Genomic DNA, 57147 nt, shown 5'->3' on the forward strand with positions numbered 1-57147 from the left:
CGCGCCGATCGCCATGGAAGAGAAGCTGCGCTTCGCCATCCGCGAAGGCGGCCGCACCGTCGGCGCAGGCGTCGTGTCCAAGATCATCAAGTGATCTGACCCAAAGACAGACGGAAAGGGCCGCCCCCAAGGGGCGGCCCTTTTTCATAGGCGGGAGGGATCGCGATGGGGCGCCTGATACGCATCTGGTGGGATAGCGAGCGCTGGCCGAAATGGCCGCGATGGTTGGGTTATCTATGGCTGCTTGTCTCCATGGGGCCACTGTTCGCTCTTTCCTTGGGCTGGGGACCGCTGGTGCTGACCAGGCCGACCGGGCCTGTCGTCGTCTCAAGCGTTGCCTATTGCCTGATCGGAGCAGTTCTGCTGATCCCCCTGAAGCGGGCACCGGCTGCCAGAACATCAAGCCAGCGCTTGCTCGACTGGATAGGCCGTTGCATCGTCATGCCGATCATGCTGATGGTCGGTGGTTACTCGGCCGCCATTGCCGGATTGCCACTGGCCGCAGCCGTCCTGACCGGCGGCCCAACCGAAGTTGTCCTGAAAACCGATGCTGCTGCTGGTGGGGGCGGGCGCTACTGTGTCCGGAGTGTTGCATTCATGGATCTGGTGCCACCGTTCCATCGGATCTGCCGGGCACGAATTGAGGTCTTCATACAGCTGAGATCCGGCAGGACTGTCGTTGTCACCGGATGGGGCACCGAGGCGGTGATGATCGCGCGGGACATCAGATTGGCCGACTCATGAAGACCGCAGAGATCGGTGCGTGACGCTTGGCCCGACCTTTTACATATGCTCCATCTTGGCCGGCCCGCGACAAGCAAGGGCACTTGCCGCAGTCCGCACACGACAGGGCGACCACCATGTGGCGCATCCTGCCGAAAAAGTCGCGTTGACCGCAGGACGTGGCGGCGCGACAGTGGTAGGGCGCAACCACCTCGAGATCACGCTGATGTGCCAGATCTTTGCCGGGCAGCACCCGGACCGCTATGAGACCGTCACCCGCCGTCTGCGCCTCAACGGCCAGTCGACCTCGATCCGGCTGGAGCGGGCGTTCTGGCATATCCTGGATCGGATCGCCGCGCGCGAGGGGGTGAGCACCAACGCCTTCATCTGCAAGCTGCATGCCGAGGTGCTGGAGCTGCATGGAGAGGCGCGCAACTTCACCTCGCTGTTGCGCTGCGCATGCACGATCCACCTGGGTGAGACCGACATCGTTCCGGCCATAGCGGCGGAATGATGCAAAAAACGCCTCTGTAGTATTCCATTACTACCCGACCGCTGCGCCCACGCCCTAGCCTGATCTGATGACGGCACGTGCAGGGAGGGCCAGATGGCCAAATACATCCACTCGATGATCCGCGTTCTGAACGAGGCGGCGACGGTCGATTTCTATGACCGCTGCTTTGGGTTGAAGGTGGCCGAGCGGCTGGATTTCGAGAAATTCACGCTGATCTATCTGTCCAACGGCGAATCCGGCACCGAGCTGGAGCTGACGGTGAACAAGGACCGGACCGAGCCTTACGATCTGGGCGACGGCTATGGCCATGTCGCCTTTTCGGTCGACGATGTGGACGCGACCCATGCCCGGCTGGAGGAGATGGGCTTTGCCCCGCGCAAGCTGGTCGATTTCGCGCCCGGTGGCACGGTGATCGCGCGGTTCTTCTTCATCAAGGACCCCGACGGCTACGAGATCGAGGTGCTGCAGCGCGGCGGCCGATACCAATAGGCAGTTCGCGCCCTTGGGAGGGGGTGCGGCACCGACACAGAGGGAGGAGGAACCCATGTCTGAGGCAAGGACCAAGGGGCTGACGCGACGCGCGCTGTTGTCGCGTGCCGTGGCGGCGGGGGCGCTGGCGGTGACCGGGGTAGGCTTTGTCGCCGCCCCCGACGCGGCCTGGGCCGTCCAGGTGACGGCGATCAGCGAACATCAGATGGCGACGCTGCTGCAGATGGCGCGCGACATCTATCCGCATGACCGGATCGGCGACCGCTATTACGCCATCGCCGTCAAGGGCTATGACACCCCGGAAAGCGCGGCCATGGTCGCCGAGGGCATCGCCGCGCTGGACGCCGCCGCGCAGGCCGCGGGGCACGCCGATTACGTCTCGATGGGGTGGGAGGCCGACCGGGTCGCCATCCTGCGCGACATGCAGGACGGCGCGTTCTTCCAGACGGTGCGCGGGGGGCTGGTGACCGGGCTGTATAACCAGAAGGAGGTCTGGCCGATCTTTGGCTATGAGGGAGAGAGCTTTTCCCAAGGCGGCTATATCGACCGCGGCTTTGACGACATCGACTGGCTGTAAGGGGGGCGGATCATGGCAAATGCGGCGAAATTCGAACTGACCGACGACAGCGTGGTCGTCATCATCGGCACGGGCGCGGGCGGCGGCGTGCTGGCCAACGAACTGGCGCAGAAGGGCGTCAAGGTCGTGGCCCTTGAGGCGGGCGGGCGCTATCTGCCCGAGGATTACGTCAACGACGAATGGGACAGCTTTGGCCAGCTGGCCTGGACCGACCCGCGCACGACCAGCGGCGACTGGCGCGTGGCCAAGGATTTCGGCGGGTTGCCCGCCTGGATCGTCAAGGCCGTGGGCGGCACCACGACCCATTGGGCGGGCGCGTCGATTCGGTTTCAGGACCATGAATGGAAGGCCCTGACCACCTATGGCGCGGTCGAGGGGGCGAACCTGCTGGACTGGCCCATCGACGCGGCCGAGATGGCGCCCTGGTACGATCTGGCCGAGGCCAAGCTGGGCGTGACCCTGACCGAGGGGCGCGAGGGCCTGCCGGGCAACAACAACTACAAGGTGTTCGAGGCCGGGGCCAAGGCGCTTGGCTATACCGAGGTCCATACCGGTCGCATGGCGATCAACAGCGCCGACTATGACGACCGCCCCGCCTGCCAGCAGACGGGGTTCTGTTTCCAGGGCTGCAAATGGGGCGCGAAATGGTCGTCGGCCTATACCGACATCCCGCGCGGCGAGGCGACCGGCAACCTGGAGGTCCGCGACCACGCCCATGTCGCGCGCATCCTGCACAATGACGCGGGCCGGGTGACCGGGGTCGAGTATTTCGACCGCGACGGAAACCTGCAGTTCCAGGCGGCGCGCATCGTGGCCGTGGCGGGCAACAGCTTTGAGAGCCCGCGCCTGCTGCTGAACAGCGCCAGCGACATGTTCCCGGACGGGCTGGCCAACAGCAGCGGCCATGTGGGGCGCAACTACATGCGGCACACGACCGGCTCGGTCTATGGCATCTTTGAAAAGCCGGTGCGGATGTGGCGCGGCACCACCATGGCCGGCATCATGCAGGACGAGTCCCGTCACGACCCGGCCCGCGGCTTTGTCGGCGGCTATGAGCTGGAGACGCTGGCCCTGGGCCTGCCCTTCATGGCGGCCTTTCTGGACCCGGGCAGCTGGGGGCGCGAATTCACCAGCGCGCTGGACCAGTACGAATACATGGCCGGGATGTGGATCGTCGGAGAGGACATGCCGCAGGAGACGAACCGCGTCACCCTGTCGGACACGGTCGACCGCTTTGGGCTGCGGGTGGCCAACGTCAATTTCAGTGACCACCCCAATGACGTCGCCATGCGCAACCACGCCTATGAGCGGGGGCAGGCCATGTATCGGGCGATGGGGGCCACGCGGACGCTGCCGACGCCGCCCTATCCCTCGACCCACAACCTGGGCACCAACCGCATGTCGGAACGCCCCGAGGATGGCGTGGTAAACAAATGGGGCCAGACGCATGACATCCCGAACCTGTTCGTCTCGGATGGCAGCCAGTTCACCACCGGCGCGGCCGAGAACCCGACCCTGACCATCGTCGCACTGGCGATCCGGCAGGCCGACCACATCGCCCGCGAGATGGCATCGGGTACCCTGTGACAGCATGATGCCCGGCCCCCATGCGGGGTGCCGGGCATCATTCGGATCGGTCGGGATCAGCCCTGGGCTGCGGCCGCGTTCACGCCGCCTTCGGCGATGCGGGTCATGTGCTCGTCCCCGTCGCGGGTGCGCATCAGGCAGTCCTGCAGCACCGCGCCGTCGCCATCCAGCTCCAGCCGGTTGGCAAAGCTGCGCACGCAGCCATAGCCTGCGATCGCGTAATGCGTCAGGCGCTGATACTGGGTGATGATCGCCGCGTCGCGCACGTCGCCATTGCCGAAATCGGCCTCGATGGCGTGTTTGCGGGCCTCGGTCACCAGGCCCTCCATGCCCTTGCAATGCTCTCCGGTCGGGTCCTGGCCATGCTCGCTGCACAGGCTGGCGATGGCCTCCATGCCGCGCGCGATGCCCTCGTTCCCGGCGATCAGCGCCTCGGCCAACTCACGCGAGGTGGCGGCGCGACCCATTTCGGTGACGACGGGCATGGACTGCTTGCAGGCCGAATACAGATCCTTCAGCTGGTCCAGATACAGATCCTTGAGGGTGTCGATGGTCATCGGATAGCCTTTCGTGCTGAACGTCACCCCCATAACGGCCCTGCCGCGCGCGTGTTCCGCCAAACCCACAAAGATCAACCCCCCGGCTTGACTCCGCAGGCGGGGCGGGCCAGCACTGCGGCCCGATCCGCCAGCAAGGGGTGCCCGAATGTTCGCCTGGTTCGAACGCCGCATCGATCCCTATCCCGACCAGCCGCCCGGCATGCCGCCCCCCGGCCTGTGGCGGTTCGTTCTGCATTACAGCCGCGGCACCTTGCCCTGGCTGATCCTGCTGGCCATCGGGTCAGGCCTGATCGCGGTAATCGAGGTGATGCTGTTCGGCTGGCTGGGCCAGCTGGTCGACCGCCTGTCGGAAACCCCGCGCGACCAGTTCTGGGACCTCTACGGGACCGGGATCGCCTGGATGGCGGTGGTGCTGCTGGTGGTGATGCCGGTGCTGAACATCGTGACATCGCTGGTGCTGCACCAGTCGCTGATGGGCAATTTCCCGCAGCGCATCCGCTGGCAGGCGCATCGCTGGCTGCTGCGCCAGTCAGTCGGCTATTTCCAGGACGAATTCGCGGGCCGCATCGCGCAGCGCCTGATGCAGACCGCCTTGGCCGTGCGCGAAGTGTCCATGAAGATCATGGATGTCGGCAGCTATGTGCTGATCTATTTCCTCGGCGCGCTGGTGCTGGCGGCCAGCCAGGACTGGCGGCTGGCGGTGCCCTTTGGCCTGTGGGCGGCGGCCTATGGGCTGCTGCTGTGGTATGTGGTGCCGCGCCTTGGCCGGGTGGCGCAGGAACAGGCCGATGCGCGCAGCGGCATGACCGGGCGCATCGTAGACAGCTATACCAACATCGCGACGGTCAAGCTGTTCTCTCACTCCGACCGAGAGGAGGCCTGGATGCACGAGGGGATGGACCGCTTTCTGGGCACCGTCCATCGCCAGATGCGCCTGTCCAGCCTGCAGGACATCACGCTGAATCTGCTGAACGTCTGGCTGGTCGCGGCGGTGGCGGGCTTGGGCCTGTGGCTGTGGACCAGCGATCAGATCGCGGTGGGGGCTGTGGCCATCGCCGTGCCGCTGGCCTTGCGGCTGAACAACATGTCGCATTGGATCATGTGGGAATTCGCGGCCCTGTTCGAAAACATCGGCACGGTCCGCGACGGCATCACCAGCCTGTCCCTGCCGCGAGAGGTGCGCGATGCCCCTGGCGCGCCCGCCTTGCGGCCCGGCCCGGCCGAGGTGCGCTTCGACGGCGTCACCTTCCGCTATGGCGCGGTAGCCGGGGCGCAGCCGATGGCGGTGCTGGACGATCTGACGCTGCATCTGCGCGCGGGCGAACGGGTGGGGCTGGTCGGCCGGTCCGGGGCGGGGAAATCGACGCTGATCAACCTGCTCCTGCGGTTCCACGATATCGACCGGGGCAGCATCACCATCGACGGCCAGAATATCGCTCATGTGACCCAGGACAGCCTGCGCGCGGCCATCGGCGTGGTCACGCAGGACAGCTCTCTGCTGCACCGGTCGGTGCGCGAGAACATCGCCTATGGCCGCCCCGACGCGACCGAGGCGCAGATCATGGACGCCCTGCGCATGGCCGAGGCGGACGGGTTCGTGCCGCTGCTGTCGGACAGCCACGGGCGGCGGGGTCTGGACGCGCATGTGGGCGAACGCGGCGTCAAGCTGTCGGGCGGCCAGCGCCAGCGCATCGCCATTGCGCGGGTCGCGCTCAAAGACGCGCCGATCCTGATCCTGGACGAGGCCACCAGCGCCCTGGACAGCGAGGTCGAGGCCGCGATCCAGTCTCGGCTGGAGCTGCTGATGCAGGGCAAGACGGTCATCGCCATCGCGCATCGCCTGTCGACCATCGCCGCGATGGACCGGCTGATCGTGATGGATCAGGGCCGCATCATCGAACAGGGCAGCCATGCCGAACTGCTGGCGCAGGACGGGCTTTATGCGCGGCTGTGGCACCGGCAGTCGGGCGGGTTCCTGGCCGCAGACTAGCGCGCATGAAAAAGGCCCCGGCGCGATGCCGGGGCCTTTTCCGTGGGACGGGCCTTACTGGGCCAGCAGGTCGGTGATGCGACGCACCGAGGCGCGACGGTTCTCGCGGATATCGCCTTCGGCGCGCACGCGCAGGAAGCGTTCGCCATAGCCTTGGGTGACCATGTTCTCCGGCGGGACGTCGAAATATTCCGTCAGCGCCAGCGCCACCGTTTCGGCCCGACGGTCCGACAGCGCCAGGTTGGCGGCATCCGATCCGACGGTGTCGGTGTGACCCTCGATCATGAAGATCTCGCGCGGGTTGTTCGCGATCGACTGCTGGATCACGCGGCCCAGGCTCTGCAGCTGCTGCGCCTGGTCGGGACGGATCGCCGCCGAGCCGGTGTCAAAGGTGATCGCGTCGATGTTCACCGGCGCCACCAGCGCCCGAACCTCGGGGATGTTGCGGATCTGCGACAGGGTAAAGCGGCGATCGACATTCGCCTCGCGTTGCAGGGCCTCGCGCAGCTGGTCCTCGTTCAGGGGCGCGGTGCCGGTCTGGACGGGGGCCGGGCTGGGCAGCTGGCCGACATCGACCGGCTGCACGTCGGTGGTGTCGTCGATCAGGCGCGTGGTGGTGCCATCGGCGCTGACCAGCGTGCGGCGCAGCACCTGCAGATTCGCATCGCGGATGGTCACCACGCGGCTGCCATCGGCGCGCGTCACGATGGTGCGCGACGAGCCGTCGTCAAAATTCTCGGTCGTCACAGTCGAGCCGGGCTGGCGCAGCAGGGCGACCTCGTCCTTGATCACCTCTTGGCTGCCATCGGGGCGGGTCACGACGATCCGGTCGGGCGCCGACAGGGCGACCTGGCGGTTGTTGTTCAGATAGGTGCCGACGGCGACCGCGCCCAGACCCAGCAGCAGGGCGTTGCGCAGGCGGTTGTTGTCATTGTCGTCGCTGGCCTGCTGCTGCTGACCGGTGGCGCCCGCCAGCGCGTCGCGCAGGCTGGTGGTGAAATCCTCGGAGGAGGACCGCGCGTTCTCTTCGGTCACCTGCTGCTCGGTCGTCTCGCCCGAGCCGTCGGCTGCATCCAGGGCCGCCGCGGTCGAGGCTTCGGTCGTCTCGGCCGCCTCGCGCGAGGCTTCGGTCTCGGGGGTGTCCTCCTCGGCGGCGCGCTGGATCAACTCGCCGTTCTCGCCGACGCGGTACATCTGCGCCTCGACCGGGGCCAGGCGCAGTTCGCCCGCCTCGTTGGTCTCGACGACGACACCGCCGGGGGTCATCGCGCGGCCACCATCGGCGCAGGGGAAGGCGCCGCCCGACAGGCAGGTCAGCGATTCCGCAGTCAGGCCGTTCGACACCTCGCCCGACAGAACGTTCGCCAGGCCGGGCAGGGCACCCGCACGGTCGGTCTGAACGCTGCCGGTCGCCAAGCGCAGGCTGTCCTGTGCGGCGGCGGCTTCGGGCTGAGCCTCGGCGGTCTCGGCCTCGGGGGTCTCTTCGGTCTCGCCCTCGGTCACGGCGCGCAGCGCCTCGGCCAAGCCGGTGGCGTCATCCTCGGCCGGGGCCTCGGCTGCGGGCTCCGCATCGGTGGCCGGGGCCTGACGCTGCGGGTTGGCCAGTGGTGCCTGACCGGAGGCGTCGGGCGCCTGCTCAGCAGAGCGGCCTTGCGGCTTGGGGGCCGGGGCCTGGTTGTCCTGTTCGCCCAAGGTCGCAGCTTCGGGCGCCGCCTCCGCCTCGGTCGGGGCTTCTGCCTCGGCGGCCGGCGCGGGCTCCGGCTCGGCTTCGGGCTCGGTCACGGGCTGCGGCTCTGCCTCCGGCTCGGTGACGGGCTCAGGCGCGGGTTCCGGCTGCGGTTCGGGCTCGGGTTCCGGGCCGGGCCCGGGTTCAGGTTGCGGCTCGGGGGCGGGTTCCGCCTGCGGCTCCTCAGCGGGTGCGTCGGCCTCGGCCTCGGGCGCAACGGCATCGCGGTTCAGATCGGCACCGTCCTGCGGGCCGTCCTCAGTCTCAGCCGTCTCATCGGCGGCCTCGTCATCCAAGGTCTCGGCGGGCGGCAGGATCTCACCATCTTCGGTGGCCTCGGCCGGCGCTTCGGCTTGGGTCAGGACCAGGTTCTGCACCGCAGGCGTGCCTGCCGCATCGGCGGGCAGGCGCGGCTGCGCCATCGCCAGGTGCGGCGCCATCAGCGACAGGCAGGCCGCAAGGGCGGTCGAGTTGTGGATAATTCGGCGCATGGGATGCTCCTCCGGGAAAACCGAACGTCTATCATTGACGGTTTAACAGGCACTTGGCCGAAGGGTTCCCAAATTGTCCGTGACCGTCGCGTGATCGTGCGTGGCCATGACAAAGGCCGCGCCCGGACAGGCGCGGCCGATCGTGTCAGCGGGGTGGCGAAATCAGACGCCTTCGCCCACGAACGCCTTTTCGACCACGAATTCGCGCGGCTCGGAATTGGCGCCCTCATGCAGGCCGAACCCTTCCAGCACGGCCTTGACGTCGACGTTGAAGGCCAGGCTGCCGCAGATCATCGCGCGATCCTCGGCCGGGTCGATGGGGGGCAGGCCCAGATCGGACAGCACCTTGCCCGAGGTCAGGTTGTCGGTGATGCGGCCCATGAAGGGCGAGGGTTCGCGCGTCGTGGTGGGATAGTATTTCAGCCGCTGTGCGAAGTCGTCGCCATAGATCTCGGTCAGCAGCGGGTCGTGGCGCAGGTTGTTCACCAGCTCGGCGCCATAGACCAGCTCCTCTCCGGTGCGGCAGGTGTGCATCATGATGACCTGCTCGAACCGCTCATAGGTCTCGGGGTCGCGCATCAGGCTGGCAAAGGGCGCGATGCCGGTGCCGGTGGCCAGGAACCACAGCCGCTTGCCCGGCAACAGCGCGTCGAGGACCAGCGTGCCCACGGGTTTCGGGCGCAGGATGATCTGGTCGCCCGGCTTGATGTGCTGCAGCTTTGAGGTCAGCGGCCCGTCCGGCACGATGATGGAATAGAATTCCAACTCGTCGTCCCAGTTGGGCGAGGCGATGGAATAGGCGCGCAGCAGCGGCTTGCCGTTGTCGCCCGGCAGGCCGATCATCACGAATTCGCCCGACCGGAAACGCAGCGAGGCAGGCCGCGTCACCCGGAACGAGAACAGGCTGTCGGTCCATTTCGTGACGGAGGTCACGGTCTGGGCGTCGGGAACGGTAATCTTGGCGGCCTCGGTCACGGGCAGATCCAGCGTCATTGTTGCAATCCTTGTCATCTAGTCGATGGGGCGCGCGGGTGAAAGGGTCACCCGGCCAGCTGCGCCCGATGGTCCCAGGCTTTCCAGTCGGCGCGGGCCCGCCATTGATCCTCGGGCTGACGGGCGGCGATGTCGGCGGCGACCTCGACCTCGTCAAAGCCCACGCGGCGCGCCATGGCGTATTGATCGGCGATCAGCCGACCCGTGGCGCGCAGGCGCCCGGTGTACCCCAGCTCGCGCAGGCGGCGGGCCAGGGTAAAGCCGCGCCCGTCGCTGAAGGACGGAAAGGCGATCCCGATCAGGGCCGCGTCCAGATGGTCGGTCAGGGTCGCGGGTGCGGTGTCGGGGGCCAGCACCACGGCGGGCTGGTCGGTCACCGGATGAAACCCGTCATCGCGGGCCAGGACGGGTTCGCTGTTCAACTGCTCGCTCATGCCGAGACCTTTCTGCGGACCATGCGTCCGCCGATGAAATGGATGCCGCATTCGGATTTCTCCTGTCCGCGCCAGCGGCCGGACCGGGGGTCTTCGCCCGGGGCCACGGGCGAGGTGCAGGGCGCGCAGCCGATCGACGGATAGCCCTGCGCCACCAGCGGATGCCGGGGCAGGCGGTTCTCAACCATGTAATCCTGCACATCCTCGGGGCGCCAATGCGCCAGCGGGTTCACGCGCAGCCGGGTCGGGGGTTCGGGCTCAAAGAACTCCAGCGCGGCGCGTTGGCCGTTCTGGAACCGCTTGCGGCCCGTGATCCAGGCGTCATAGCCCGACAGCACCCGCTCCAGCGGCACCGTCTTGCGGAAATCGCAGCAGGCGTCGGGGTTCACCTTGTGCAGCGTGCCGTCCGGGTCATGGGCGGCGATCTCTGCGTCGCTGGCGGTGATGACCTGGACGTTGGTCAGGCCCAGTTTCGCGGAAACCTCCTGCTGATAGGCCAGCGTCTCGGCAAACAGCATCTGCGTGTCGATGAACAGCACCGGCAGGCCGGGGGCCACGCGGCTGACCATATGCAGCAGCACGACAGATTCCGCGCCAAAGGACGACACCAGCGCCACCTGCCCCAGATCGGGGTCGGTGACCGCGCGGCGCAGCACCTCGATGGCGGCATGGTGGCGATAGCGGTCGTTCAGCCGCCCCGCCCGCGTGTCCAGGTTGCCGTCAAGCATCGGCGGCCACGGGATACAGCGCGGCCTTGAACGGAGCCTGACCCAGACGGCGATAGGCGTCGATGAAGCGTTCGGACGGGTCTTGGCGGACCTCCAGATAGGCGCGCAGCAGCCGGTCGATGGCAGGGACCACCTGTTCCGCCGGGAAACCCGCGCCCGCGCGTTCGCCGATGGCCGGGATGTCATAGGCATCGCCGCCAAGCGTGATCTGATAGTTCTCGACCCCTGCACGGTCCAGCCCAAGGATGCCGATATGGCCCAGGTGGTGATGCCCGCAGGCGTTGATGCAGCCAGAGATGCGGATGTTCAGGTTGCCGATCTCCTGCTCCAGCCCAAGGGTGCGGAAGTGGTCGGCGATCTCTTCGGCGATCGGGATCGACCGGGCGGTGGCCAGCGCGCAGTAATCCATGCCAGGGCAGGCGATGATGTCGCTGGTCAGCCCGGCATTTGCCGTGGCAAGGCCCGCCTCGCGCAGCGCCGCATACAGCGCCGGCAGGTCGGATTTGTGGACATGCGGCAGGGCCACGTTCTGGTCATGCATCACGCGCAGGTCGTGGTGGCCATAGCGTTCGGCCAGATCGGCCAGCAGGCGCATCTGGTCGGCGCTGGCATCGCCCGGCGTCTGGCCCGGCGCCTTGAAGGTCACCACGACGCTGGCATAGCCGTCCACGCGGTGCTGGTGCAGGTTCGTGTCCGACCAGCTGCGGAAGGCGGGATTCGCCTGACGCTCGGCCTCATAGCCGTCGACGGGCGCGTTGCGGAAGGACGGCGCGCGGAAGCGGTCCTTGAACACCGCCAGCGCATCGCGGTCGGCGCCGTGGAAATCGCGGCGGCGGGCCAAGAATTCTTCTTCGATCTCGGCGCGCATGACATCCAGGCCGCGCTCCAGCACGGTGATCTTGATGCGGGCCTTGTACTTGTTGTCGCGGCGGCCGGCCAGGTTGTAGGTCGCGATGATCGCCTCGACGTACGGCAGCAGGTCCTCCTCGGGCAGGAAGTCGCGGACGACCTGACCCAGCAGGGGCGTGCGGCCCAGGCCGCCGCCGATCCAGACCTCGAAGCCGGTCTTGCCATCGCGTTCGGTCAGACGCAGGCCGATGTCATGGGCGGCGATGACGGCGCGGTCCTTCTTGCCGCCCGAAATGGCGATCTTGAACTTGCGCGGCAGGAACTGGAATTCGGCATGATCGGTCGACCAGCTGCGCAGCAGTTCCGCATAGGGACGCGGATCGGCGGCCTCGTCAAAGGCGGCACCGGCAAAGGCGTCGGTCGTCACGTTGCGGATCGTGTTGCCGCTGGTCTGGATGGCATGCATGCCGACATCGGCCAGCGCGTCCAGCATGTCGGGAATGTCCACCAGCTTGGGCCAGTTGAACTGGATGTTCTGGCGCGTGGTCCAGTGGCCATAGCCCTTGTCCCATTTCTCGGCCAGCAGGGCCAGAGTGCGCATCTGGTCGGGGCTGATCGTGCCATAGGGAATGGCCACGCGCAGCATATAGGCATGCAGCTGCAGATAGACGCCGTTCATCAGGCGCAGCGGCTTGAACTCGTCCTCGGTCAGGCTGCCGTCCAGGCGGCGGGCAACCTGGGCGCGGAATTCGGCGGCACGCTGGCGGACATAGTCGGTCTCGACGGGGCGGATATCAAACATGGGCGGATTCCGTTTTCTGGGCCTCGGCGGTGCGCCGATCGGCCTGGATACCGTGGAAATAGTTGGACGGCCCGCGCTGGCGGAAGGCCTCGCGGAAATGCACCGGCTCGGGGCCGTCGGGACCGCGTTTCGCCTCGACCAGATAGGGGCCGACGATGACGCCGGGCTGGCCGATGGCCTCCAGCAGGGCCAGTTCGGCGATGGCCTCGTCCTCGAACAGGGTGGCGCGGCGCGGGTCGGGGGTCCAGCCGCCGTCGCACATCCACAGATTGTGGCCTTCACGCAGATCGTTGCCGGTGATGACGCCGGGACGGTCGGCCGTCGGAGTGAAGGCTTTGCTCATGGTCGGACCCCTTGATTGCTGCTCTCCATATAGAATTTCGTTCTGGATTCTGCACAGTGGTCGCGGCAAATAAGGACGATCGACCAAGGAGCGTACCATGCCGGAACCGATTTCCCCCGATACGGGGCCAGGCCAAACGCCTGTCCGCCTGGATGAGGTGGACCGCAAGATCCTGTCCCTGCTGCAGCAGGATGCCAGCCTGTCGCTGGACCAGATCGCGGACCGGGTGGGGGCGTCCAAGACCCCGGTCTGGAACCGAATCCGCAAGCTGCGCGAGGCCGGGGTGATCCGCCGGCAGGTGGCGATTCTGGACCCCGAGGCCCTGGGGCTGGAGGCGTGCTTCTTTGTGCTGGTGCGCACCAGCGAGCATGACCGCGACTGGGCGGCGCGGTTCCTGCGCGCCCTGCGCGAGCGGCCCGAGGTGGTCGAGGCGCACCGGCTGGCGGGCGATATCGATTATATCCTGAAGGTTCAGGTGCGGAACGCGCGGGCCTATGACCGATTCTATCAGTCGCTGATCGGCGAGGTGAAGATCCACAACGTCACGGCCCTGCTGTCGATGGAGGAGATCAAGGCGACCAGCGCCCTGCCCATTCCGGGCGGAGATCGCTAGCGTGGGCTGGGTAATCTGGCACAAGCCGACCTGCTCCACCTCCCGCTGGGTGCTGGCGGCGCTGCGCGAGGCGGGCATTGCGCCCGAGATTCGCGATTACATTGCCGCGCCGCCGTCGGAGGCCGAACTGCGGGCGGTTCTGGCGCGGCTGGGGATAGGGGCGCGGGGCTTGCTGCGGCGCAAGGGGACGCCCTATGCGGAGTTGGGCCTGGGTGATCCGGGCCTGTCGGAGGGGGCGCTGATCGCGGTGATGGCCGCGCATCCGAATCCTGATCGAGCGTCCGGTGGTCATGGCGCCCCAGGGCGCGGTGCTGGCCCGGCCCAAGGAGGCGGTCCTGGATCTGATCGCGCGCAACGGGGCGGGCGTTGCGCGGTGACCGGGGGACGGCCCGGCGGCTGATCGGGCCAGCGATTGCTGGGAAAAACCGCGCACCGGGCGGGCACGGGGCAGGCACAGCGGGTGCACAGGGCGTACACCGACAACGCACGCTGGGTTAAGGATCACTCGTCCACGACGTTGAGGATCTTGGGCAGGGCCGGGCAGGGCAGCAGCTGGTTTTTCGCCACATCGGCCAGGGTGTGGTTGTGCAGGAAGACGTAGACATGGGCCGACAGGCTTTCCCACAGTCGGTTCGACAGGGTCTGCGCCCGCGACCCCGAGATGCCGCCCGAGGCGCCCGCGCCGATATGCATGGCGCTGACCGTCTCGTCCACGGCCTCGAGGATCTCGGCCACGCGGATCGTCTCGGGGGTGCGGGCCAGGCGGTAGCCGCCCCCCGGTCCGCGGACCGAGGAGACCAGCCCCGCGCGGCGCAGGCGGACGAACAGCTGCTCCAGATAGGGCAGCGAGATGTCCTGGCGCTTGGAGATCTCGGCCAGCGAGGTCAGATCGCCGCCCTTGGCAATGGCCAGGTCGGTCAGCGCGATGATCGCGTAGCGTCCCTTGGTGGACAGTTTCATGGCGCGTCTTCCCCCTGATGGTGCCGTCCGGGCGCGGCCCGCATTGACGCGCGCGGTGGTCGCGCGCTATGCCGGGCCTGCATGTTTCTTGTCAAACCCGCGCCGGCTGCCCAGATATACCGTCTAGAAGCCCTGTGCGCAGGCGTCAAGAAAGCCGACATGCCCCAGTGCAAGCCCCGTGAAGGACAACCATGCCCGAGCTGATTTTTCCCGGCCCCGAAGGCCGTCTCGAAGGCCGTTACCACCCTCAGCCCGGCAAGCCCGACGCCCCCATCGCCATCGTGCTGCATCCGCATCCGCAATATGGCGGGACGATGAACAACCGCGTCGTCTATAACCTGCATTACGCGTTCCACCGCATGGGGTTCACCGTCATGCGGTTCAATTTCCGCGGCGTGGGCCGCAGCCAGGGCGAATTCGACCAGGGCATCGGAGAGCTGTCGGACGCGGCATCCGCGCTGGACTATCTGCAGGCGATGAACCCCAACAGCAAGCATTGCTGGGTCGCGGGATTTTCCTTTGGCGCCTGGATCGGGATGCAGCTGCTGATGCGCCGCCCCGAGATCACCGGGTTCATCACCGTGGCGCCGCCGGCCAACATGTATGATTTCAGCTTTCTGGCGCCCTGCCCCAGTTCGGGGCTGATCGTGAACGGGACCGCCGACCGCGTGGCGCCGCCCAAGGACACCCACACCCTGGTCGCCAAGCTGCGCGAGCAGAAGGGCATCACCGTCACCCATGAAGAGATCGAGGGCGCGGATCATTTCTTCCGCGACGACGAGACCCACATGAAGCCGATGATCGACCTGGTGCAGGGCTATGTCAGGAAGCGCCTGACCGAGACGTCGCGCTGAGGCGGGGCCGCCGGGGCGCTGCCCCGGACCCCGGGATATTTGAGTGAAGAAGAAGAGGCGGGCATGCTGGACGACGCATTCGCGTTCCTGTGCGAGGCGGACCGGCTGAAGTCGGTCACCCGCGCCAATGTGCTGATGGATCTGTCGCGGCCCGAGAACAGCGCCGAGCATTCCTGGCATGTCGCGCTGTGGGCGATGGTGATGGGCGCGTCGGACCGGGCCATCGCGATGATCCTGCTGCATGATCTGGTCGAGATCGACACGGGCGACCAGCCGATCCACCTGGCCCATGACGGGGCAGGGCTGGCGCGCGCCGAGGCTGCGGCGGCGGCGCGCATCTTTGGCCTGGCGCCGGGCGGGGCGGCGCTGGCCGCGATGTGGCGCGATTTCGAGGCGCGGGCCGATGCGGATGCCGTTCTGGCCAAGCGGATGGATCACGTGCAGCCGATCTTTCAGGTGCTGATGGCGGATGCGCCGCTGGCCGATCATGTGGCCATCGTGCGCGATAATCTGACCGTCGGTCGGGCGGCGCGGTTCGCGCGCGAGTGGCCCGAGGGCTGGGATGCGGCGCAGGCGCTGCTGGCGGGGCGGGCGCTGCCCGGGGGCGATCTGGCGCGGCGGCTGGCGTTTCTGGCCGAGGCGGACCGGCTGAAGTCGGTGCGGCGCGCCAACCGCCTGCTGGACGGGTCGCGCCGCGAGAACAGCGCCGAGCACAGCTGGCATCTGGCGCTGTATGCGCTGGTTCTGGGGGGGCTGGCGGGGCCGGGGGTCGATGTGGGCCGGGTGATCCGGATGCTGCTGATCCACGATCTGGTCGAGATCGACGTGGGCGACGTGCCGCTGCATTCGGCGGGCGGGCAGGCGCATGGGTCGGCGGCTGTGCAGGAGGCCGAGGCCGCCGCCGCGCGGCGCCTGTTCGGGATGCTGCCCGCGGATCAGGGCGCCCGGATGCAGGCGCTGTGGGCCGAGTTCGAGGCCGCGCGCAGCCCGGATGCGGTCTTTGCCAAGGCGCTGGACCGCTGTCAGCCCGCGGTCCAGAACCTGCGGTCGGGCGGCGCGGGCTGGGTCGAGTATGACGTGACGCTGGCCCATGTCGAGGCGCGCGTCGGCCCCTGGGTCAAGGCGGGCTGTCCGCCGCTGTGGGACTGGCTGCATCGCGGGCTGCGGGTGCATTTCGCCGCCGCCTGAGGGTTGCGGGCAATTTGGCATACAATCGCATACCGTCTTTTCTTTCGGGCCGGTTCCGGCTATGACCGGGGCAACGAATCCAACGCCAAAGGGGGCCCCCATGTCGAAGATCAAGGTCGCAAATCCTGTCGTCGAGCTGGACGGAGACGAGATGACGCGGATCATCTGGGACTTCATCAAGCAGAAGCTGATCCTGCCCTATCTGGACATCGATCTGAAATACTACGACCTGGGCATCGAGGAGCGTGACCGCACCGACGACCAGATCACCATCGACGCGGCCGAGGCGATCAAGCTGCACGGCGTGGGCGTCAAATGCGCCACCATCACCCCCGACGAGCAGCGCGTCGAGGAATTCGGCCTGAAGAAGATGTGGCGGTCGCCCAACGGCACGATCCGCAACATCCTGGGCGGCGTGATCTTCCGCGAGCCGATCATCTGCCGGAACGTGCCCCGCCTGGTGCCCGGCTGGACGCAGCCGATCATCGTCGGCCGCCATGCCTTCGGCGACCAGTACCGCGCGACCGACTTCCGCTTTCCGGGCAAGGGCAAGCTGACGATCAAGTTCGTCGGCGACGACGGAGAGACGATCGAGCACGAGGTCTTTGACGCGCCGTCCTCGGGCGTGACCATGGCCATGTACAATCTGGACGATTCGATCCGCGATTTCGCGCGGGCATCGCTGAACTATGGCCTGTCGCGCGGCTATCCGGTCTATCTGTCGACCAAGAACACCATCCTCAAGGCCTATGACGGCCGCTTCAAGGACCTGTTCCAGGAAGTCTACGAGGCCGAGTTCGAGGATCAGTTCAAGAAGGCCGGCATCCATTACGAACACCGCCTGATCGACGACATGGTCGCATCCGCGATGAAATGGTCGGGCGGCTATGTCTGGGCCTGCAAGAACTATGACGGCGACGTGCAGTCCGACACCGTCGCGCAGGGCTTCGGCTCGCTTGGCCTGATGACCTCGGTGCTGATGACGCCGGACGGAAAGATCGTGGAATCCGAGGCCGCCCACGGCACCGTGACCCGCCACTATCGTGAGCACCAGAAGGGCAACGCGACCTCGACCAACTCGATCGCGTCGATCTTTGCCTGGACCGGCGGCCTCAAGCATCGCGCCAAGCTGGACGACAACGCGCAGCTGCTGAAATTCGCGGAGACGCTGGAAAAGGTCACCGTGCAGGCGGTCGAGGATGGCCACATGACCAAGGACCTGGCGCTGCTGGTCGGCCCGGACCAGAAATGGCTGACCACGATGGGCTACCTGGAAAAGGTGGACCAGTACCTGAACAAGGCGCTGAACTGATCCACGCAAAGGCCGGGCCAAGCGCCCGGCCTTTCTCATGGCGCCGCCGGGGCCGCTTCTTCTTCATGCAAATATCCCGGGGGGAATCGCCGCAAGGCGATGGGGGGCTGGCCCCCCTTTCTTTGGCGCCCCGCCTGCGCTAAGGGCAGGGCAACCCGATATCAGGAGCACCGCGATGAAAGCCGCCGTCGTCACCTTCCCCGGATCGAATTGCGACCGCGACCTTGCCGTCGCGCTGGAGCATGCGGGGGCCCAGGTGGTCCGCGTCTGGCACAAGGACGCAGCCCTCCCCGAGGGCATCGACCTGGTGGGCGTGCCCGGCGGCTTTTCCTATGGCGACTATCTGCGCTGCGGGGCCATCGCCGCGCAATCGCCCATCGCCGCGGCGCTGCGGACCCATGCGGCGCGGGGCGGCTATGTGCTGGGCATCTGCAACGGCTTTCAGGTCCTGACCGAACTGGGCCTGCTGCCCGGCGCGCTGATGCGCAACACCGGGCTGACCTTTCTGTGCAAGCCCGCGACCCTGACCGTCGCCACCCGCGACAGCGCCTTCACCGAGGGGTATCAGGCGGGCCAGCAGATCAGCATCCCCGTCGCCCATCACGATGGCAACTATCAGATCGAACCCGACGGCCTGGCGCAGCTGCGCGATCAGGACCGCGTGGCCTTTACCTATGCGCCCTCGATCAACGGGTCGGTGGGCGACATCGCGGGCGTGCTGTCGGAAAACCGCCGCGTGCTGGGCATGATGCCCCATCCCGAACGCGCCGCCGATCCGGTGACCGGGGGCACCGATGGTGCGGCCCTGTTCCGGGGGCTGGTGGGCGCCTTGACGCAGGCCTGACTTGAGCCGCGCCGCGGATCGCCCTAGATTGCGTCAGTTGATCCTGTGGGGCGGGCGCGCGTTTGGACGCTGATGATCATATCGAGGACCGCGCCGAACGTCGGCGGGGCAGGGGGCCGCGCCTGGTCAATCCCTGGTGGCTGCGCGCGACCATCGCGCTGATCTGTCTGGCCGCCCTGGGCACGATCTGGACGACCAATGCCTGGCTGACGGACCGGTTCTCGGAGAACACGCGGGTGCGCTCGGAGCTGCGGCTGGCGCTGTATTCCGGCAACCTGATGTCCGAGCTGCAGCGCAATTCCGTGGTGCCGCTGCTGCTGGCGCGCGACCCGGCGCTGATCGGGGCGCTGAACGGCAATGATTTCTCGTCCACCTCGGCCCGGCTGATGGCCGCCCAGAAGGAGATCGGCGCCGCCTCGATCCGGCTTCTGGATGCGTCGGGGCGCGTGGTGGGCGCGACCGACCGCTATCAGATCGGCACCAACAGCGTCGCCACCCCCTATTACGTCGAGGCGCTGCGGTCGCGCGACACGGTGTTCACGGTGTCGGAAATGGCCTCGGGGGCGCATGAATTCGCCTATTCCCGCGCGGTGGTGTCCGAGGGGCGCACCCTGGGAGTGATCGTCGTGGGCGCCGATCTGACCCGGTTGGAGCGGTCCTGGGCGGGCATTTCCGACGCCGTCGCGGTGACCGACAGCGAGGGCGTGATCATCCTGTCGACCGAGCCGCGCTGGCGCGGGCTGACCGTCCCCGAGGCGCTGGCGGTGCGCGATGCGCCCTCGGCGATCCGGCGCGCCTTCCAGGTGACGGCGGATTGGACCTCCAGCCCGGCCGACGCCTATGTGCAGGGCCGCGCGGTGATGCGATCCGAGGCGCGGGTGCCGTTCCGGGGCTGGCGGATGATCAGCTTTACCGCCTATTCCTCGGTCCGCGAGCGGGTGAACGCGATCCTGGCGCTGCAGATCATGGGCTTCGCGATCCTTCTGGCGGGGGCGTTCTGGATGCTGTCGCGGCGCGCGCGCATCCAGAGCCAGGCCTATATGCGCGAATCGGCCGATCTGCGCGCCCTGAACGCCCGCCTGACCCGCGAGATCGCCGAACGCGAGCGGGTCCAGAAAGAACTGCGCGTGGCCGAGCAGACCATGCAGCAATCCTCCAAGCTGGCCGCCTTGGGCGAGATGTCGGCCGGCGTCAGCCACGAGCTGAACCAGCCCCTGGCCGCGATGAAGACCTATCTGGCCGGCGCGCGGCTGCTGCTGCAACGGGGCCGCCCCGAGGAGGCGCTGTCCAGTTTCCAGCGCATCGACGACCTGATCGACCGCATGGGCGCCATCACCCGGCAGCTGAAATCCTATGCCCGCAAGGGCGGCGAGGCGGTCGAGCCGGTGGATCTGCGCGCCGCCGTCAGCAGCGCCCTGACCATGATGGAGCCGCAGCTGCGCCACAGCCCGATCCGCATCATCCGCATCGTCCCGCGCGAGCGGGTGATGGTCATGGCCGACCGCATCCGGCTGGAGCAGGTGCTGATCAACCTGCTGCGCAACGCGGTCGATGCCGTGCGCGGCCGCCCCGACGCCGCGATCGAGATCACGGTCGAGGCCGCGGCTCACGCCTTCGTGTCCGTTCGCGATAACGGGCCGGGTGTTTCGGACCTGGAAAAGCTGTTTGAACCCTTCTGGACGACCAAGAAGCCGGGGGAGGGCACCGGGCTGGGCCTGGCGATCTCGTCCACCATCGTGGCGGATTTCGGCGGTCGTCTGACGGCGCATAACGAGAGCGAGGGCGGCGCGGTGTTCCGGGTCGAGCTGCCGCTGCACCGTCCCGGATACCCCCGTCAGGCGCTGGCCGCCGAATGACGCAAGAGAGGATGACAGAATGTCCCGCAAGCTGAAGATCGCCATCGTGGATGACGAACCCGACATGCGCGAATCGATCAGCCAATGGCTGGTCCTGTCGGGCTTTGAGACCGAGACCTTCGCCAGCGCCGAGGATGCGCTGAAGGTGATCGGCCCCGACTGGCCCGGCGTCGTGGTGACCGACATCCGCATGCCCGGCATGGACGGAATGGCCTTTCTGAAACGTCTGATGGGGCTGGATTCGAACCTGCCGGTGATCATGATCACGGGTCACGGCGACGTGCCCATGGCGGTCGAGGCGATGCGTCTGGGGGCCATGGATTTCATGGAAAAGCCCTTCAACCCCGACCGCATGACCCAACTGGCCAAGAAGGCCACGCAGGCGCGGCGGATGACCTTGGACAACCGCGCCCTGCGCCGCGACCTGTCCGAGGGCCAGCAAGTCATGTCCAAGCTGATCGGCGCCAGCCCGGTGATGGAGCGCCTGCGCGAGGATATCCTGGATCTGGGCCAGGCCGACGGCCACGTCCTGATCGACGGAGAGACCGGCACCGGCAAGACGCTGGTGGCGCATGCGCTGCATGCGGTCGGGCCGCGCGCGTCCAAGAAATTCGTGCCGGTCAGCTGCGCGGCCTATAACGACGAGGCGCTGGCCGCGCGGCTGTTCGGCCCCATCGAGGACGGGCTGCCCGCCGTTGAGGAGGCCCGCGCCGGCACGCTGTGCCTTGAGGATATCGAGGCGCTGTCCGAGGGATTGCAGGCCCGCCTGCTGGCCTTCATCAGCGAACAGGGCGCGCCCGCCGATACCCGCATCATCGCCATCAGCAATGCCCGCGGCGAGGGGCGCCGGGCCGAGGATTCGCTGCGCCCCGACCTGTTCTATCGCCTGTCCGCGCTGAAGATCACCCTGCCGCCGCTGCGTGCGCGGGGCGAGGATATCCTGGCGCTGTTCACCCGCATGACCGAGCAGTTCAGCGAGGAATACGGCTGCGAGCCGCCTCAGGTCAGCGCGCAGGAGGCCGCCCAGCTGCTGCAGGCGCCCTGGCCCGGCAATATCCGCCAGCTGATCAACGTGTCCGAGCGCGCGGTGCTGCAGAACCGGCGCGGGTCGGGGGCCATCGCGTCGCTTCTGATGGCGGACGGCGAGGACAACCAGCAGGCCACGACCACCGAGGGCAAGCCGCTGAAGGAATATGTCGAAAGCTTCGAGCGGATGCTGATCGACAATACCATGCGTCGCCACAAGGGCAGCATCGCCAGCGTGATGGACGAATTGTGCCTGCCGCGCCGGACGCTGAACGAGAAGATGGCGAAATACGGTCTGCAGCGCGGCGACTATCTGTAGAGGTCGAATCGTCCGGGGCGGCATGTCGAACCGCCCCGGATAGGATTGCGTTACGCGGCCAGAACGGTACGGAAAAAGGGCACGGGCAACAGGACCGCAAAGAGCATTTATGGCCTATACTGGTGAAACACCCCGCTTGCGCGGAGAACCCTGAACCTGTCGGAGAGACGCCTCCGATGCGATCGGGGTGCTATTCGATCCGACCGCCATTAGACGATAGACGTAGACAGACGATTTTCCAATTGTCCATTTAGACAGGGGTGGTGTCTATTGCGCTGAATTTAAACGCTTTAGGTGCATTTCGTGCAATTTGTCGGCTAGGCGACACAAAGCCGCCCTTTTCGTTGCGCCCCTTGCGAAAAGAGCCTGCCGGGATTACCCCGCAGACGATCACGGAAAGGCAGCCCGCATGAGCGTTTCGTCCGACAAGACCGTCCACCCCCGCACGCAGGCCGTCCATCACGGCACCCGCCGCAGCCAGTATGGCGAGATGGCCGAGGCGATCTTTCTGACGCAGGGCTTTGTCTATCCCGACGCGGCCTCGGCCGAGGCGCGGTTCCAGGGCACCGGCCCGGACGAGTTCATCTATGCCCGCTATGGCAACCCCACCAGCCGCATGTTCGAGGACCGCATCGCGGCGCTTGAGGGGACCGAGGACGCATTCGCCACCGCCAGCGGCATGGCCGCCGTGAACGGCGCGATGTTCGCGATGTGCAAGCCGGGCGATCACGTCGTGGCGGCGCGGGCGCTGTTCGGGTCGTGCCTGTATGTGCTGGACCTGCTGGTGCGGTTCGGGGTCGAGGTCAGCTATGTCGACGGCACCGATCTGGAGCAGTGGGCGGCGGCGATCCGGCCCGGCACGCGGGCGGTGTTCTTTGAAAGCGTGTCGAACCCCACGCTGGAGGTGATCGACATCCGCGCGGTGGCCGATCTGGCCCATGCGGCGGGGGCCACGGTGGTGGTCGACAACGTCTTTGCGACGCCGGTCTTTTCCCGCGCGGTCGAGCAGGGGGCCGATGTGGTCGTCTATTCCGCGACCAAGCATATCGATGGCGGCGGGCGGGCGCTGGCCGGCGTGATCTGCGGCACGCGCCAGTTCGTGCGCGAGGTGGCCGAGCCCTATCTGAAGCATACCGGCGGGGCGATCAGCCCGTTCCATTCCTGGATCATGCTGAACGGGCTGACCACGATGGACCTGCGGGTGCGCGCCCAGGCCGATGCGGCGGCGTCGATCGCGGCGGCGCTGCATGGGCATGCAGGGCTGGCGCGGGTGATCTATCCCGGCCTGCCCGAGCATCCGCAGCACGATCTGGCGATGCGCCAGATGGGGTCGGGCGGCACGATGATCGCGATGGAGGTTGCGGGCGGCAAGGAGGCGGCATTCGCCACGCTGGACCGGCTGCGGATCATCGCCATCTCGAACAATCTGGGGGATGCGAAATCCATCGTCACGCATCCCGCGACCACCACCCATTCGCGCCTGTCGGACGAGGACAAGGCGCGTCTGGGCATCACGCCGGGCCTGTTGCGCCTGTCCGTGGGGCTGGAGGATTCGCGCGATCTGACCGCCGATCTGCTGGCCGCGCTGCAAGGCTGAGGTCCTGCGGCATCCTGTCCCGCGTCCCCGGTGCAGGGCGGGGGCGGATGGGCTAACAATTCTTGTATCGCCCCCTATATCTGTTGCCACACAGCCGGAGGCCGCCATGACCGAGATCCGCCCCCTGACCCCTGCCTATCCTGCCCTTGCCCGCAGCTATGACGCCGATTTCCGGGTCGATGGCGCCTATAAGGACAGCCTGCCCGACCTGCAGAACGGGCCTGCCAGCCTGATCGTGGGGGCGCGCACGGCGATCCAGCATGTCGGCATCTCGAACTTTCGGCTGCCGATCCGCTATCTGGTGCGCGACGGCGGCGAGATCACGCTGGAGACCAGCGTGACCGGCACCGTCAGCCTGGAGGCGGACCGCAAGGGCATCAACATGTCGCGCATCATGCGGTCGTTCTATGGTCATGCCGACCATGCGTTCAGCCTTTCGGTGCTGGAGGCCGCGCTGGACGATTACAAGACCGACCTTGATGCGCTGGATGCGCGCATTCAGATGCGGTTTTCGTACCCGGTGCGGGTGGACAGCCTGCGGTCGGGCCTGTCGGGCTGGCAGTATTACGACATCGCGCTGGAGGTGATCGAGCAGGCGGGGACGCGGCTGCGGGTGATGCATGTCGATTACGTCTATTCCTCGACCTGCCCCTGTTCGCTGGAACTGTCCGAGCATGCGCGCCAGACCCGCGGGCGGCTGGCCACGCCGCATTCGCAGCGGTCGGTTGCGCGGATATCGCTGGTGATGGACGGCCCCGAGCGGATCTGGTTCGAGGACGTGATCGCGCTGTGCCGCGCCGCCGTGCCGACCGAGACGCAGGTGATGGTCAAGCGCGAGGACGAGCAGGCCTTTGCCGAGCTGAACGCGGCCAACCCGATCTTTGTCGAGGATGCGGTGCGCGCCTTTGCGGGGCAGTTGCTGGCCGATCCGCGGGTGGGCGATTTCCGCGTGGTGGCCAGCCACCAGGAATCGCTGCATTCGCATGACGCGGTCAGCCTGCTGACCAGCGGGCCGACTTTCGCGCAGGCATCGCTGGACCCGGCGACCTTCGCGGGGCTGCGCGCCTGATTGCGTCCCGCGGTGGCCGGGGGAGCTGCGCGCCCCCCGGACCCCCTGCTGTGGGCGTCGCGCGATAGGGCGAACGGAGAGAGAACGTCGGGCTTTCCTTGACGCGCGCCGATGCCTATGTTGGCGGGATGGAGCATTTCGACGATTCCGATGAACTGGCGGCGGTGCCGCTGTCGCAGCGCGCGATGGCGGCGCGGCCCGCACCCTATCTGGAGGGGCTGAACGCCGCGCAGCGTGCGGCGGTCGAGGCGCTGGACGGGCCGGTCCTGATGCTGGCGGGGGCGGGCACGGGTAAGACCCGCGCGCTGACCACGCGGATCGCGCATCTGCTGATGCTGGGCAAGGCCCGGCCGGGGCAGCTGCTGGCGGTGACCTTCACCAACAAGGCCGCGCGCGAGATGAAGGACCGGATCGGGCGCCTGCTGGGCGATGCGGTCGAGGGGATGCCTTGGCTGGGCACGTTTCACAGCATCAGCGTCAAGATTTTGCGCCGGCATGCCGAGCTGATCGGGCATGGGTCGCTGCATCTGAAGCCCAGTTTCACCATTCTGGATACGGACGACCAGATCCGGCTGCTGAAGCAGCTGATCGCGGCCGAGAATATCGACGAGAAGCGCTGGCCCGCGCGGCAGCTGGCGCATCTGATCGACGGGTGGAAGAACCGCTGCATCACGCCGGGCAACCTGCCGCGGGGCGAGGGTGAGGCGTTCGACGGGCATGGCGGCAGGCTGTACGCGGCCTATCAGGACCGGCTGCTGACGCTGAACGCGGTCGATTTCGGCGATCTGCTGATGCATTGCGTGATTCTGTTTCAGGCGCATCCCGACGTGCTGCGGCAGTGGCAGGACCGGTTCCGGTACATCCTGGTGGACGAGTATCAGGACACCAACGTAGCCCAATACATGTGGCTGCGGCTGCTGGCGCAGGGGCATCGCAACATCTGCTGCGTGGGCGATGACGACCAGTCGATCTATGGCTGGCGCGGCGCCGAGGTGGGCAACATCCTGCGGTTTGAGAAGGATTTTCCGGGCGCGGAGGTGATCCGGCTGGAGCAGAATTACCGATCCACCCCGCAGATCCTGGGGGCGGCCTCGGGGCTGATCGCGGCGAACCAGGGGCGGTTGGGCAAGACGCTGTGGACGGATGCCGAACCCGGAGAGCCCGTGCGCCTGATCGGGCATTGGGACAGCGAGGCCGAGGCGCGCTGGATCGGCGAGGAGATCGAGGCGTTTCAGGGCGGGCATCGTGCCGCGTTGGGGCGGGTCGGGCTGAACGACATCGCCATTCTGGTGCGGGCGTCGCATCAGATGCGGGCGTTCGAGGACCGGTTCATGACCATCGGCCTGCCCTATCGGGTGATCGGCGGCCCGCGGTTCTATGAGCGGCAGGAGATTCGCGACGCGATGGCCTATTTCCGGCTTGTGGTCAGCCCGGACGACGATCTGGCGTTTGAGCGGATCGTGAACACGCCCAAGCGCGGCCTTGGCGACAAGGCGCTGCAGACCATTCAGCACGCGGCGCGCCAGAACGGCGTGAACCTGCTGGAAGGCGCGCGCATCGTGGTCGAGGACAAGCAGCTGGGCGGCAAGGGGCTGGCCAATCTGCGCGACTTCGTGGCGCTTACGGGTCGGTCGCATATGGCGGTGCGCGACGGCGTGAACCACGTTGAGCTGGCCGAGCGGGTGCTGGACGAATCGGGCTATACCGCGATGTGGCAGAACGACAAGTCGCCCGACGCGCCGGGGCGGCTGGACAACCTCAAGGAACTGGTCAAGGCGCTGGAGGAGTTCGAGAACCTGCAGGGGTTCCTGGAGCATGTGTCGCTGGTCATGGACCGCGACAATGCCGATGACGACGAACAGGTCAGCATCATGACCCTGCACGGTGCCAAGGGGCTGGAGTTTCCGGTCGTCTTCCTGCCGGGCTGGGAGGATGGGCTGTTCCCCAACCAGCGCGCCATGGATGAGCAGGGCACGAAGGGCCTGGAGGAGGAGCGGCGGCTGGCCTATGTCGGCATCACCCGCGCCGAGCGGCTGGCCACGATCACCTTCGCCGGCAACCGGCGCCTGTACGGCCAGTGGCAGAGCGCCCTGCCGTCGCGCTTCATCGACGAGCTGCCCGAGGAGCATGTCGAGGTGCTGACCCCGCCGGGCCTGTATGGCGGCGGTTATGGCGCGGCGATGGCGATGGCGGGCGGCACCCGGATGGAGGAGCGGGTGCAGAAGGCCGATGTGTATAACTCGCCCGGCTGGAAGCGGATGCAGAACCGCGCGGCGGAGCGGGGCAGCCCCGCGCATCGCACCCCGGTGACGATCAACGCGGCACCTGCGTCGCGATTCACCGTGGGCGACCGCGTGACCCATGCCAAGTTCGGCGAGGGTCAGGTGATGGGCATTGCCGAGGACACGCTGACCGTCCAGTTCGAGGCGGGCTTCAAGAACATCAAGGCGGCCTATGTTCAGCCGGCGGGCGGGGGCGACGACGTCCCCTTTTGACGGCGCGACAGGCGGGGCTGCCCGGCGCGGGTCAGCGCTTGGGCATAGGCGGCGTCCACGTCCACGCCCGGATGGTCCTGCGCCAGCCGCAGCAGGCGGAAATGGATGCCCGCCACCCTTTCGTAATAGTCCAGGAAGGCATAGTTGATCGCCGCCCCCGTGGCAGCCCCCAGCACCGGCACCGCCTGCGCGCCCAGCTTGGTGGTCAGGCGGGTCGCGAACTGTCCGGCAAAGCGGGTGATCAGCGCGGAGACGGTCTGGCCGTTGGTCAGCAGGCGGTTGGCCAAAAAGGATTGCGCGGCCGCGTCGCCGTCCTGACCGGGTTCGCCGTATTGAAACACCGCCAGGCATTCCAGCCGCACCTGCGGGTCGGTGGTGTCGAAACCGTGCTGTCGCGCGACCTTCTGGATGGAATTGAAGATCACGGTCGTCGAGGCGACCAGATCGGGCACGATGCCCGCCACCCCGAACCAGCCGCCGGTGGCCCCCGACAGCACCGCCGCCGCGCGGTTGGCGACCAGGGGCGCGTCGCGCACCACGCTGATGCCGTCGCCGCGCGCCGACAGGTCATAAAGCTGTCGGAACGCGCTTTCCATCACCGTCTCCAGCGCGACGGGCGACAGGCCCAGCAGCGTGGTCGCGGCACCTTCGGTCATGCGGCCCACGGCCTCGACCCCGCGCATCAGCAGTCCGCGCCCGGCCAGCTGGCGGGCGGCCAGGCGGTCCAGTTCGGCCTGCAGGTCGCGGCGTGGGTCGGTCAGCGCGGTCGAGGTCATGGCAAGGCTCCTGTCAGTCGGCCCATTCCGGGTCGGTGGTAAAGGCGATGGTCAGCCAGCGGTTGTCGATATCGCCGCCGATGGCATCGCCGATCTGGTCGCGGATGGCGTCCCAATCCTCCAGCGGGCGGGGGGGCTGGCCGGGAGGGACGATGAAATACAGCTCGATCTGGCGGCCGCGACCGACACGGGCGACATAGGCGCGGTGGTCCAGAAAGCCGTGTTGGGCCACCACCTCGCGGGCGATGCGGTCGATGTCGGCCTTGAAATCGGCGGGCGTGATCAGCAGGATGTCGGCCATCGCCTGGCGGATCACCGGGATCGGCAGGGGGATCATCACCAGGCAGACCAGTGCCAGCACCGCCGGGTCCACATAGGGCGTCAGGTGATCAAGCGCGGTGCCCTGCATCGCCCAGCCCAGCACGAAGGCCACCAGCAGCGCCCCCGTCAGCCCCGCCGACATGGTCCAGCCCTTGACGTCCAGCGCCACGAAGTTCGACCCGATCGTGCGGTTGGCACGCCGGTTGCGCCAGGCCATCGTCACCGCGATGACGACGACGACTGCCGCATAGGCGATGGCGCGCCCGAAATCCAGATCGCGCCCCCCGGTCAGCAGGCTGCTGACCGCCATGACCAGCGCATAGATCGCGGCCCCCGTCAGCAGGATGCCGCTCAGGCCCAGGACCATCGGCTCCAGATGCCAGAACCCCATGGTAAAGCGCTGGACCAGCCGGGCCTGACGGCGTTCGGACATCCGCTGCGTGATCAGCGACGACACCAGCAGCGCCACGGTGGTCATCACCGCATCGGTTAGCGAATAGATGCCGTCGAAGATGATCGAGGCCGAGCCGGAGGCCAGCCCAAAGCCGATCCCCGCGGCGGCCACGACGAAGACCATCACGATCGACTGCCTGAGCACCTGCTGTTCGGTCATGCCTCATCCCTGATCCTGCGCGAGCCGGAAACGCCGCGCGGCGTCAACGGGTTGCATGGCCGCCTGTGACGCGACGCGACGGCTGGTCTGCGTCGCGCGCAGCATGATAGGGTGAGGGCCGTGACGACAAGGGGGTTCGGTGTGGCGTTCATCCGGCTGTGGCTGGTCCTGCTGGTGGTGCAGATGGTGTTCTACGTCCTGCTGCGCCTCTATGTGCGGTCGCTGCAGCTGGAGCGGCTGGAGAACCGGTGGGATGCGCGTCATCCCGATCAGGCCGGGAACACCGCCGCGCGCCGCGCGTTCGTCGCCAAGGCGATGACCGGGTTCAACCGCAGCCTGCGCGCAAGGCTGACCCTGCTGGTCTTCGTGCTGCCGACGGCGGCCATCCTGGCCATCGTCATTCTGGTCAACTGGCAATAGGAGATGCCTTTGTATTATGCGCGCGTCGTCGCGGGCGTCCTGTTCGGCGTCCTGATCTTTGCCCTTCTGGACTATGCCCTGCCGTCGCAGAACACGGTGCGGATCAGCAACACCTATAACCGGCTGACGGCGATCCCGCCCTCGGCCAGCATCTTCTGGGCCTCGGACAGCACCGGCACGGTGGAAAACGCCCAAGGCCAGCGCGACGTGCGCTTCATCGACGCGGTGCGGCCGGGCGGGCGGGTCTTCGTCTATCGCAACGAGGATACCGGCTGGGTCTGGCCGCCCTATTTCAAGTATGACAGCGCGAACCTGCAGGCCGAGGCCACGAACCTGCAATCCTCGGCGCAAAGCCCGATCTGGGTCAGCGTGACGGCCTATGGCTGGCGGCTGCCGTGGATGTCGACCTATCCCAACGCCATTTCCATCAACACGGTCGCGGGGCCCGATGACCGCCCGACCAACTGGGCCGCGCTGATCATCTGCGGCGTGCTGCTGGCGCTGCTGGTGCTGGTCTGGCGGATGTGGGCCCAGTTCCGCCAGCGCACCACCATCAGGAGACAGGCATGACCAACCCCGGCACCGACCTGCATCTGGACTGGTTCGACGGTCTGCGGATCAACACGCCCGCCGCCGAACTACGCGCAGCCACGCTGCCCGCGCGGCGCAGTCTGAAGAAGGACCATCAGGCCGCCTGGCTGCTGAACGCGGTGCGCTGCATCGACCTGACCACGCTGGCGGGCGACGACACGCCCGACCGCGTGGCGCGTCTGTGCGCCAAGGCGCGCCAGCCCATCGCCGCCGACCTGCTGGAGGCCGTGGGCGTGACCGGGCTGACCACCGGCGCGGTCTGCGTCTATCCGACGATGGTGGCGCCCGCGAAACGCGCCATGGGCAACAGCGGCATCCCGGTGGCCAGCGTGGCAACGGGCTTTCCCGCAGGCCTGATGCCGCTGGATCTGCGCCTGGCCGAGATCCGCTATGCCGTCGATCAGGGCGCGGATGAGATCGACATCGTCATCACCCGCGCCCATGTGCTGCAGGGCAACTGGGCGGCGCTGTATGATGAGCTGCGCGCCATGCGCGAGGCCTGCGGCGCGGCACGCATGAAGGCGATCCTGGCCACGGGCGATCTGAAATCGCTGGAAAATGTCGCCAAGGCCAGCCATGTCGCGATGCAGGCCGGATCGGACTGGATCAAGACCTCGACCGGCAAGGAGGGCGTGAACGCCACCCTGCCGGTCAGTCTGGTGATGGTCCGCACGATCCGCGATTTCCACGCCCGCACCGGCATCAAGGTGGGTTTCAAGCCCGCGGGGGGCCTGCGGACCGCCAAGGACGCGATCAGCTGGCAGGTCCTGATGAATGAGGAGCTGGGCCGCGACTGGCTGGCCCCGGACCTGTTCCGCATCGGCGCCTCCAGCCTGCTGGGCGATATCGAACGCCAGATCAGCCACCACGTGACGGGCCGCTATGCGGCCGCCCACCGCCAAGCGATTGCCTGAGGACAAGATGAGCCGAGTGAGCGAGATCATGCAGACGATGGAATACGGCCCCTCGACCGAGGACGCGTCCGCGGCCCGCGACTGGCTGGCCCGGCGCGGGACGTTCGGGCATTTCATCAACGGCAGCTTTACCAAGCCCGGAGAGACGTTCGAGACCCGCGACCCCGCAACCGGCGACCTGCTGGCCCGCGTGACACAGGGGACCGAGGCTGACGTGACAGCGGCGGTCAAGGCCGCGCGCCGCGCGCAGCGGGGCTGGGCCGCGCTGACGGGCACCGAACGGGCGCGGTATCTGTATGCCATCGCGCGGCACGTGCAGAAGCGCGAGCGGTTCCTGTCGGTCCTGGAGACGCTGGACAACGGCAAGCCGATCCGCGAGGCGCGCGACATCGACGTGCCGCTGGTCGCGCGGCATTTTTATCACCATGCGGGCTGGGCCGAGCTGCGCGATACGCAGTTTCCGGGCCATGCGCCCCTGGGCGTCTGCGGCCAGATCATCCCGTGGAATTTCCCGCTGCTGATGCTGGCCTGGAAGATCGCGCCGGCGCTGGCGGCGGGCAATACGGTCGTGCTGAAGCCCGCCGAATACACCCCCCTGACCGCGCTGGCCTTTGCCGAAATCTGTCAGGAGGTCGGCCTGCCCGCGGGTGTCGTGAATATCGTGACCGGCGACGGCGCGACAGGCGCAGCGCTGGTGGCGGCCGAGGTCGACAAGATCGCCTTTACCGGCTCGACCGAGGTCGGGCGCGGCATTGCGACGGCCCTGGCCGGGACCGGACGCAAGCTGACGCTGGAACTGGGCGGCAAGTCGCCCTTTGTGGTGATGGAGGATGCCGATCTGGACGCCGCCGTGGAGGGCGTCGTGGACAGCATCTGGTTCAACCAGGGCCAGGTCTGCTGCGCGGGCTCGCGCATTCTGGTGGCCGAATCCGTGGCGGAGCGGTTCGAGGGCCTGCTGTCCGCCCGCATGGCGCGCCTGCGCGTGGGCGCGCCCCTGGACAAGTCCACGGATATCGGCGCCATCGTCGATCCTGTGCAAAAGGATCGCATCCTGTCGATCTGTCGCGCCGCGACCGATGCAGGGGCCGAACTGATCGGCGGGCAGGCGCAGGACGGCTGCTTTATCGCGCCGGGCTATCTGCGCAACATCGCCCCCGCCAATCCGGGGATGGAGCAGGAAATCTTTGGCCCCATCGCCACGCTGTCGACCTTCCGCACCGCCGATGAGGCGGTCGAGCTTGCCAACAACACCCGCTATGGACTGGCCGGGTCGGTCTGGTCGGAAAGCGCGACGGTCGCCACCGACATGGCCGCGCGGATCAAGGCCGGGGTCATCTGGATCAACGGCGCGAACATGTTCGATGCCGCCGCCCCCTTCGGCGGCTATCGCGAGAGCGGTTACGGGCGCGAGGGCGGAGCTGCGGGGATGCGCGACTATTTGGCCGCGCCCACGGTGAAGCCCGTGCGTGAGGTTGCGCCTAAACCGGTCGTCGCGGTGACCGATGGGGCCGCGCCGCAGCCCGGCATCGACCGCACCGCCAAGCTGTATTACGGCGGCGCGCAGAAGCGGCCCGATGGCGGCGCGATGTATGCGGTGCCGGGCGGGCTGGCCCCTCTGGGCAGCCGCAAGGATATCAGGAACGCGGTCGAGGCGGCCACCAAGGCCGGGAAGTGGGCCGCGGCGGGGGGTCATGCCCGCGCGCAGGTGCTGTATTACATCGCCGAGAACCTGTCGGCGCGGGTCTCGGAGTTCGCCGCCCGCACCAGCCGGGCCGAGGTCGATGCGGCCATCGCGCGCGCGTTCCACTATGCCGCCTGGGCCGACAAGTTCGACGGCGCAACCGTGCAGGCCAAGCCGGGCCATCTGGTCACCGTCATCCCCGAGCCGATGGGGGTCATCGGCATCGCCTGCCCGAATGCGCAGCCGCTGGCGGGGTTCCTGTCGCTGGTGCTGCCTGCGATCGCGATGGGCAATGCGGTCGTGGCGATCCCCGCGCAGGACGATCCGCTGGCGGTGACAGACCTGTATCAGGTGTTCGACACGTCGGACCTGCCTGCCGGGGTCGTCAATATCGTGACCGGGGTCTGTGCCGATCTGGCCGTGCCGCTGGCCGCCCATGAGGAGGTCGCGGGCTTCTGGCACGCGGGGCCGGCGGCGGGGCTGGCGGCGGTGGACCGGGCGGCGGCGGGGAACCTGAAGCCCGTCTGGGCCGTGCCCGCGCGCGACTGGACCGGCGGCCAGGCGCAGGGCGAGGCGTTCCTGCACCATGCGACGCGGTCCAAGACGATCTGGCTGCCTTATGGCGCCCTGCCTGCGGGCAGCGGCAGCGCGGCCTATTGAAACGCAAAAGGGGGGCCGCTTGGCCCCCCTTTTCGGTCAGCGACCCCGGATGCGGGGGTCCATGGCGTCGCGCAACCCGTCGCCGATGTAATTCACGCAGAGCACCGTCAGCGAGATCAGCAGGCCGGGAAAGATCACCCGCCACGGATACAGCACCATCTGATCCACCGCGTCGAACAAGAGCCGTCCCCAGGTCGGAAAGTCGGGCGGGAAGCCCAGGCCCAGAAAGGACAGCGCGCTTTCGGTGATGATCGCGGTGGCGATGCCCAGGGTCGCGGCCACCATGATCGGCGACATGACGTTGGGCAGGATGTGCCGCGTGACCATCCGGTGCGAGGGCGTGCCGATGGAGCGCGCGGCCAGGATGAACTCACGCTCCTTGAGGCCCAGGACCTCGCCGCGCACGATGCGGGCGGCCTGCATCCAGCTGGTCGCGCCGATGGCGGTCACGATCAGGAAGAAGATGCCAAGCGCGGGGCCGAAGGTCTGGGACAGCGGCTCGCGGAACAGGGTCACCATCAGCAGCAGCAAGGGCAGCAGCGGCAGGGCCAGGAACAGCTCGGTCATGCGCATCAGGGGCGCGTCCAGCCTGCGGAAGAACCCCGACAGGATGCCGATCAGGCTGCCCAGGAAGATCGCGATGGTCATGGCCGTCAGGCCCACCGCGATGGAGACCTGCCCCCCGGCCATCAGCCGCGCCAGGAGGTCGCGGCCCAGCTGGTCGGTGCCCAGGGGATGGGCCAGAGAGAAGCCCTGATTGCGGGCGCGGATGTCCACGAAGGTCGGATCGATCCGCCACAGCAGCGGGCCGATGGAGACGAACAGGATGATCCCCACGAACAGCGACAGCGCCACCATCGCGCCCCGGTGACGGCGGAACTGGCGCCAGACATCCGACCATTGGCTGCGATGGGCCACGGTTTCGGGGGCGGGCACGACGGGGGGGCTGGCGGCTGCGGGGGTGGCCGCGCCGCCGGCGGCGGCGAGGTCGGAGGAGGGGGTGCGGGTCGGCTCAGTCATAGCGGATCCTCGGGTCCAGCACCCCGTAGAGGATGTCTGCGATCAGGGTGAAGGTGACGATCAGGATGGCGAAGATGAAGGTCAGCGTCATCACCATCGGGATGTCATTGGCATAGATGGACGAGATCAGCAGCTGTCCCAGCCCGTTCACGCGGAACACCTGTTCGGTGATGATCGCGCCGCCGAAGACCGCGGGCAGGCCCAACGCGATGACCGTCACGACCGGGATCAGGCTGTTTCTCAGCGCGTGTTTCAGCACGACCTTGCGTTCCGACAGGCCCTTGGCGCGGGCGGTGCGGATATAGTCCTGGCTGAGGTTGTCCAGCATCGACGAGCGCATGAAGCGGCTGATCTGGGCGGCGTTGTACAGTGCCAGCACCGTCACCGGCATGGCCATCTGCCGCGCCTGCGCCAGAAAGCTGTCCCAGTCCCGCACCACCAGCGTGGTGTCATAGACCGAGGGGAACCATTGCAGGTTCACGCCGAAGACGATGATCAGCACGACGCCCGTGAAGAAGGTCGGCATCGAAAAGCCGATCATCGACACGAAGGTGCCGATCTGGTCGAACAGGCTGTACTGCCGATAGGCCGACAGGATGCCGATGGGCACGGCGATCATGATGCCGATGACATAGGACATGCCCACCACGGTCAGGGTCTGCGGCAGGCGCTGCGCGATCACGTCAAAGACCGGGCTGCGCGACTGAAAGCTGACGATGCGTTGCGCGCCCTGGCTGAAATTGGTGCCGAACCACTGGTCGGTCCAATACAGCGGCTCGACCCAGAAGAACTGTTTCAGCCACAGGACATAGCGGACGGGCCAGGGTTCGCCCAGGCCAAGGGCTGCGCGCATGCGCTCGCGCACCTCGGGGGGGACGGTCAGGGGCACGTCGCCCAGGGGGTCGCCCGGCGATGCCTCCAGCAGCAGGAAGATCACCAGAGAGATGAACAACAGCGTCGGGATCGCCAGGAACAGCCGGCGGATGGTGAATGTCAGCATGGCGCCTCGGGTCGGAAGGGGTGCGGGCGTGGACCGCCGCCGATGCGGTCATGCGACCGCAGGGGTGCCGCCCCGGTCGCGGGGACCGGAGCGGCGGGGACGGTCACTGCTGGATGCGGTACCAGTCGGCGGTGTTCCAGATCTCGCTGTCCCAGGCGTTCAGCTGGACGCCGCCAAGCGAGTTGGCATGCGCCGAGGCGGTGCCGCGATAGACCAGAGGGATGATCGCGTTGCTGTCCTTGGTCAGCATGTCGTTCATCCGGCGGCCCATCTCGGAGCGTTCGGTCTCATCGACGATGCCGCCCAACTCGGCGACCAGGCGGTCGTATTCCTCGTCGCAGAAGCGGCTGATGCCCTCTCCCTGCCACTGGTTCGCGGGGGACGGCGCCTTGTTGCAGGTGTGCTTGGACAGGTAGGCGGTCGGGTTCACGCCGTCGAAGTTGTCGGCATACATCTGCACGTCGGCATAGAACTTTTGCAGGGTGTCGGGCGAACCCGCATCCGAGCCGAAGAAGATCGAGGCATCGACGGTCTTCAGCTCGGTCTCGATGCCGATCTCGGACCACCACTGCTTGATCAGCGCCTGGAAGTCCTGGCGCACCGCGTTGACCGAGGTCTGGAAGACCATGCGCAGCTCGACCCCGTCCTTGGCGCGGATGCCGTTGCTGCCCATGACCCAGCCTGCCTCGTCCAAGAGCGCGTTGGCGCCCGCGATGTCCTGGGTCAGGCAGTCGGTGTTGTCGGATGCCCAGGCCTCGGGGGCGGGGACATAGTTGCAGGTCGGCTGACCGGCGGTGCCATAGCCGATCTCGACCAGCAGTTCGCGGTCGATGGCCATGGACAGCGCCTGGCGGACCGCCGGGTCGGACAGGAACGGATGGGGATGGGCGCGGGTCGAGCGTTCATCCGCGGGCAGCGACGAGGACGGGTCGGTCAGGTTGACATGGATGCGTTCCACCAGGCTGCCGAAGGCGGCCGAGACCGTGCCGCGACCGGCGGCGACCATGCCGGCGATGACGTCGGGGGCCAGCTGGGTGTTCCAGGCATAGTCGAATTCGCCCGTCTCCAGCACGGACCGCGCCGCGCCTGCCGCGTCGCCGCCGCCCTTGACCAGCACCGTCGCAAAGGCGGGCTTGGCCGGGTCGCGGTATTCGGGGTTGGCCTCCAGGCTGATCGTGTCGTTGGTCAGGAACTGGGTGACGCGGAACCCGCCGGTGCCGACGGGGGCAAAGTTCTGGTCGGTGCAGGTCGGCGCGTTGGCGCCCAGGCAGTTCTCGAACTGGGCCTTCTGCAGGATCGGGGTCTGCGAGCCGACGAAGGTCGAGAAGGGGTCGGGCCGCGCCTCGGTGAAGGTGATGCGGACGGTGTGCGGATCGACCGCCTCGACCGATTCCACGCCCTCGAACTTGGCCAGCTGAGAGCAGCCGCCCTCGGGATGCATGCAGTATTCGGCGGTGAAGACCACGTCATCGGCGGTAAAGTCGGTGCCGTCCGACCACTTGATGTCGTCGCGCAGCTTCCACGTGACCGAGGTCAGGTCCTCGGCGATGCCGCCATTCTCAAGGCTGGGCATCTCGGCGGCCAGGCGCAGGTAGATGGTGCCGTCGGCGTCGAAACCCGCCAGCGGCTCCAGCGTCAGGGAGGATGCGATCATCTCCTTGGTGCCGCCCGACAGATAGGGGTTCATGGTCGAGGGGGCCTGCCACAGGATCAGGCTCAGCTGTCCGTCGCGGCCCCGTTCGGCCATCGCGGCTGGCGCCATCACCAGCGTCGCGACAGCGCCCATCAACACGGTCTTCAGTTTCATCACGGTCTCCTGTTGGGTGTCGTGTGCGTGGGGCTGGCACGTCACACCGGCCATCATTGGGCCTGTTCTTTGTAGCAGTCCCGCATCGGTCAGGTTCGGTTTTGCCCCTGCGGAATGGAGGCATCATCGAACGAAGCCCGCGCGAAAAGCAAGACCATTCGCGCAGGTCCGCGCCTGCGGTTTCGGCTTTGACTTTCCGGGGGCATTGGCTAGCCTGCCGTCTTGGACATTTCCCGGGGGCCTGCCATGCTGGACGACAAACCGCTTGTTTCGATTGAGAAACTTCGGGTCGAATTCGAGACGAACGACGGCATCGTCGTCGGCGTCAAGGATGTCAGCTTTACCATCAAGCCGGGCGAATGTGTCTGCGTCGTGGGCGAATCCGGGTCGGGCAAATCCGTCAGCTCTCTGTCCCTGATGCGGCTGGTCGAATATGGCGGCGGCACCATCGCGGGCGGCAGCCTGATGTTCGATCCGGGCAACGGCACGCCCATCGATCTGGCCCGCCAGTCCAGCGCCGCGATGCGCGACATCCGCGGCAACCAGATCGGGATGATCTTTCAGGAACCGATGACCGCGCTGAACCCGGTCTTTACCGTGGGCGACCAGCTGACCGAGGGGCTGATCGCCCATCGTGGCCTGAAAAAGCACGAGGCCCGCGCCCGCGCGCTGGAGATTTTGCGCCAGGTCCGCATCCCCGAGCCCGAGCGTCGCCTGGACCAGTATCCGCATGAATTGTCTGGCGGCATGCGCCAGCGCGTCGTCATCGCCATCGCCATGGCCTGCGAGCCGCGTCTGCTGATCTGCGACGAGCCGACCACCGCGCTGGACGTGACCATCCAGGCCGAGATCCTGGCCCTGATCGACCGGCTCAAGCGGGAAAAGCAGATTGCCGTTCTTTTCATCACTCATGACATGGCGGTGGTCGCGCAGATGGCAGACCGTGTCGTGGTCATGTATCGCGGCGACAAGGTCGAGGAGGGCCCGGTCGCGCAGATCTTTGAGAATCCGCAAAAGGATTACACCAAGATGCTGCTGGCCGCCGTGCCGCGCCTGGGCGAGATGACCGGCAAACCGGCCCCCGAACGCCTGCGCCTGATGGGCGACGGCACCACCGGCGCGCCCGAGCCGATCATCGTCACCGACCCCAAGCCGCTGCTGACGGTCAAGAACCTGACCACGCGCTTCAACGTCAAGGGCGGGCTGTTGCGCCGCACCGTCGCGCGGGTGCATGCGGTCGAGGATGTCAGCTTCACCATCAACGCCGGAGAGACGCTGTCGCTGGTGGGGGAATCGGGCTGCGGGAAATCGACCTGCGGGCGGTCGATCCTGCGCCTGGTCGAGCCCGAATCGGGCACCGTCGATCTGGGCGGCACGGACATCATCGGCCTGTCGCAGGGCGCGCTGCGGCGTGCGCGGCGCGATATGCAGATGATCTTTCAGGACCCTTTCGCCAGCCTGGACCCGCATATGAAGCTGTATGACCAGGTGGCCGAGCCGATGGAGAATTACGGCATCGGCAGCAAATCGGAACGCCAGGACCGCATCGCCGCCCTGTTCGACCGGGTCGAGCTGCCGCGCAGCTTCATGCGCCGCTACCCTCACGAGATGTCGGGCGGCCAGCGCCAGCGAATCGCCATCGCCCGCGCCCTGGCGCTGAACCCCAAGCTGATCGTGGCCGACGAGGCCGTGTCCGCGCTGGACGTGTCGGTGCAGGCGCAGGTCCTGAACCTGCTGATGGAGCTGCAGCAGGATCTGGGTATTTCCATGCTGTTCATCAGCCATGACATGGCGGTCGTGGAACGCGTCAGCCACCATGTCGGCGTCATGTATCTGGGCCGCATCGTCGAAATGGGCACCCGCGCCCAGGTCTTTGAGAACCCCCAGCACAGCTATACCCGCCAGCTGATGTCCGCCGTGCCCGTGGCCGATCCGCGCCAGAAGAAGATCAGTGAGGACCTGACCTTCCGGCCCATCCCGTCGCCTATCCACCCGGTCGATTACGCGGCCAAGCCGTCGGTGTACCGCGAGGTCGCGCCCGGTCACCGCGTGCTGGTCGACCCCATCACCCACGGCTGATCGTTTTTCGGGCAGGGGCCGGGAGGCGGCCTCCGCCCCTCTTGCAGATCATGCAGGAAATCGCCACGCTGCGCCCGAAGGAGACACCCATGCCCGTCAAGAACCGCTTTGCCGAACTGCTGCCCGAGATCACCGCCTGGCGCCGCGATTTCCACGAACATCCCGAGCTGCTGTACGATGTCCACCGCACCGCGGGCCGCGTGGCCGATCTGCTGCGCGAATTCGGCTGCGACGAGGTGACCGAGGGCGTGGGCCGCACCGGCGTCGTGGGCATGATCAAGGGCCGCACGGATACCAAGGGCCGCGTCGTGGGCCTGCGCGCCGACATGGACGCCCTGCCGATCATCGAGCAGACGGGCGTGGAATACGCCTCCAAGACGCCGGGCAAGATGCATGCCTGCGGCCATGACGGCCACACCGCCATGCTGCTGGGTGCTGCGAAATACCTGGCCGAGACGCGCAATTTCGACGGCACCGCCGTGGTCATCTTCCAGCCCGCCGAAGAGGGGGGCGCCGGGGGCGAGGCAATGGTGCTGGACGGTCTGGTCGACCGCTGGAAGATCGACGAGTTCTACGGCATGCACAACATGCCGGGCATGCCGGTGGGCCAGTTCTCGATCCGGCCCGGCGCGATGATGGCGGCGGCCGATCAGTTCGACATCACCGTGACCGGCAAGGGCGGCCATGCCGCCAAGCCCCACGAATGCATCGACACCACCCTGACCGCCGCGCAGATCATCGTGGCGCTGCAATCGGTCGTGGCGCGCAACATCGACCCGCTGAAGAACGCGGTCATCTCGGTCTGCGTGGTCTCGACCGATTCGACGGCACATAACGTCATTCCGCAGGTCGTCCAGCTGAAGGGCACCGCCCGCAGCCTGGCCCCCGAGGTCCGCGACGAGCTGGAGGAGGGGATCAAGCGCGTCGCCACCAACATCGCCGCCGCGATGGGCGCCACCGCCGAGGTCGATTATCAGCGCGGCTATCCGGTCACGATGAACGATCCGCAGGCGACCGATTGGGCCGCCGACGTGGCGCGGGCGATTTCCGGCGATGTGGACATGGACATGCAGCCGATGATGGGCGGCGAGGATTTCAGTTATATGCTGAACGAACGTCCCGGTGCCTATATCTGGGTCGGCAATGGGGACACGGCGATGGTCCATCACCCCGCCTACAACTTCAACGACGAGGCCATCCCGGCGGGCTCCAGCTGGTATGCCGGCATGGTCGAGGCGCGGCTGCCGGCCGCGTGATGTCGCGGGCGGCCCCGTGCCGTCGCAAACGTGATTGCCCTTTGCGGGCAATGCGTTGAAATGCCGGTGGCGTTCGCGCCATCGGCAAAACGGGGACCACAGATGAAGACCTTTACCCTGCGCGTGACCTGCGCCTCGACCCGCGGCATCGTCGCGGCGATTTCCGGCGCGCTGGCGGATGCGGATTGCAACATCACCGACAGCGCCCAGTTCGACGATGTCGAGACGGGCCGGTTCTTCATGCGCGTCAGTTTCCGGTCGGAAGGGACCGCGACGCTGGACAGCCTGCGCGCGACCTTTGCCGCCATCGCCACCCGGTTCGGCATGGAGGTCGAGATCACCGACGATTCGGTGAAGAAGAAGGTGCTGATCATGGTCAGCCGGTTCGGGCATTGCCTGAACGACCTGCTGTATCGCTGGCGCATCGGCGCCCTGCCCATCGACATCGTGGGGGTGGTGTCGAACCATCACGAATATCAGAAGGTCGTCGTGAACCACGACATTCCCTTCCACATGATCCGCGTCACCCCCGAGAACAAGGCCGAGGCCGAGGCCCGCCAGATGGAGATCATCGAGCAGAGCGGGGCCGAACTGGTCGTGCTGGCGCGTTACATGCAGGTGCTGTCGGACCGGATGTGTCAGCAGATGTCGGGGCGGATCATCAACATCCACCACTCCTTCCTGCCCAGCTTCAAAGGCGCGAACCCCTACAAGCAGGCGTATGAGCGGGGCGTGAAACTGATCGGCGCGACCAGCCATTACGTCACCGCCGACCTGGACGAGGGTCCGATCATCGAGCAGGACACCGTCCGCGTGACCCATGCCCAAAGCCCCGGCGATTACGTGTCCCTGGGCCGCGATGTCGAGGCGCAGGTCCTGGCCCGCGCGGTCCATGCCCATATCCACGGGCGGGTGTTCCTGAACGCGGCCAAGACGGTGGTCTTTCCGCCCTCGCCGGGCAGCTATGCCAGCGAACGGATGGGCTGATGCCGGATAACGGGTGGGAGGCCTCGGCCCGCGCCTGGATCGCGGATATGGGGGCTGAGGGCGATTTTTCGCGCCGCCATGTTCTGGACGCGCCGATGCTGGCGCGGGTCCGGGCCTCGGGGGCGCGCGAGGCGGTGGACGTGGGCTGTGGCGAGGGGCGGTTCTGCCGCCTGATGCGCGCCGAGGGGCTCGACCCCATCGGGGTGGAGCCCACCGCCGATCTGCGCGCCACGGCGGCGTCGCGCGACCCCGGCGGGCGCTATCTGGACGCGCGGGCCGAGGCGCTGCCGCTGGACGACGCATCGACCGATCTGGTGGTCAGCTATCTGACGCTGATCGACATCGACGGGCTGGAGGATGCGGTGGCCCAGATGGCCCGCATCCTGCGACCCGGCGGGCGGCTGCTGATCGCGAACCTGAACAGCTTCAGCACGGCGGGGACCTGGCGCAGGCGTGCCGATGACAGCCGGGAATTCGTGATGAATGGCTATGCCGATCCGCGCGCGGAATGGGTCAGCTGGCGCGGCATCACGGTGCGCAACTGGCACCGGCCGTTCCAGACCTATCTGCAGGCGCTGCTGGGGCAGGGGTTGGTGATGACCCATTTCGAGGAGCCGCAGCCCACCGGCGGTCCGCCCGGAACGGTGCGCCGCTATCGCGACGCACCCTGGTTTCACGTCATGGAGTGGCGAAAGCCGCTGTGACCGCGCTTATTGCGGGATCTGCGCGGTGATGCCTTCGACATAGAAGTTCATCGACTGCAGGTCCTCGTCGCTGGCAGTCTCTCCCTCGGCCAGCCAGACGGTGCCGTCGGCCTTGTTCAGCGGGCCGGTGAAGGGGTGGTATTCCCCCGCGCCGATGGCGTCGCGCAGGGCCTCGGCCTCGGCCTTGACTTCGGCGGGGACGGCGTCGGTGATCTCTCCGATCACGACCTCTCCGTCACCGATGCCCGCCCAGCTGGCGCCGGTTTCCCAGGTGCCGTCCAGCATCTGGCCGACGCGCTTGATGTAATAGGGCGACCAGTCGTCGATGATGGACGCCACGCGCGGGCTGGGGGCGAAGGCCGCCATGTCGCTGGCCTGGCCAAAGCCGATGGCGCCGGCCTGCTGGGCCTGGGCCAAGGGTGCGGTGGAATCGGTGTGCTGCAGGATCACGTCGACGCCTTCGGCCAGCAGGGCGGACGCGGCCTCGGCCTCTTTCGCCGGGTCGAACCAGCTATAGGCCCAGACGACGCGCATCTCGACCTCGGGATTGACCTTGCGGGCATGGATGAAGCTGGCGTTGATGCCCTGGATCACCTCGGGGATCGGGAAGGACCCGATATAGCCGATCTTGTTCGATTCCGTCATATGGCCCGCGATGGTGCCGGTGACCGCGCGACCCTCGTAGAAGCGGGCGTCATAGACGGCGACGTTCTCGGCGGTCTTGTAGCCGGTGGCGTGCTCGAACTTGATGTCGGGGAAACGGGCCGCGACGTTCATCACCGGGTCCATGAAGCCGAAGCTGGTCGCAAAGATCAGCTGGTTGCCCGCCAGCGCCAGCTGGGTCAGGGCGCGTTCGGCATCGGCGCCTTCGGGCACGCTCTCGATGAAGGTGGTCTCGACCCGGTCGCCGTATTCGGCCTCGATCGCCTGGCGGCCCAGGTCGTGCTGATAGGTCCAGCCGCCATCCCCCACCGGGCCCACATAGATGAAGCCGATCTTGAGCGGCTCGTCCTGGGCCATGGCCGGGGCGGCCAAGGCCATCAGCGTGGCCGATGCGGTGGCCAGAAGTGTCCTGCGAAGCATAGTGATCCCTCTCTGCAGTGATCGGCTGCGGTTCTACCGCAGCGCGTGGAAATTGGTGCCAAGCGAGCCGGGGGCAGCCGCCCCCGCGCGCCGCGAGTATTTCTGCCGGGCCGAGATGGCCACCAGCACGATGATCGTCGCCAGATAGGGCGCCATCGACAACAGCTGCACCGGCACCGCGACGCCCGCCGCCTGCAGGCGCAGCTGCAGCACGGTGACGCCGCCGAACAGCCACGCCCCCGCCAGCACGCCCGGCGCGGTCCAGTTGGAGAACACCACGATGGCCAGCGCGATCCAGCCCGCGCCCGCGGTCATCCCCTCGGTCCATTGCAGGACCGTCGCGATGGAGATGAAGGCGCCCCCGATGCCCGCCATGGCCCCGCCAAAGGCGATGGCCGCCAGCCGGGTCAGGCGCACGTCATAGCCCAGGGCATGGGCAGCCTCGTGGTTCTCGCCCACGCCGCGCAGGATCAGCCCGCGCCGGGTGCGGTTCAGGAACCACCAGACGACCGGCACCATGATCAGCCCCAGCCAGACGATCCAGTTGATGCGCAGGGGACCGATGGGCATGGCGGGCGCCTTGACGCCTTCGAAGGGCTTGCCGAACATCGCGGCCAGGCCCAGCCCGAACAGCGTCAGCGCCAGCCCGGATGCGACCTGGTTGGCCAGGAACAGCTGGGTCAGCGCCGCGAACAGCAGCGATATCGCCGCCCCCGCCAAGGCGGCCACGGCAAAGCCCAGAAAGGGATTGCCACTGGCATAGGCGGCGGCGAACCCTGCCAGCGCTCCGGTGATCATCATGCCCTCGACGCCGAGGTTAAGGACGCCCGCGCGTTCCACGACCAGCTCGCCCAAAGCGGCGAACAGGATCGGGGTCGAGGCCGAGATCAGCAGCAGAAAGACGGAGAGCGGGTCGATCATCATGCGCGCGCCCTCCGGCGGATCTGGAACCGGGTCAGCAGATCGAAGCCCAGCAGGAAGAACAGCAGCATCCCCTGGAACACCTGCACCGTGGCGGCGGGCAGGGCCATGGTCATCTGCGCCAGTTCCCCCCCGATATAGGTCAGCGCCAGCAGCAGCCCCGCCAGCAGGATGCCCACCGGATGCAGCCGCCCCAGAAAGGCCACGATGATCGCGGTGAACCCGTATCCGACGCCCAGCTTGTCGGTGACCTGGCCCGCAGGGCCCGCGACCTCGAACAGGCCCGCGGCACCGGCCAGCGCGCCCGACAGGCCCAGACAGAAGGCCACCAGCGTCTGCGGACGCACGCCCGCGAAACGGGCGGCGCGCGGCGCGGTGCCGGCGGCGCGGATGTGGAACCCGCGGATGTGGCGGCTCATCAGGAACCAGGTGGCCAGGACGGCGGCGGCGGCGGCCACGACCCCCCAATGCGCGCCGGTCCCGGCAATCAGTTCGGGGTTCGCGGCGGACGGATATTGCTGCAGGTTGCGCGATCCGGGAAAGCCCATGCCCTGCGGGTTGCGCATCGGGCCGAAGGCCATCCAGGCCGCCACCCGCTGCGCGACATAGACCAGCATCAGCGACACCAGAATTTCCGACGCTCCGAACCAATTGCGCAGCATCGCGGGGATCATGCCCCAGGCCCAGCCCCCCGCCAGTCCCGCCGCGACCATCAGCGGGAACAGCCACCACGCCTCCAGCGGGTACAGCGCCAGCGCGACGGCGGCGCCGGTGAGGCCGCCGATGATGTATTGCCCCTCGGCCCCGATGTTCCAGATGCCGGCGCGGAACCCGATGGCCAGCCCGGACGCGATCAGGATCAGGGGGGCGGCCTTGATCAGCAGCTGCGGGCGGGAATAGCTGGCGGCGGGGCCGAACAGCGGGTCCCAGAAGATCGTGCGGATCGCCGCGACCGGGTCATGGCCCAGCAGCGCGAACAGCAGCCCGCCGGTGACCATGGTGGCCAGCACCGCCATCACCGGCGTCGCGATCTGCCAGCCGGTCGAGGCGCTCTGGCGGGGGATCAGCGTGATCATAGATGCGCCTCTTCCATGCCATGGGCGCCGCCCAGCATCAGGCCGATGCGGTCCAGCGTCAGCCCGTCGGTGGGGACGGGGGGCGACAGGCGGCCTTCGTTCAGGGCGCAGAAACGGTCGGACAGTTCCAAAAGCTCATCCAGATCCTGAGAGATGACGATGACGCCCGCGCCCTGGCGGGCCAGATCCAGCAGCGATTGCCGCACGGCGGCCGCAGCCCCCGCGTCGACGCCCCAGGTGGGCTGGTTCACGACCAGCACGCGCGGGTTCTGCATGACCTCTCGGCCGATGACGAATTTCTGCAGGTTGCCGCCCGACAGGGCGCGCGCCGCGACATGGGGGCCGGGGGTGCGGACGTCGAACCCCTCGATCACCGCCAGCGCATAGTCGCGCGCGGCCTTGTGGTCGATCAGCCCGCCGCGGACCAGGGACTTGCGGCTGCCCGCGGTCAGGAGCGTGTTTTCCGTCAGGCTGAAATCGGGGACAGCGGCGTGGCCCAACCGATCCTCGGGCGCGGCCAGCAATCCGGCGATGCGGCGCGGTTCGGGGCCGGTCGCGGACAGGTCCGCGCCCTCCAGCGTGACGGTGCCGGGCGCGCTGCGCACCTCGCCCGACAGGGCGGCCAGCAGCTCCTCCTGGCCGTTGCCCGCGACGCCGCCGATGCCCAGGATTTCGCCCGCGCGCAGGGTCAGGGCGATGTCCTTCAGCGCGGTGCCTTCGGCATTCGGGGCCGGTTGGGACAAGGCGCGCACCTCCAGCAGGACCGCGCCCGGCTGACGGCCCGACCGGTCGATCTGGCGCATCTGGCCGCCGACCATCATCGCCGCCAGATCGCGGGCCGAATGGGCGCGGGGGTCGCAGCTGTCGACGACGCGGCCGTGCCGCAGGATCGTGGCGCGGTCGCAATGGCTGCGGATCTCGTCCAGCTTGTGGCTGATATACAGGATCGCGGTGCCCTGCGCCGCAAGCTTGCGCAGGGTGGCGAACAGCAATTCGGCCTCCTGCGGGGTCAGGACGCTGGTGGGTTCGTCCATGATCAGCAGGCGCGGGTTCTGCAGCAGGCAGCGGATGATCTCGACCCGCTGGCGTTCGCCGGCGGAGAGGGTGACGATGCGCCGGGCCGGGTTCAGCGGCAGGCCGAAATCATGGCTGACCTTGGTGATGCGCGCCGACAATTCGCGCCGCGGCGGCGGGTTCTCCATCCCCAGGGCGATGTTTTCGGCGACCGTCAGTGCATCGAACAGGCTGAAATGCTGGAACACCATCGCCACGCCCGCGGCCCGCGCCGCGCGGGGATCGGAGGGCACATGCGCCGCGCCGCCCAGGGTCATCCGCCCGTCATCGGGGCGCACGAGGCCATAGATCATCTTGACCAGGGTCGATTTTCCCGCGCCGTTCTCGCCCAGCAGGGCGTGGATTTCCCCCGGCATGACGTGGAACGACACGTCGTCATTGGCGCGCACGCCGGGATAGGACTTGCCCAGACCTTCGGCGCGGAAAACGGGCATGTCGGTCAATTCTGTCCCCTTGGTCAAATCCTTGACCTGCTTATCCCGCAAATCGCGGCCCGCGCAATTGCACTGTTTGGTCAGGCTGCGATACAACCCTGATCATGGCCGCAAAATCCCCCCGATTCATCCATCTTCGCACACATTCCGAGCATTCTTTGCTGGAAGGTGCCATTCCGGTAGGCAAACTGCCCGGGCTTGCCGCTGATGCGGGCATGCCGGCGGTGGCTCTGACCGATACGAACAACATGTTCGCCGCGCTGGAATTCAGCGTGAAGGCCCGCGACAAGGGCATCCAGCCCATCGTCGGCTGTCAGGTGACGCTGGCGGCGGATGCCACCGGGCCCGTCGTCCTCCTGGCGCAGAACCAGGCGGGCTGGATGAACCTGATGGCGCTGTCCACCTGCCTGTACCTGCGCGAGGGCGGCGCGCTGCCGCATGTGACCGTCGATGAGCTGTGCGCGCGGGCCGAGGGGCTGATCTGCCTGACCGGGGGCGCGACGGGCCCCTTGGGCCTGCTGATCGCACAGGGCCAGATGCCCAAGGCCGAGGCGCTGGCCGACCGGCTGGCCGGGGCCTTTGGCGACCGCCTGTATGTCGAGTTGCAGCGCCATCCCGGCGAGAACGGCCAGCTGATGCCCGCCGAGGCGGCATCCGAGGGCGGGCTGATCGACCTGGCCTATGCGCGTGACCTGCCGCTGGTGGCGACGAACGACGTCTATTTCCCCAAGACCACGATGTACGAGGCGCATGACGCGCTGATCTGCATCGCGGAAAAGGCCTATGTCGACCAGTCCCAGCCCCGCCGCCGCCTGACGCCCCAGCATTACTTCAAGTCGCCCGAGGAGATGGCCGTCCTCTTCGCCGACTTGCCCGAGGCGATCGACAACACCGTCGAAATCGCCCGCCGCTGCGCCTTTGCGGTGGCCAAGCACGCGCCGATCCTGCCCAAATTCGCCGATGACGAAGTGACCGAACTGCGCCGTCAGGCCCATGCCGGTCTGGCCGAGCGCCTGAAGGTCATCCCCCATGCGGTCACGCCCGAGGAATACACCGCCCGCCTGGATTTCGAACTGGGCATCATCGAACAGATGGGCTTTCCCGGCTATTTTCTGATCGTGGCCGATTTCATCCATTGGGCCAAGGAACAGGGCATTCCGGTCGGGCCCGGTCGCGGGTCGGGGGCCGGGTCGCTGGTCGCCTATGCGCTGACCATCACCGACCTGGACCCGCTGCGCTATAACCTGCTGTTCGAGCGCTTCCTGAACCCGGAGCGGGTCAGCATGCCGGACTTCGACATCGACTTCTGCATGGACCGCCGCGAGGAGGTGATCCGTTACGTGCAGGGCAAATACGGCGCCGACAAGGTGGGCCAGATCATCACCTTCGGCGCGCTGCTGTCCAAGGCCGCGGTGCGCGACGTGGGCCGGGTTCTACAGCTGCCGTTCGGCCAGGTGGACCGCCTGTCCAAGATGATCCCGGTCGAGGGGGTGAAACCCGTCAGCATCGCCAAGGCCCGCGCCGATGAGCCCCGCCTGCGCGAGGCCGCGCGCGAGGAGGTCGTGGCCCGCCTGCTGGATTACGCCGAACAGCTGGAGGGGCTGTATCGCAACGCATCCACCCACGCGGCGGGGGTGGTGATCGGTGACCGGCCGTTGGACCAGCTGGTGCCGCTGTATCGTGATCCGGCCTCCGACATGCCTGCGACCCAGTTCAACATGAAATGGGTGGAGCAGGCCGGGCTGGTCAAGTTCGACTTTCTGGGGCTCAAGACGCTGACGGTGATCCAGAACGCGGTCGACCTGATCAACGGGGCAGGGCGTCCGCTGCACATCGCCGCCGACGGGCGGCAGTTGTATGAACCGACGCCGGGGACGGAAAACCAGATCAACCTGATCCCGCTGGACGACAAGCCCAGCTATGAGCTGTTCGCCAGCGCCCGCACGGTCGCGGTGTTCCAGGTGGAATCGTCGGGCATGATGGACGCGCTGCGCCGCATGAAGCCCACCTGCATCGAGGATATCGTGGCGCTGGTGGCGCTGTACCGTCCTGGCCCGATGGAGAACATCCCGACCTATTGCGAGGTCAAGAACGGGCTGCGCGACCTGGAATCCATCCACCCCAGCATCGACGATATCCTGGCCGAGACGCAGGGCATCATCGTCTATCAGGAACAGGTGATGCAGATCGCCCAAGTCATGGCGGGGTATTCCCTGGGCGGCGCCGACCTGCTGCGCCGCGCCATGGGCAAGAAGATCGCGGCCGAGATGGCCAAGGAGCGGCCCAAGTTCGTCAAGGGTGCCGTTGCCAACGGCGTGCCCGACAAGAAGGCCGGAGAGGTCTTTGACCTGCTGGAGAAATTCGCCAATTACGGCTTCAACAAATCGCACGCGGCGGCCTATGCGGTGGTCAGCTATCAGACTGCATGGCTGAAGGCGAACCACCCGGTCGAATTCATGGCCGCGGTGATGAACTGCGACATCCACCTGACCGACAAGCTGGCGGTTTACAAACGCGAATGCGACCGGATGGGCATCGAGATGGTGCCGCCTTGCGTCAACCGCTCGGCCCCGACATTCACCACCGGGCCGGGGCGCATCCACTATGCGCTGGGCGCGCTGAAGGGCGTCGGCATTGAGGCGATGCGGCTGATCCATGAGGCGCGCGGGCAGACGCCCTTCCGCGACATGCACGACCTGGCCCGCCGCGTGGACATGAAGCGCGTGGGCAAGCGCCCACTGGAGATGCTGGCCCGCGCCGGGGCGTTCGACGGGCTGGACGACAACCGCGCCCGGGTGATGAAGTCACTGGACGCGCTGTGCGCCTGGTCGGCGGCGGTGCAGGATCAGGCGGCCTCCAGCCAGACGTCGCTGTTCGGGAGCGGAGAGGATCTGCCGCCGCCGCGCCCGCCCATCGCGGGCATCTGGCTGCCCACCGAGAAGCTGGCCGAGGAGCACAAGGCCATCGGGTTCTATCTGTCCGGCCACCCGCTGGACGATTACCTGCCCGCGCTGCGGCGCAAGAAGGTGCAGACCCTGGCCGAGATCAGCCAGGACGCGCTGAACGGCCCGCTGGTCGCCCAGATCGCGGGCACCGTCGCCGCGCGGATGGAGCGCAAATCGGCCAAGGGCACGGCCTATGCCTTTGTCAGCCTGTCGGACCCGACCGGCCTCTATGAGGTCACGGTCTTCTCGGACCTGCTGGCGGCCGCCCGCGACAAGCTGGAGCCGGGCCAGAACGTGGTGCTGCAGGTCAAGGTCGAACCCTCGGGCGAGCAGGTCAAGATGCTGGCCAATTCGGTGACGGCGCTGGACGATGCGGTCGCCGATGCCGGCGCGGGCTGCCTGGCGGTCGAGATGCAGGGCGCCGACACGATCCCGCGCCTGGTCGAGGTGCTGACCCGCATCCGCACCGACATCATCGTGCCGCCCCGGTCACGCGGCCCGATCCGCCTGCGTCTGCGCGAGGGCGATGAGATCATCGAGATCGAGGTCGCCAACGACGCCCCCCTGACCACGCCCGCGCGCCAGGCCCTGCGTGCCGTTCCCGGTGTGCTGGACGTGATCGAAGAGTGACCGCGGCTTTGTTCTTCATGAAACTATCCTCAGGGGTTGCCGGCTGGTGTGCCACTGGTCCTAGGACCAGCCGGCGACGGGGCGAAGCGCCCCCGGCCTTTCCGCATCAGCTCTAGGCAGATGTTCGTGCTTCGTGCTAACAATCGGAAAAAAGAGGGCAGCATGAAGGTCTTGGGCATCGATCCCGGTTTGCGGAACATGGGCTGGGGGGTGATCCTGGTCGATGGATCGCGCATCCGCCATATCGCCAATGGCACCATCCATTCGGACGGCGCGCAGGATCTGGGGTCGCGGCTGTCGGTCCTGTTTCGCGGGCTGTGCGCGGTGATCGCCACCCACGCGCCCGACGAGGCTGCGGTCGAGCAGACCTTCGTCAACAAGGACGCGACCGGCACGCTGAAGCTGGGACAGGCGCGCGGCGTGGCCCTGCTGGCCCCGGCCGAGGCGGGAATCACCGTCGGCGAATACGCCCCCAACGCGGTCAAGAAGACGGTTGTGGGCGTGGGCCATGCCGGCAAGGAGCAGGTGCAGCACATGGTGCGGGTCCAGCTGCCGGGCGTCCAGTTCGAGAGCCCGGATGCGGCGGACGCGCTGGCCATCGCCATCTGTCATGCGCGCCACCTGCAGGGGCGCAGCCTGCGCGTGGCCACGCCCAAGCGGGGTGCGGCATGATCGGGCGGATCGCGGGGATCATCCTGCACCGCGCGCGCGATCACGTGCTGATCGACGTGCGCGGCGTGGGCTATATCATCCATGTCAGCGAGCGGACGGCGGCGGGCCTGCCCCCGGTGGGGCAGGCGGCGGCGCTGTATACCGAACTGCTGGTCCGGGAGGATCTGCTGCAGCTGTTCGGCTTTCCGACCATGCTGGACAAGGAGTGGCACCGGCTGCTGACTTCGGTGCAGGGCGTGGGGGCCAAGGTGTCGCTGGCGATCCTGAGCACGCTGGGCCCCGAGGGGCTGGGGCGGGCGATCGCGCTGGGGGACTGGTCATCGGTCAGGAAGGCCAATGGCGTGGGGCCGAAGCTGGCGCAGCGGATCGTGCTGGAGCTGAAGGACAAGGCGCCGTCGGTCATGGCCCTGGGGGGGGCGCTGACCATCGACGCGGGTGACGTTGCCGCGGGCGGTGGTGCGGAGGTGCCGGGCATCGAGCCCGGCCCCTCCGCGGCCCCGGCGCCGGGCGCCGCGGCCCGCCCGGCCTCGGCCGTCGTTCTGTCGGGTCAGGCGATGGCGGATGCGCTGTCGGCGCTGACCAATCTGGGCTATGGTCCCTCCGAGGCGGCGACGGCGGTGGCCGAGGCGCAGGCGCGGGAACCCGCGGCCGCCATGCCCGCGTTGATCCGCGCGGCGCTGCGTCTGCTGGCGCCCAAGGACTGAACCGGAGGTCGGATGATGGCAGGAAACGTCAAGGTCTTCATGCTGATGGCGGCGCTGACCGCGCTGGTCATGGCACTGGGCTGGATGCTGGGCGGATCGGGCGGCGCGCTGATCGCGCTGGTGATCGCGGGGGGCATGAACTTTTTCAGCTACTGGAACAGCGACAAGATGGTCCTGCGCCAGCAGGGTGCGGTCGCGCTGTCGCCGCACCAGGGGCCCGAGCTGTACGCGATGACCGCGCGTCTAGCCGAGCGGGCACAGATGCCGATGCCCAAGCTGTATCTGCTGCCGACCGAGCAGCCGAACGCCTTTGCCACCGGGCGCAACCCGGAGAATTCGGCCGTGGCCGTCACCCAGGGGTTGCTGAACCACCTGTCGGCGGAGGAGATCGAGGGTGTGATCGCCCATGAGCTGGCCCATATCAAGCATCGCGACACGCTGACCATGACCATCACCGCCACGATGGCGGGGGCCATCGCGATGATGGGCAACATGATGCTGTTCGCGGGCAGCCGCGAGGGGCGGGGCGGCATGATCGGCGGGATCATCGCGATGATCCTGGCGCCTATGGCCGCGATGATGGTGCAGATGGCGATCTCTCGGGCGCGCGAATACGAGGCCGATGCGACCGGCGCGCAGATCTGCGGCAAGCCGCGGGCACTGGCTTCGGCGTTGCAGCGGATCGCCGGGGCGGCGGGGCGCAGCGTCAATGTCCCGGCCGAAAAGAACCCGGCGGCGGCGGCCATGTTCATCATCAACCCGCTGCATGCGATGCGGGCCGACCACCTGTTCACCACCCACCCGCCCACCGAAGAGCGCATCGCCCGGCTGATGGCGATGGAGGGCGGATCGCCCTCTGCCCCCCGGCAGGCCGCCGCCCCGAGCCGCATCCCGCGCGCCGGGACGCGGCCCCGCGCGCCCTGGGGCCGGGGATGAGCGCGCCCGACCCTGACCTGCGCCCCGAAAAGCTGGACAGCGATGTCGAGGACCGCGCCCTGCGTCCGCAGAACCTGGCCGAATTCGTGGGCCAGGCCGGGGCGCGGGCCAACCTGAAGGTGTTCATCGAAAGCGCCAAGATGCGCGGCAAGGCGATGGACCACACGCTGTTCTTTGGCCCCCCCGGCCTGGGCAAGACCACGCTGGCGCAGATCATGGCGCGCGAGCTGGGGGTGAATTTCCGCATGACGTCAGGCCCTGTCATCGCGCGGGCGGGCGATCTGGCGGCGATCCTGACCAATCTGGAATCGCGCGACGTGCTGTTCATCGACGAGATCCACCGCATGAACCCCGCGGTCGAGGAGATCCTGTATCCCGCGATGGAGGATTTCGAGCTGGACTTGGTGATCGGCGAGGGGCCCGCCGCCCGCACCGTGCGGATCGAGCTGCAGCCGTTTACGCTGGTGGGGGCCACGACGCGTCTGGGGCTGCTGACGACGCCTTTGCGCGACCGGTTCGGCATTCCCACCCGGCTGCAATTCTACGAGATCGCCGAGCTGGACCTGATCGTGCAGCGCGGCGCGCGGCTGCTGGGCATCAGCGCCGATCCCGAAGGCACGATGGAGATCGCGCGGCGCGCCCGCGGCACGCCGCGCATCGCGGGCAGGCTGCTGCGCCGGGTCGTGGACTTCGCGCTGGTCGAGGGCAATGGCCGCCTGACGCGCGAGATCGCGGATATCGCGCTGAACCGGCTTGGCGTGGACGATCTGGGGCTGGACGGGGCCGACCGGCGCTATCTGACGTTGATGGCCGAGCATTATGGCGGCGGCCCGGTGGGCGTCGAGACCCTGTCGGCGGCGCTGTCGGAAAGCCGCGACGCCATCGAGGAGGTGATCGAGCCCTATCTGTTGCAGCAGGGGCTGATCGCGCGCACCCCGCGCGGCCGGATGCTGGCGGCGCGCGCCTGGCGGCACCTGGGAATTGACGCCCCCGCCCAGCCCGGTCAGGCCAGCCTGTTCGACGCCTGAGCGGCGATTGCGCCGCCGCCGCCCACCCTTTATCGTGGCACCATGAGCCATCACCTGACCCTGCGCGTCTATTACGAAGACACCGACCTTGCCGGCATCGTCTATTATGCCAACTATCTGAAATACATCGAACGGGGGCGGTCCGAATGGATGCGCGACACCGGCATCGACCAGATGGCCATGAAGGCCGCCTCGGGCCGGGTCTTTGCCGTGCGCCGGGTCGAGGCCGATTATCTGCGCCCCGCGCAGTTCGACGACCTGCTGACGGTGGTGACCGATCTGGCCTCGGCGACCGCCGCGCGGATCGTCGTGGACCAGCAGGTGCGGCGCGGCGATCAGGTGCTGTTCACGGCGCGCGTGACGATCGTCTGCCTGGACGGGCAGGGGCGTCCGGTGCGCCTGCCGCAGGCGCTGTCGCGCGCCCTGCCGGAGGGGTGATGCGCGCCGCCCGCGTCGGGGCGGCATGCCGCGCGCCGGGGTGATTGCGGCACGGCTGCTGCACCTTGATGAAAATTGACGCCATTGTGTTGCCACGGGGGCTGAAACCCGTGGCAGTTACAGGGTAATAGGCCGCAACGCCGGACTGCCAGGGGGCAGTCGTGGCCCGTGATGATGAGGCAGAAGATGGAACCCATTCAGGCCGCCCAGGCCATCGACTTTTCGGCCGTGGCGCTGTTCTGGCGGTCGTCGCTGACCGTGCAGGTGGTGATGATCATGCTGATCGTCGCCTCGTTCTGGGCCTGGGCGATCATCGTCCAGAAGTTCCTGGTCTTTGCCCGCACCCGCGCCGAGGCCGCGAAATTCGACCGCGCCTTCTGGTCGGGCGAGCCGCTGGACGACCTCTATGACCGCTTGGGCGATCGCCCCAAGGGCCCGTCCGAACGGATCTTTGCCGCCGGCATGACCGAATGGCGTCGCAGCCACCGCGATGACGGTCGGCTGATTCCCGGCGGAATCGCCCGCATCGACCGCGCCATGAACGTGGCCATCCAGCGCGAGGAGGGGCGCCTGTTCCGGGGCCTGTCCTTCCTGGCGACGGTGGGGTCGACCGCGCCCTTCATCGGGTTGTTCGGCACCGTCTGGGGCATCAAGACCGCCTTCGAAGGCATCGCCCTGACCCAGGACACCAGCCTGGCCGTCGTGGCCCCGGGCATCGCCGAGGCGCTGCTGGCCACCGCCCTGGGCCTGGTCGCGGCCATCCCGGCGGTCGTCTTCTACAACAAGCTGTCGGGCGACGCGGAACGCATCACCGGCGGGTGGGAGGCGTTCTCGGACGAGTTCTCGACCCTCCTGTCGCGCCAGATGGACGAGGAGTGATCCATGGCAGCCTCGGTCGTCAAACGGGTTCGCAGCAAGGGGCGCCGGCGCAACATGCCGATGTCCGAGATCAACGTCACGCCCTTCGTGGACGTGATGCTGGTGTTGCTGATCATCTTCATGGTGGCAGCCCCGCTGATGACGGCGGGCGTGCCGCTGAACCTGCCGCAGACCGCCGCCAACGCCGTCGCCACCGAGCAGGAGGAGCCGCTGACCCTTTCAATTCCCGCCGATGGCGCGATGCAGGTCATGGACCGCGCGGTCGAGGATGACCAGCTGGTCACCGTGCTGCGCGCGATGCTGGCCGAACGCCAGACGGGCCGGGTGTTCCTGCGCGCGGACGGCACGATCCCCTATGCCCGCGTGGTGCAGATCATGGGCGCGCTGAACGCGGCGGGCATCACCGATATCGTGCTGGTCACCGAGACCGGCGGACCCCGGATGGACGGCTGATCATGGAGGACCGCGAGGGGCGCACCGGCTATTGGATCTCGGGGGTGGCGCATGGGTCGCTGATCCTGTGGGCCATCCTGGGCGGCGCGCTGTTCCGGCCCCAGCCCGCGCCGATGGTGCGCACGACCCAGGTCTCGACCATCAGCGGGGCCGAGTTCGAGGCGCTGGCCGCCGCCGCGCGCGGGGCCGGTCCCGTGGGCGCGGATGCGACCGCCGTCGCGGCCCTGGCCCCCGTTGACGCGGCGGATGAGACGACCGCGCGCCCCGTCGACGCCGCGCCGCCGCAATCGGCGCAGGCCGAGGCGCTGGCCGAACCGGATGTGTCTGAGGCCGCGCCGGATCTCAGCGATTTCGCCCCCGCCGCTCCGGTGGATGTGGCAACCGACCTGCCAACCCCGAATGACAATCAGACCGACGCCGCCGAAGCGCTGCCGCAGGTGGCCCCCACGCCGCCCGCCCCGGTCGCCGAGGCGCAGCCGTCCCAACCCGCAGTGCCGGTGCCCGACGCCGCTGCCCAGCCCGTCGCGCCGCGTTCGGCGTTGGCCCTGGATGCATCGCCGCGCCCGCAGGATCGCCCGGCGGGCCTGGTCGAGGCCTTCGAGCGTCGCGTGGCCGAAGCCGCCGCCGCTGAGGCCGCACAGCGCGCCGCAGCTCAGGCCGCCGCACAGGCGGCAGCCGATGCGCAAGCACAGGCCGAACGCCAGGCCGCCGCCGCCGAGGCCGAGCGCCGCGCCACCGCTGCCGCCGAGGCAGAGCAGCAGGGGGCAGCGGCTGATGCCGCCGCCCGACAGGCCGCCGCCGCTGCGGACGCCGAACGCCAGGCCGCTGCCGAGGCCGAGCGTCGTGCCGAGGCCGAGCGCGCCGCTGAGGCCGAACGTCAGGCTGCGGCGGATGCGGAGCGCCGCGCCGCCGAGGCAGAACGCCGCGCCGCCGCCGAACGGGACGCTGCCGAAGCGGAGCGTCAGGCCGCTGCCGATGCGGCACGCCAGGCCGAGGCGGAGGCCGCACGCCGCGCCGAGGCCGAACGCGCCGCCGAAGCAGAACGGGCCGCCGAAGCGGAACGGACCGCCGCCGCCGAGCGCGCCGCCGAGGCAGAGCGTCAGGCCGCGGCGGATGCCGAACGCCGCGCGACCGAGGCCGCCGAGGCCGAGCGTCGTGCCGCAGCCGAACGCGCCGCCGAAGCGGAGCGCCGCGCGGAGGCGGAGCGTGCGGCTGAGGCCGAACGCCAGGCCGCCGCCGAGGCGGAGCGCCGGGCCGAGGAGGCGCGCCGCGTCGCCGCCGAGCAGGCCGCCCGCGAGGCCGCCGACCGCCAGGCGCTGGAGGATGCGCTGCGCGATGCGCAGACCGGCGGCGGCGGCCAGGACATCGCCACGGGCAGCGACGCCCAGGGCGGGCAGACTCAGACGATCGAGGGCGGCAGCGGCGCGTCCGCCGGGCTGGACCCGCTGGCCGCAGCGTTGGCCGGGGCAATGGCCGGAACCGGGGCCGCAGCCGATCCGGCGAACGACCCTGCCGGACCGCCTGCCGACATGATGCGCCTGACACCCAGCCCGATGCCCGCGACCCCGCTGTCGGACCCCGCGCAGGGCCTGCCGATGGGCGATCCGCTGACCCTGTCGGAACGCGACGGGCTGCGGTTCGCCATCCAGAACTGCTGGAACGTGGGCGCGCTGTCGGTCGAGGCGTCGCAGATGACCGTCTCGGTCGGCTTCACCCTGTCGCCGGGCGGGGTGCCCGACCAGAACAGCCTGCGCATCGCGGGGTATCAGGGCGGCAGCGAGGGCGCGGCCCAGCAGGCCTTTGACGTGGCGCGCCGGGCGATCCTGATGTGCGGCCAGGCGGGGTTCGACCTGCCCGCATCGAAATACGGTCGGTGGCGGGATGTCGTCGTCGATTTCCGCCCCGACGGGGTTGCGTTCCAATGACCGGAAGGTGGCCCGGCCGCGCGTCGGGCCACCTTCCGCTTGTCACTGACAAAAGGTAATGTTGACGTCATGTTCCGCAGAATGATCCTTGCTCCCGCCGCCGTTCTGGCTGTCGCCCTGTCGGCGGCCCTGCTGCCGTCGGGGCCGCTGATGGCGCAGGACGCGCCCCTGCGCATCGAGA

Annotated in this window: 53 protein-coding genes (1 of these 53 only partly in view); 36 read left to right on the forward strand and 17 right to left on the reverse strand. The window is 67.9% G+C overall.

The genetic code is table 11. From position 1 onward, the window contains the following. The 6 genes from FA740_RS11975 to FA740_RS12000 form a co-directional block, all read left to right on the forward strand. Nucleotides 1-94 (forward strand): EF-Tu C-terminal domain-related protein (locus tag FA740_RS11975; protein ID WP_136857013.1); only part of this gene is annotated, 94 nt, incomplete at its 5' end. Between the two features lie 71 nt (nt 95-165). Next, a complete protein-coding gene (locus FA740_RS11980) occupies nt 166-744 on the forward strand; it encodes a hypothetical protein (protein WP_136857014.1) in 579 nt (192 codons plus the stop codon). Nucleotides 745-949: 205 nt separating this feature from the next. After that, nucleotides 950-1237: a ribbon-helix-helix domain-containing protein gene (locus FA740_RS11985; RefSeq protein ID WP_136857118.1), complete on the forward strand. Its 288-nt coding sequence runs from the start codon at nt 950-952 to the stop codon at nt 1235-1237. Between the two features lie 93 nt (nt 1238-1330). Continuing rightward, nucleotides 1331-1726, forward strand: coding sequence for a VOC family protein (locus tag FA740_RS11990; protein ID WP_136857015.1), 396 nt, complete (start codon nt 1331-1333; stop codon nt 1724-1726). A gap of 55 nt (nt 1727-1781) precedes the next feature. Continuing rightward, nucleotides 1782-2303, forward strand: coding sequence for a Twin-arginine translocation pathway signal (locus FA740_RS11995; RefSeq protein ID WP_136857016.1), 522 nt, complete (start codon nt 1782-1784; stop codon nt 2301-2303). Nucleotides 2304-2315: 12 nt separating this feature from the next. Continuing rightward, the gene (locus FA740_RS12000; protein ID WP_136857017.1) at nt 2316-3890 is read left to right on the forward strand and encodes a GMC family oxidoreductase; all 1575 of its coding nucleotides are present in this window, start codon (nt 2316-2318) and stop codon (nt 3888-3890) included. 56 nt (nt 3891-3946) lie between these two features. On the opposite strand, the gene FA740_RS12005 is transcribed toward FA740_RS12000, so the two are convergent. Next, on the reverse strand, nt 3947-4447 hold the full coding sequence (locus FA740_RS12005; RefSeq protein WP_136857018.1) for a DUF892 family protein: 501 nt from the start codon (nt 4445-4447) through the stop codon (nt 3947-3949). A 148-nt stretch (nt 4448-4595) separates the two neighbouring features. On the opposite strand from FA740_RS12005, the gene FA740_RS12010 reads away from it, so the two are divergent. Beyond that, nucleotides 4596-6440, forward strand: coding sequence for an ABC transporter ATP-binding protein (locus tag FA740_RS12010; RefSeq protein ID WP_136857019.1), 1845 nt, complete (start codon nt 4596-4598; stop codon nt 6438-6440). A gap of 54 nt (nt 6441-6494) precedes the next feature. On the opposite strand, the gene FA740_RS12015 is transcribed toward FA740_RS12010, so the two are convergent. From FA740_RS12015 to FA740_RS12040, 6 genes are all read right to left on the reverse strand, one after another. Then, complete coding sequence (locus FA740_RS12015) at nt 6495-8657, reverse strand: OmpA family protein (protein ID WP_136857020.1); 2163 nt, start codon at nt 8655-8657, stop codon at nt 6495-6497. A 162-nt stretch (nt 8658-8819) separates the two neighbouring features. Then, entirely contained in the window at nt 8820-9650 is an 831-nt protein-coding gene (locus FA740_RS12020) for a ferredoxin--NADP reductase (RefSeq protein ID WP_136857021.1), read from the reverse strand. Nucleotides 9651-9697: 47 nt separating this feature from the next. Beyond that, a complete protein-coding gene (locus FA740_RS12025; RefSeq protein ID WP_136857022.1) occupies nt 9698-10084 on the reverse strand; it encodes a DUF934 domain-containing protein in 387 nt (128 codons plus the stop codon). Further along, nucleotides 10081-10812 carry a phosphoadenylyl-sulfate reductase gene (locus tag FA740_RS12030; RefSeq protein WP_136857023.1) on the reverse strand — a complete coding sequence of 244 codons (732 nt, stop codon included), beginning with the start codon at nt 10810-10812 and terminating at the stop codon, nt 10081-10083. Before FA740_RS12030 ends, FA740_RS12025 begins: the two co-directional genes overlap by 4 nt. Beyond that, on the reverse strand, nt 10805-12463 hold the full coding sequence (locus FA740_RS12035; protein ID WP_136857024.1) for a nitrite/sulfite reductase: 1659 nt from the start codon (nt 12461-12463) through the stop codon (nt 10805-10807). The genes FA740_RS12030 and FA740_RS12035 overlap by 8 nt, the downstream gene beginning before the upstream one ends. Then, on the reverse strand, nt 12456-12806 hold the full coding sequence (locus FA740_RS12040; RefSeq protein WP_136857025.1) for a DUF2849 domain-containing protein: 351 nt from the start codon (nt 12804-12806) through the stop codon (nt 12456-12458). The genes FA740_RS12035 and FA740_RS12040 overlap by 8 nt, the downstream gene beginning before the upstream one ends. Before the next feature lie 97 nt (nt 12807-12903). Here FA740_RS12040 and FA740_RS12045 point away from each other — a divergent pair, with 97 nt between their 5' ends. Both FA740_RS12045 and FA740_RS12050 read left to right on the forward strand, forming a co-directional pair. Next, complete coding sequence (locus tag FA740_RS12045; protein ID WP_136857026.1) at nt 12904-13419, forward strand: Lrp/AsnC family transcriptional regulator; 516 nt, start codon at nt 12904-12906, stop codon at nt 13417-13419. A gap of 1 nt (nt 13420) precedes the next feature. Beyond that, entirely contained in the window at nt 13421-13819 is a 399-nt protein-coding gene (locus FA740_RS12050; protein WP_211243699.1) for an ArsC/Spx/MgsR family protein, read from the forward strand. A 101-nt stretch (nt 13820-13920) separates the two neighbouring features. Here FA740_RS12050 and iscR read toward each other — a convergent pair whose 3' ends face one another. Then, nucleotides 13921-14379: a Fe-S cluster assembly transcriptional regulator IscR gene (iscR, locus tag FA740_RS12055; RefSeq protein WP_136857027.1), complete on the reverse strand. Its 459-nt coding sequence runs from the start codon at nt 14377-14379 to the stop codon at nt 13921-13923. Between the two features lie 191 nt (nt 14380-14570). Between iscR and FA740_RS12060 the strand changes: the two genes are divergently transcribed. The 9 genes from FA740_RS12060 to FA740_RS12100 all read left to right on the forward strand — a co-directional run bounded on the left by FA740_RS12060 (nt 14571) and on the right by FA740_RS12100 (nt 26939). Continuing rightward, nucleotides 14571-15233: an alpha/beta hydrolase gene (locus tag FA740_RS12060; RefSeq protein WP_136857028.1), complete on the forward strand. Its 663-nt coding sequence runs from the start codon at nt 14571-14573 to the stop codon at nt 15231-15233. A gap of 63 nt (nt 15234-15296) precedes the next feature. Beyond that, the gene (locus FA740_RS12065; protein WP_136857029.1) at nt 15297-16421 is read left to right on the forward strand and encodes an HD domain-containing protein; all 1125 of its coding nucleotides are present in this window, start codon (nt 15297-15299) and stop codon (nt 16419-16421) included. 100 nt (nt 16422-16521) lie between these two features. Continuing rightward, on the forward strand, nt 16522-17733 hold the full coding sequence (locus FA740_RS12070) for an NADP-dependent isocitrate dehydrogenase (protein ID WP_136857030.1): 1212 nt from the start codon (nt 16522-16524) through the stop codon (nt 17731-17733). A gap of 175 nt (nt 17734-17908) precedes the next feature. Beyond that, nucleotides 17909-18577, forward strand: coding sequence for a phosphoribosylformylglycinamidine synthase subunit PurQ (purQ, locus tag FA740_RS12075; RefSeq protein WP_136857031.1), 669 nt, complete (start codon nt 17909-17911; stop codon nt 18575-18577). 140 nt (nt 18578-18717) lie between these two features. Then, complete coding sequence (locus FA740_RS12080; RefSeq protein WP_136857119.1) at nt 18718-20433, forward strand: sensor histidine kinase; 1716 nt, start codon at nt 18718-18720, stop codon at nt 20431-20433. Between the two features lie 19 nt (nt 20434-20452). After that, a complete protein-coding gene (locus FA740_RS12085; RefSeq protein WP_136857032.1) occupies nt 20453-21778 on the forward strand; it encodes a sigma-54-dependent transcriptional regulator in 1326 nt (441 codons plus the stop codon). Between the two features lie 409 nt (nt 21779-22187). After that, entirely contained in the window at nt 22188-23375 is a 1188-nt protein-coding gene (gene metZ / locus FA740_RS12090; protein WP_136857033.1) for an O-succinylhomoserine sulfhydrylase, read from the forward strand. 58 nt (nt 23376-23433) lie between these two features. Then, nucleotides 23434-24444, forward strand: coding sequence for a GTP cyclohydrolase FolE2 (gene folE2, locus FA740_RS12095; RefSeq protein ID WP_420873147.1), 1011 nt, complete (start codon nt 23434-23436; stop codon nt 24442-24444). Between the two features lie 128 nt (nt 24445-24572). Continuing rightward, nucleotides 24573-26939, forward strand: coding sequence for a UvrD-helicase domain-containing protein (locus FA740_RS12100; RefSeq protein WP_136857120.1), 2367 nt, complete (start codon nt 24573-24575; stop codon nt 26937-26939). Here the strand turns inward: FA740_RS12100 and FA740_RS12105 are convergent. After that, a complete protein-coding gene (locus FA740_RS12105; protein WP_136857035.1) occupies nt 26903-27715 on the reverse strand; it encodes an EcsC family protein in 813 nt (270 codons plus the stop codon). The two genes, FA740_RS12100 and FA740_RS12105, sit on opposite strands and share 37 nt — an antisense overlap. A 13-nt stretch (nt 27716-27728) precedes the next feature. After that, complete coding sequence (locus tag FA740_RS12110; RefSeq protein WP_136857036.1) at nt 27729-28649, reverse strand: cation diffusion facilitator family transporter; 921 nt, start codon at nt 28647-28649, stop codon at nt 27729-27731. A gap of 141 nt (nt 28650-28790) precedes the next feature. Between FA740_RS12110 and FA740_RS12115 the strand changes: the two genes are divergently transcribed. Genes FA740_RS12115 through FA740_RS12130 form a run of 4 tightly spaced genes read left to right on the forward strand, consistent with a single transcriptional unit; the run spans nt 28791 to nt 32915 of the window. Beyond that, nucleotides 28791-29069: a hypothetical protein gene (locus FA740_RS12115; protein WP_246053613.1), complete on the forward strand. Its 279-nt coding sequence runs from the start codon at nt 28791-28793 to the stop codon at nt 29067-29069. Nucleotides 29070-29072: 3 nt separating this feature from the next. Beyond that, the gene (locus FA740_RS12120) at nt 29073-29639 is read left to right on the forward strand and encodes a DUF1523 family protein (protein WP_136857038.1); all 567 of its coding nucleotides are present in this window, start codon (nt 29073-29075) and stop codon (nt 29637-29639) included. Next, entirely contained in the window at nt 29636-30574 is a 939-nt protein-coding gene (gene deoC, locus FA740_RS12125; protein ID WP_136857039.1) for a deoxyribose-phosphate aldolase, read from the forward strand. The genes FA740_RS12120 and deoC overlap by 4 nt, the downstream gene beginning before the upstream one ends. 7 nt (nt 30575-30581) lie before the next feature. Continuing rightward, nucleotides 30582-32915, forward strand: a complete 2334-nt coding sequence (locus FA740_RS12130) for an aldehyde dehydrogenase family protein (RefSeq protein WP_136857040.1) — start codon at nt 30582-30584, stop codon at nt 32913-32915. Between the two features lie 36 nt (nt 32916-32951). Here the strand turns inward: FA740_RS12130 and FA740_RS12135 are convergent, their stop codons facing one another. From FA740_RS12135 to FA740_RS12145, 3 genes are all read right to left on the reverse strand, one after another. Next, entirely contained in the window at nt 32952-33935 is a 984-nt protein-coding gene (locus tag FA740_RS12135; RefSeq protein ID WP_136857041.1) for an ABC transporter permease, read from the reverse strand. Further along, entirely contained in the window at nt 33928-34935 is a 1008-nt protein-coding gene (locus FA740_RS12140; RefSeq protein WP_136857042.1) for an ABC transporter permease, read from the reverse strand. Before FA740_RS12140 ends, FA740_RS12135 begins: the two co-directional genes overlap by 8 nt. A 103-nt stretch (nt 34936-35038) precedes the next feature. Next, entirely contained in the window at nt 35039-36742 is a 1704-nt protein-coding gene (locus FA740_RS12145; RefSeq protein WP_136857043.1) for a peptide ABC transporter substrate-binding protein, read from the reverse strand. Nucleotides 36743-36988: 246 nt separating this feature from the next. On the opposite strand from FA740_RS12145, the gene FA740_RS12150 reads away from it, so the two are divergent. The 4 genes from FA740_RS12150 (at nt 36989) to FA740_RS12165 (ending at nt 41768) form a co-directional block, all read left to right on the forward strand. Further along, nucleotides 36989-38821, forward strand: coding sequence for an ABC transporter ATP-binding protein (locus tag FA740_RS12150; RefSeq protein WP_211243700.1), 1833 nt, complete (start codon nt 36989-36991; stop codon nt 38819-38821). Nucleotides 38822-38910: 89 nt separating this feature from the next. Beyond that, nucleotides 38911-40077, forward strand: coding sequence for a M20 aminoacylase family protein (locus tag FA740_RS12155; RefSeq protein ID WP_136857044.1), 1167 nt, complete (start codon nt 38911-38913; stop codon nt 40075-40077). Between the two features lie 102 nt (nt 40078-40179). Then, a complete protein-coding gene (gene purU, locus FA740_RS12160; RefSeq protein WP_136857045.1) occupies nt 40180-41064 on the forward strand; it encodes a formyltetrahydrofolate deformylase in 885 nt (294 codons plus the stop codon). Beyond that, entirely contained in the window at nt 41064-41768 is a 705-nt protein-coding gene (locus FA740_RS12165; protein ID WP_136857046.1) for a class I SAM-dependent methyltransferase, read from the forward strand. The genes purU and FA740_RS12165 overlap by 1 nt, the downstream gene beginning before the upstream one ends. Before the next feature lie 6 nt (nt 41769-41774). Here FA740_RS12165 and FA740_RS12170 read toward each other — a convergent pair whose 3' ends face one another. Genes FA740_RS12170 through FA740_RS12185 form a run of 4 tightly spaced genes read right to left on the reverse strand, consistent with a single transcriptional unit; the run spans nt 41775 to nt 46356 of the window. After that, entirely contained in the window at nt 41775-42851 is a 1077-nt protein-coding gene (locus FA740_RS12170; RefSeq protein ID WP_136857047.1) for a BMP family ABC transporter substrate-binding protein, read from the reverse strand. A gap of 33 nt (nt 42852-42884) precedes the next feature. Continuing rightward, complete coding sequence (locus FA740_RS12175; RefSeq protein WP_136857048.1) at nt 42885-43775, reverse strand: ABC transporter permease; 891 nt, start codon at nt 43773-43775, stop codon at nt 42885-42887. Next, nucleotides 43772-44848, reverse strand: a complete 1077-nt coding sequence (locus FA740_RS12180) for an ABC transporter permease (RefSeq protein WP_136857049.1) — start codon at nt 44846-44848, stop codon at nt 43772-43774. The genes FA740_RS12175 and FA740_RS12180 overlap by 4 nt, the downstream gene beginning before the upstream one ends. Next, on the reverse strand, nt 44845-46356 hold the full coding sequence (locus FA740_RS12185; RefSeq protein ID WP_211243704.1) for an ABC transporter ATP-binding protein: 1512 nt from the start codon (nt 46354-46356) through the stop codon (nt 44845-44847). Before FA740_RS12185 ends, FA740_RS12180 begins: the two co-directional genes overlap by 4 nt. Nucleotides 46357-46460: 104 nt before the next feature. Here FA740_RS12185 and dnaE point away from each other — a divergent pair, with 104 nt between their 5' ends. From dnaE to tolB, 10 genes are all read left to right on the forward strand, one after another. After that, the gene (gene dnaE / locus FA740_RS12190; RefSeq protein WP_136857051.1) at nt 46461-49931 is read left to right on the forward strand and encodes a DNA polymerase III subunit alpha; all 3471 of its coding nucleotides are present in this window, start codon (nt 46461-46463) and stop codon (nt 49929-49931) included. Between the two features lie 162 nt (nt 49932-50093). Further along, on the forward strand, nt 50094-50603 hold the full coding sequence (ruvC, locus tag FA740_RS12195; RefSeq protein ID WP_136857052.1) for a crossover junction endodeoxyribonuclease RuvC: 510 nt from the start codon (nt 50094-50096) through the stop codon (nt 50601-50603). Continuing rightward, nucleotides 50600-51307: a Holliday junction branch migration protein RuvA gene (gene ruvA, locus FA740_RS12200; RefSeq protein WP_136857053.1), complete on the forward strand. Its 708-nt coding sequence runs from the start codon at nt 50600-50602 to the stop codon at nt 51305-51307. Before ruvC ends, ruvA begins: the two co-directional genes overlap by 4 nt. Nucleotides 51308-51322: 15 nt before the next feature. Then, nucleotides 51323-52243, forward strand: coding sequence for a zinc metalloprotease HtpX (htpX, locus tag FA740_RS12205; RefSeq protein ID WP_136857122.1), 921 nt, complete (start codon nt 51323-51325; stop codon nt 52241-52243). Continuing rightward, entirely contained in the window at nt 52240-53271 is a 1032-nt protein-coding gene (gene ruvB, locus FA740_RS12210) for a Holliday junction branch migration DNA helicase RuvB (protein ID WP_136857054.1), read from the forward strand. Before htpX ends, ruvB begins: the two co-directional genes overlap by 4 nt. A 42-nt stretch (nt 53272-53313) precedes the next feature. Then, nucleotides 53314-53709: a tol-pal system-associated acyl-CoA thioesterase gene (gene ybgC / locus FA740_RS12215; protein WP_136857055.1), complete on the forward strand. Its 396-nt coding sequence runs from the start codon at nt 53314-53316 to the stop codon at nt 53707-53709. A gap of 186 nt (nt 53710-53895) precedes the next feature. Next, entirely contained in the window at nt 53896-54588 is a 693-nt protein-coding gene (gene tolQ / locus FA740_RS12220; protein WP_136857056.1) for a protein TolQ, read from the forward strand. 3 nt (nt 54589-54591) lie between these two features. Next, nucleotides 54592-55041 (forward strand): protein TolR, encoded by a 450-nt coding sequence (tolR, locus tag FA740_RS12225; RefSeq protein ID WP_136857057.1) that lies wholly within the window; start codon nt 54592-54594, stop codon nt 55039-55041. Nucleotides 55042-55043: 2 nt separating this feature from the next. Further along, nucleotides 55044-56966, forward strand: coding sequence for a protein TolA (locus FA740_RS12230; RefSeq protein ID WP_136857058.1), 1923 nt, complete (start codon nt 55044-55046; stop codon nt 56964-56966). Nucleotides 56967-57047: 81 nt separating this feature from the next. After that, on the forward strand, nt 57048-57147 hold the 5' end (the start) of the coding sequence (gene tolB / locus FA740_RS12235) for a Tol-Pal system beta propeller repeat protein TolB (RefSeq protein ID WP_420873146.1). The gene runs 1220 nt beyond the window's last position; the window shows 100 of its 1320 coding nt (coding positions 1-100); its start codon is at nt 57048-57050; its stop codon lies beyond the right edge, outside the window.

This window comes from Paracoccus hibiscisoli (assembly GCF_005048265.1).
GTDB classification, from domain to species: domain Bacteria; phylum Pseudomonadota; class Alphaproteobacteria; order Rhodobacterales; family Rhodobacteraceae; genus Paracoccus; species Paracoccus hibiscisoli.

Excerpts from the sequence above, each read along its gene's own strand:
- FA740_RS11980 (WP_136857014.1), top strand. The coding sequence starts at position 166 with ATGGGGCGCCTGATACGCATCTGGTGGGATAGCGAGCGCTGGCCGAAA.
- FA740_RS11985 (WP_136857118.1), top strand. The coding sequence starts at position 950 with ATGTGCCAGATCTTTGCCGGGCAGCACCCGGACCGCTATGAGACCGTC.
- FA740_RS11990 (WP_136857015.1), top strand. The coding sequence starts at position 1,331 with ATGGCCAAATACATCCACTCGATGATCCGCGTTCTGAACGAGGCGGCG.
- FA740_RS11995 (WP_136857016.1), top strand. The coding sequence starts at position 1,782 with ATGTCTGAGGCAAGGACCAAGGGGCTGACGCGACGCGCGCTGTTGTCG.
- FA740_RS12000 (WP_136857017.1), top strand. The coding sequence starts at position 2,316 with ATGGCAAATGCGGCGAAATTCGAACTGACCGACGACAGCGTGGTCGTC.
- FA740_RS12005 (WP_136857018.1), bottom strand. The coding sequence starts at position 4,447 with ATGACCATCGACACCCTCAAGGATCTGTATCTGGACCAGCTGAAGGAT.
- FA740_RS12010 (WP_136857019.1), top strand. The coding sequence starts at position 4,596 with ATGTTCGCCTGGTTCGAACGCCGCATCGATCCCTATCCCGACCAGCCG.
- FA740_RS12015 (WP_136857020.1), bottom strand. The coding sequence starts at position 8,657 with ATGCGCCGAATTATCCACAACTCGACCGCCCTTGCGGCCTGCCTGTCG.
- FA740_RS12020 (WP_136857021.1), bottom strand. The coding sequence starts at position 9,650 with ATGACGCTGGATCTGCCCGTGACCGAGGCCGCCAAGATTACCGTTCCC.
- FA740_RS12025 (WP_136857022.1), bottom strand. The coding sequence starts at position 10,084 with ATGAGCGAGCAGTTGAACAGCGAACCCGTCCTGGCCCGCGATGACGGG.
- FA740_RS12030 (WP_136857023.1), bottom strand. The coding sequence starts at position 10,812 with ATGCTTGACGGCAACCTGGACACGCGGGCGGGGCGGCTGAACGACCGC.
- FA740_RS12035 (WP_136857024.1), bottom strand. The coding sequence starts at position 12,463 with ATGTTTGATATCCGCCCCGTCGAGACCGACTATGTCCGCCAGCGTGCC.
- FA740_RS12040 (WP_136857025.1), bottom strand. The coding sequence starts at position 12,806 with ATGAGCAAAGCCTTCACTCCGACGGCCGACCGTCCCGGCGTCATCACC.
- FA740_RS12045 (WP_136857026.1), top strand. The coding sequence starts at position 12,904 with ATGCCGGAACCGATTTCCCCCGATACGGGGCCAGGCCAAACGCCTGTC.
- iscR (WP_136857027.1), bottom strand. The coding sequence starts at position 14,379 with ATGAAACTGTCCACCAAGGGACGCTACGCGATCATCGCGCTGACCGAC.
- FA740_RS12060 (WP_136857028.1), top strand. The coding sequence starts at position 14,571 with ATGCCCGAGCTGATTTTTCCCGGCCCCGAAGGCCGTCTCGAAGGCCGT.
- FA740_RS12065 (WP_136857029.1), top strand. The coding sequence starts at position 15,297 with ATGCTGGACGACGCATTCGCGTTCCTGTGCGAGGCGGACCGGCTGAAG.
- FA740_RS12070 (WP_136857030.1), top strand. The coding sequence starts at position 16,522 with ATGTCGAAGATCAAGGTCGCAAATCCTGTCGTCGAGCTGGACGGAGAC.
- purQ (WP_136857031.1), top strand. The coding sequence starts at position 17,909 with ATGAAAGCCGCCGTCGTCACCTTCCCCGGATCGAATTGCGACCGCGAC.
- FA740_RS12085 (WP_136857032.1), top strand. The coding sequence starts at position 20,453 with ATGTCCCGCAAGCTGAAGATCGCCATCGTGGATGACGAACCCGACATG.
- metZ (WP_136857033.1), top strand. The coding sequence starts at position 22,188 with ATGAGCGTTTCGTCCGACAAGACCGTCCACCCCCGCACGCAGGCCGTC.
- FA740_RS12100 (WP_136857120.1), top strand. The coding sequence starts at position 24,573 with ATGGAGCATTTCGACGATTCCGATGAACTGGCGGCGGTGCCGCTGTCG.
- FA740_RS12105 (WP_136857035.1), bottom strand. The coding sequence starts at position 27,715 with ATGACCTCGACCGCGCTGACCGACCCACGCCGCGACCTGCAGGCCGAA.
- FA740_RS12110 (WP_136857036.1), bottom strand. The coding sequence starts at position 28,649 with ATGACCGAACAGCAGGTGCTCAGGCAGTCGATCGTGATGGTCTTCGTC.
- FA740_RS12120 (WP_136857038.1), top strand. The coding sequence starts at position 29,073 with ATGCCTTTGTATTATGCGCGCGTCGTCGCGGGCGTCCTGTTCGGCGTC.
- deoC (WP_136857039.1), top strand. The coding sequence starts at position 29,636 with ATGACCAACCCCGGCACCGACCTGCATCTGGACTGGTTCGACGGTCTG.
- FA740_RS12130 (WP_136857040.1), top strand. The coding sequence starts at position 30,582 with ATGAGCCGAGTGAGCGAGATCATGCAGACGATGGAATACGGCCCCTCG.
- FA740_RS12135 (WP_136857041.1), bottom strand. The coding sequence starts at position 33,935 with ATGACTGAGCCGACCCGCACCCCCTCCTCCGACCTCGCCGCCGCCGGC.
- FA740_RS12140 (WP_136857042.1), bottom strand. The coding sequence starts at position 34,935 with ATGCTGACATTCACCATCCGCCGGCTGTTCCTGGCGATCCCGACGCTG.
- FA740_RS12145 (WP_136857043.1), bottom strand. The coding sequence starts at position 36,742 with ATGAAACTGAAGACCGTGTTGATGGGCGCTGTCGCGACGCTGGTGATG.
- FA740_RS12150 (WP_211243700.1), top strand. The coding sequence starts at position 36,989 with ATGCTGGACGACAAACCGCTTGTTTCGATTGAGAAACTTCGGGTCGAA.
- FA740_RS12155 (WP_136857044.1), top strand. The coding sequence starts at position 38,911 with ATGCCCGTCAAGAACCGCTTTGCCGAACTGCTGCCCGAGATCACCGCC.
- purU (WP_136857045.1), top strand. The coding sequence starts at position 40,180 with ATGAAGACCTTTACCCTGCGCGTGACCTGCGCCTCGACCCGCGGCATC.
- FA740_RS12165 (WP_136857046.1), top strand. The coding sequence starts at position 41,064 with ATGCCGGATAACGGGTGGGAGGCCTCGGCCCGCGCCTGGATCGCGGAT.
- FA740_RS12170 (WP_136857047.1), bottom strand. The coding sequence starts at position 42,851 with ATGCTTCGCAGGACACTTCTGGCCACCGCATCGGCCACGCTGATGGCC.
- FA740_RS12175 (WP_136857048.1), bottom strand. The coding sequence starts at position 43,775 with ATGATGATCGACCCGCTCTCCGTCTTTCTGCTGCTGATCTCGGCCTCG.
- FA740_RS12180 (WP_136857049.1), bottom strand. The coding sequence starts at position 44,848 with ATGATCACGCTGATCCCCCGCCAGAGCGCCTCGACCGGCTGGCAGATC.
- FA740_RS12185 (WP_211243704.1), bottom strand. The coding sequence starts at position 46,356 with ATGCCCGTTTTCCGCGCCGAAGGTCTGGGCAAGTCCTATCCCGGCGTG.
- dnaE (WP_136857051.1), top strand. The coding sequence starts at position 46,461 with ATGGCCGCAAAATCCCCCCGATTCATCCATCTTCGCACACATTCCGAG.
- ruvC (WP_136857052.1), top strand. The coding sequence starts at position 50,094 with ATGAAGGTCTTGGGCATCGATCCCGGTTTGCGGAACATGGGCTGGGGG.
- ruvA (WP_136857053.1), top strand. The coding sequence starts at position 50,600 with ATGATCGGGCGGATCGCGGGGATCATCCTGCACCGCGCGCGCGATCAC.
- htpX (WP_136857122.1), top strand. The coding sequence starts at position 51,323 with ATGGCAGGAAACGTCAAGGTCTTCATGCTGATGGCGGCGCTGACCGCG.
- ruvB (WP_136857054.1), top strand. The coding sequence starts at position 52,240 with ATGAGCGCGCCCGACCCTGACCTGCGCCCCGAAAAGCTGGACAGCGAT.
- ybgC (WP_136857055.1), top strand. The coding sequence starts at position 53,314 with ATGAGCCATCACCTGACCCTGCGCGTCTATTACGAAGACACCGACCTT.
- tolQ (WP_136857056.1), top strand. The coding sequence starts at position 53,896 with ATGGAACCCATTCAGGCCGCCCAGGCCATCGACTTTTCGGCCGTGGCG.
- tolR (WP_136857057.1), top strand. The coding sequence starts at position 54,592 with ATGGCAGCCTCGGTCGTCAAACGGGTTCGCAGCAAGGGGCGCCGGCGC.
- FA740_RS12230 (WP_136857058.1), top strand. The coding sequence starts at position 55,044 with ATGGAGGACCGCGAGGGGCGCACCGGCTATTGGATCTCGGGGGTGGCG.